Genomic DNA, 57,671 nt, shown 5'->3' with positions numbered 1-57,671 from the left:
TACCGGAATCATAATTCTTATTAGCTATTGCAATATTACTAGATAAAATCATAGCTGCTATAGATGGAATATATAATCTTACGCTCTTTAACATAAAACCACCATTAATTTTGTTAGTTATATATTTAAATATATAAAATTATCTATTTAAAATTCAAGTCTTACATTTCCATAATTTGCTGAAAGTACGCTGCCCAAAATAAAAACTAATAATCTCTGCAAAAATAGTTTGATCTTCTATGCTCCATAATATATCTAGATATTCAACTAGCAGAGCAGCACTTTTTAACGATTTATATTGAACATATTTAACTCCTCCATACATTGCAAAAAAGCTATAGGCAAACACGGGTCTTACCGAACCATTTAAAGCATCAACCCAACTAACACCTGATTTATAAGTGGAGTAAAGAGAATATTGCTCTGCCATTTCTTGTAATATGGTAAGCTCTGTAAAAGTTTTAGACTGATTAAGTTTGTTATTAGCAATTTGACGGTCTAAAATATTTATCTTGTGTTTTTTGTCGTTAATATCTTTATATATTTTCAAAATTTCAGGAATTATTGAATTAATAAATCCTGTTATCGCCGCAAGTAAAGTAATCATAAAGACCTATATATATAAATTTTAGGATAAGTATAGCAAAGATAAGTCATTATACTAAGAAAGAGGCAAAAAGGGGCAGCATGGACTGATTATTTATGTCATTTCTGCAAAAGCAGGAATCCAGTTTTTTAATCTAATTATATACTAAATTTTTATATAGTTTGCTGTATTTTTATCATTTTTTACTGGATTCCTGCTTTCGCAGAAATGACACCGAACATGTTTAATGATCCATGCAACAACGCCAATAATAGGAAAACTGATCCACTCAACAATTACTTTAAATTAGACCAAATACGGTTTTTTGCAACATAGAAAAAGATAGTAAATACCGCTAAAAACATCATAACTTTAAGACCCATAGATTTACGATGTTCCATTTCCGGCTCAGCTGCCCATTGTAGAAATACCACAACGTCTTGCGACATCTGCTCTACACTTGCGTTAGTACCGTCCATATAGGTTACCTGCCCGTCTGTAAGCGGCGGCGGCATGGCTATTTGCTCGCCAGGGAAATAGGGATTATAATGAGTTCCCTGCATCAGCTTCAAATCTGCCGGCGGTTCGGTATAGCCGGTAAGTAGCGAATATATATAATTAGCTCCGTCATGACGTGCTTTTATTATCAATGATAAATCAGGAGGATGGGCACCGTTATTAGCTACTCTTGCTGCTTGCTCATTAGGGTAAGGAGGTACAAAACGATCAGAGGGAAGAGCGGGGCGGTCAAACATCTCACCGTCATCATTAGGTCCGTCTTTTATCGTATAGCCTTTGGCAATCTCTTTTATCTCGTCATCTGAAAAGCCGATATCTTTAAGATTACGGTAATATAAATTGTTTAAACCGTGGCAAACACTACAAACTTCTTTATAGACCTGAAAACCTCTTTGTGCTGCTTCACGATTAACTGTACCAAATACGCCGTCAAACGACCATTTCATCTTTTTTGGATGTAATACTTCTTCGTTGGCTAAACTTAAGCACGAAGTTAGGAGTATGATGATAGAGATAAGTAGTTTTGTTTTCATAAATTTTTTTGAGTCGTCATTGCGAGGAAAAATTGAAAATGTTGACGAAGCAATCTCAGGAGTTTATTATTATTTTATAAGATTGTCGTGTTGAGATTTTGTCTTTCCTTGCAATGATGTTTTGATTACAGAATAATTTCATTATACAAATCATCCCAATTTATATTTGTTTGTTCTATTAATTTAATTTTTTTGTCTCTTAAACCGGCTTTAATTTGTTTTTCTCTATTTATTGCTGAATTCATAGTTTGATGAATCTCATAAAATACTAAAATTTTGCAATTATACTTTTTACTAAACCCCTTAATTGTATCATTTTTGTGTTGATATATTCTTTTTATTAAATTAAAAGTAACACCAGTATAGAGTATACCATTTGTCTTGTTAGTTACTATATATACTATTGGTTACTTCATAAATTTACAAAAAACGTCATTGCGAGCAGCCATAAGCTACACGGCAATCTCATAAAATAACAATAAACTCTTAAGATTGCTTCGTCAATTGCTATGCAATTTCCTTGCAATGACATCTCTTCACAATGACTTCACTCTTACAACTCCTCCGGCAATGGCAGCGGTTTTTCATATTTACCTATCAGCGGCAGAACTACTAAGAAATGAAAAAAGTAATAACAAGCAGCAAAACGGCTAATGGTAATATACGGCTCTTCTGCAGGCTGCCCGCCTAAATAACCAAGCAATAAACAATCTGCCATAAATATCCAAAAAGCAACTCGGCATATCGGTCTATAATTGCTACTTCTCACTTTTGAAGTATCAAGCCAAGGTAGTAAGAATAACACAAATATACTTCCGAACATTAATAGCACCCCACCGAGCTTAGACGGCACGGCTCTAAGTATTGCATAAAACGGCAGAAAATACCATTCAGGGACAATGTGGGCAGGCGTAACTAACGGATTTGCCGGAATGTAATTATCGGGATGTCCTAAATAATTAGGTTCGTAAAAAATAAAATAGGCAAATATTATGAAATAAATTCCGAAACCGACAAAATCCTTTACGGTATAATAAGGGTGGAACGGAATAGTATCTTTAGGGCTTTTAACATCTATACCTTTTGGGTTATTTGAACCATGCTGATGCAAGGCCACTAAATGCAGCATCACTAAAGCAACAATAATAAACGGCAATAAATAATGCAGTGAGAAGAACCTATTTAATGTCGGGTTATCAACAGAAAAACCACCCCATAACCACGTAACTATGGATTCCCCTATTAACGGAATAGCGGAAAATAAATTAGTAATAACCGTTGCTCCCCAGTAGCTCATCTGCCCCCAAGGAAGCACGTAACCCATGAAAGCAGTAGCCATCATGGTTAGAAAAATGATGATACCGATATGCCAAAGCAGTTCTCTAGGTGTTTTATAAGAGCCGTAATATAAACCTCTTGCTATGTGTAAGTATACGGCAGCAAAAAACATCGATGCACCTACCGCATGAGTATAACGCAATAACCAACCGTAATTCACGTTACGCATGATTCGCTCCACACTATCGAAAGCATGATCAACATGAGGAGTATAGTGCATAGCAAGTATGACGCCGGTGATTATCTGAATCACTAACGCAATACCGGCAATAGAGCCTAAATTCCACAAATAGCTAAGATTTTTTGGAGTTTGATAATGACTAAAATGCTTTAGGAACGCAAAAATAGGAAGACGATAATCTATCCATTCTATAATAGCATTAGGCTTTTTAGGGGTAATATCTTCATTCATAAATAATTACCCGATTCTAATTTTTTTGTCGCTAATAAAAGTGTAAGGCGGCACAGCTAAATTTAAAGGAGCAGGACCTCTTCTAACTCTACCTGAAGAATCATATTGTGAACCATGGCACGGACAGAACCATCCATTATATTCACCTTGATTAGCAAGCGGCACACAACCTAAATGCGTGCAGATCCCGATCGTCACCAGCCAATTATCGTGCCCTGCTTTCACACGTGCTTCATCTGCTTCAGGATCAATCAGCTCTGACATTTTAACGGCTCTTGCTTCAGCTATTTTGTCAGGCGTACGGTTAGTGATAAAAACCGGTTTACCTTGCCATTTAACCGTAACTGTTTGACCTACCGCAATATTTGATAAATCAACCTCAATTGATGATAAAGCTAGCACGTCCGCAGAAGGGTTTAAAGAATCAACGAGAGGCCAAAGCGTACATGCTGCTCCAACTGCTGCAACACTACTAGCCGTTAGAACCATAAAATCACGACGTGTTGTTTGTTTGTTTTTATTATCTTCAGTATCCGACATATAATATTAAAGTGACATAAATTAACGATTATTATTACTACCGCTTGGGGTATTATTAAGATTATTTGGATTTTCTAGTTCTTCATAAGGATTTATTATAGGACGTTCAACGTCTGCAACACTATCTGCTTGTTTTGGCGTAAGCTTATTTATTTCATCTTCTAACACTTTTGCTCCTGTCCCTTCTTCATGCTTATATTCGCCAGGATCACTCAAGCAATTCCAAAAATTAACTAAATGATTCCAATTAGGACCAAGTTTTGTAGTACAATTTTGCGCAACTGCTTTAGTTGTATCTAATATCTCGACCGTAGTTTCAGTAAAATAATCTATAAACCCAATTTTTTTTAAGCCCAATACTGTATAATATAAAGTAATTAAGGAAGCAACTGCTATAATTAAATACCATTTAGTGATAATAGACCACAGAAAAAATCCCATAGGATTTGCTGCCATTAACCTTCGTAAAGCCTGCCACATATATTTTGCTCAAAAAAATTAATAATATTCATATTATTTTATATCACTACATTAGTAAAAATAAAGCAAAATCACGTAATATTATAAATATTTTTAATTAAACAGGAACTCAAGAAGAATGAAATCGGTAAAAATACTAAATTAATCCCTATCATAATAAAAATTAATTGTAAGTGATTATCTTGTAATATTAAACCTGTCATTATAATATTCGGAATTAATAACGGCATGATAAACGTACCGACAAAGTTAGCATTCTTCTTAAAATAACATTGCACACTACCGGATAACACTACTAAACTACTTGATAACACTAATATCATCCATACACTAATAAAGAAAAATATTATCTCAAGCAAAGTTTGATCAAAAAAAACATAAATAATGGGTAAAACAAAAACCAGCCCTATCGTACTGCTGATAAATATAGCAAAAAATTTAGCCAATATAATTTTTTCATGACTAACAATTGATAATAATAACTCTAAGCTTCCGTCTTCCAAATCAGATTTAAATATAACCGAAGAAAAACCGATTAATGAAATTAATAAACAAATTACCGAAAAAATTAAACCGAATTTGTTAATATCCCTTTCACTGTTAATTAAAACAGTACTAATTATGCAAAATAAAAAAAATATAACTAAATATTTAATTATATTATTAATGCGATTCTGCACTATCAATTCACGCTTAATTAGTACAAATAGACTACTCATAATTATTAAATACGTTGTAAATTAAATACATAATAGCTGCAACAGTTAAACCTATACCAATTTCAACAATAACTATCGCAATATGCTGAGCAAGTAGCTTATCATTGATAAAATTTGTTAGTGAATAATAATTTAAATAATTATCGTTAAAAAAGAGTGATATTGTTCCTACAATTGCATATATTGCTACACCTAAAACCGCAATACAAACTAGCACGTTAGGAGGAAAATATCGGCTTAATTTTCGATTACCGTAAACTAAATCATAAGCAATAAGGCTAGATGCAAATATAACACCTGCTTGAAACCCACCACCCGGCGAAGACTCACCGTTAAACTGAATATATATACTATATAAAATTATATAAGGTATTATAAAACTAGTAATATATTTTATTATTGGATTTGTCATCCCATGGCTTGACCACGGGATCTTGTATCGCCTGCTGTGTCCTGAGATACCGCGATCAAGTCGCGGTATGACATCATCAAACTTTCTTGAAAAAATCAACAACACGGCAATTCCTGCAATTAAAATTACGCTAGTTTCACCTAAAGTATCATATCCACGATAACTTGCAAGAATAGCCGCAACAAAAGAAGGTACACCTATATCTCTAGAGGTATTTTCGATATAATATTTACTTGAATGCATATGAATAGGAGCATTATCATCACCGTAATTCGGTAATTCTAGCCCCACATAAGCAAGAGTTACTACAAACAATAAACATATTAAACTTGCTGGAATAATATTAGTTCTCTCAATATTCTTTAAATCCGAAGGTAATTTACGCAACAAACTCAAATATACGCATGTTGATAAGCAAGCTCCAAGTGCTGCCTCGGTCATTGCGACATCAGGAGCATCCATAATAAGATAGGATACGCCAATTAATAAGCTAAATACAGAAGCAGCAATCACTGCATTTAGTAAATCTTTAGCAAAAATTATTTTTATCGAGATTAAGATCAATAAAAAAGCAATTAAGTTAAGTAGGTAATTGCCGAGATCAAAATTTAAAGCTGTCTTTACTGTCATATGGTTGTTAAAATTTAACGTCATTGCGAGGAGAAACGTAATTTCGACGTGGCAATCTTATCAAGCATCCTGAAATTGCTTCGTCAATTACTTCGTAATTTTCCTCGCAATGACGGCACTATCAGCTCTAATTTTCATAAATAAAGATGCTTTACCAAGTGCATGAGTTGCTACCGGATTTAGTATAAAAACCAATAAAGCCGCTAAAATTAATTTAACAGAGTTCACAATATCTGCTTCAATGCACGCAAAACCTATTAAGCAAATAGGCACGCCGAAACTCTCAATAACACTTGCTGCATGTAATTTAGTATAAAAATCAGGAAATCTAAAAAAACCGATTATTCCTGAAAATATAGCAAACAATCCAATAATTACTAATAAAATTCCTATATAGTATAGTGTCATTGTGTTTATCCTTTTTTCGTCATTGCGAGGAAATTATACAATAATTGACGAAGCAATCTCATGCAAAAGTCCTGAGATTGCCACACGAACTAAAGTTCACTAGCAATGACGTTTTTACTCACCTTGAGCCAAGCTATAACCTGCAACCCCATCAAATTCAAATAGATTCTCTACTTTGATAAAATCGATATTTGCTGTGCTTAAAGCTTCAAGCAATCTTGTTATATCTAAATGCTTTATTCCTGTGCCGTCTTTATTCATAAAACGACAACACCAATGATCGGAAATAGTTTCAAACCTTGTATCACGAGGCCACAGCTTTAATCCTTTTGACGAGATTGTTTTTAACTCAAAATTACCAAGATCAAGTTTATTAATTTTATCTGCTATATCGTGAGCGGAAGATACATTCATATTCACAAATATATCCGTACCGACCAATTGCTTAACTTCTTTAGTATCAATTTTATAATCTATATTGCTTTCTTGCTTCTCAGCAATTAAGGGATAATCCGCTTTAGGTAGCTTTATCGGTAATTGTCCTAATCTTTTCGTTACTTCTTCGGCAAATTCTTTTGTACCGACTTTTTTACTAGAACTCTGCTCGTTATATATATCGGCTGTATGAACGCCATCCTCTATAGTTTTTTTCCAAGCATTTTCGATTAATGTAGCGATATCACCCTGCCCTATATGTACTAGCATCATTATTGCAGCATTTAAAAGCCCTGACGGATTTGCGATATCTTTACCGGCAATATCGGGAGCACTTCCATGTACCGCTTCAAACATCGCATAATGCTGCCCAATATTTGCAGAACCTGCAAGACCTACCGAGCCTGAAATCTCAGCAGCTACGTCAGATATGATATCACCGTATAAATTAGAAGTTACGATAACGTCAAATATTTCCGGTTTGGTAGCAAGCCTTGCCGTCCCGATATCGATAATATAATGCGCGTTATTAATTTGCGGGTATTCTTTTGCAATCTCATTAAATACTTTATGCAAAACCCCATCGGAAAATTTCATAATATTATCTTTGCTTAAACACGTGACTTTTTTACGGTTATTTTTTACTGCATATTCAAAAGCATATCTAATAATCTTCTCACATCCTGTATGACTTATCAACTTCATTGACTCATACATATTATGCGTTTGGCGGTATTCTATACCTGCGTATAAATCTTCCTCATTCTCACGTATAATAGTTAGGTTCAAATTTGGATGTAATGTTCTAGTAAAAGGATGAAACGAAACTGAAGGACGAATATTAGCAAAAAGCTGTAATGTTTTACGAATCGTGACATTTAAACTTTTATATCCTCCACCTTGCGGAGTAGTAATTGGGGCTTTAAGTATAATACCGGTGCGTTGTATTGATTCCCAGCTTTTCTCGCTTATACCTGAAGTATAATGCTTCTTGTAAAGCTTTTCACCTACTTCAATGGTTTCTAAACGAATACGAGCCTCAGCTTTACGTAATATATAAAGCACTGCCTCCATTATTTCAGGACCTATACCGTCCCCGTATGCAATTGTAATTGGTGTAAATTCTGCCATATTAAATACTCTCTTATTTATGTCATTCCCGCGTAAGCGGGAATGATACACAAAAATCCATACAACACTATCAATAGTTTATTGTTACTTCTTTTAATCTCTCATTCAACATAAAAGTCACTTCGGAAGTTATATTCAAATTATTTTTGGCATATAAGACTTGAGCACTTGGAATTACCAAATTAAGGTTATATTTCTCGGCAAGTTCACTAATTATTGTAATAGTTGTTTCATGGACTCTACTCATAGCCTCAGCGTGGGCTTGTTCAAGCTTTGTTTTCTTAATCTGAATTTCTTTTCTAACGTGGCTAACTTTTGCATTAAATTCGTTTACTTTATGCTCAAATTCGGTTTCACTTAAATGAGAACGCTCATTTAGCAGCTTCTCTTCCAGCGGTTTAAATTCTGCTTCTTTTGCAGCAATATCCTCTTGAATTTTATGATTAAGCTTTTCGATTTTATTACGCAAATCTTTTATAGCGATCGAACCTTCCAATATGGATTGTACATCAGCAACAGCTACTCTAACTTTAAAATTATCTTCTTTAATTGGCACATTTTGTGCCTCCGTAATCGTTGAGAAATTTATTATGAATATGCATAAACATAATATTCGGTATATCATCCTTGATCCTTTTAGATTAAACAGTGTCGGCTAAGATTGTCATCCCGTGGCTTGACCACGGGATCTTGTGTCACAGTCAGTATCCTGAGATCCCGCGACCAAGTCGCGGGATGACATTCAAGATGACTAGATTCCCGCCTACGCGGGAATGACACTGGAGCAACACCCTTATTAATCTAAGAATAAATAACATCAAGCAATTTGTCTATAATTAAAAACTTAACCTTTACCTAACATTGGCACATTCCTGCCTCCCTATGGTGTATATTCGCCATCCGAATAATAATCACTAGAAATAGGTTCAAACACAATAGCTTTTATTGCTTCAGGACTTAAATAGGTACTCTCTTCATCACTAAGCAAAGGTTCAGTAGCCGGTTCTTCTAACTCAACATAAATTTCATGCTGTTCATTAAATTCATATAAAAAATTAAAAGCTTCATGAATATGCTCTGTTCCTTTGTTCTTAACCAAAACTGCTGTAATACCATAGTCTTTTGCAGCATTGACATATTTAATATCATCATCCATGAAAAATACGTTTTTTTTATTTCGGTATTATTAATTATTTCTCTTATATATTCTTTTTTAGTACAATTTTGTATTTTTTCAAAATTATTAGAAGGTAAAGCTGATTTTATATAAATTCATCTTCCTTTCCTAGTAACCTTTCTAATGCATATTTTACAGCATGAGGATAATCATTAAATGATGCTATAGCTATTTTATGACCGGATAATATAATATTCTTAAAAAGGCGTGCTATTTGCTCTTCATTTTTCCAACCTAAATTTTCATTATCTAGGAATTTCTCCATCAGCTCTATAGAAAATTTTTGCTCAAGCCTAACTTTTTCTTGCTCTCATTCTTCATAGGAGCTAAAAAAGCAATTTTGTATATTACGTGCTATTAAACCTCCTAACCTCTCTCCGATATAATTATGCGAATGTCCAACTAAAGTATTGTCACAATCAAATATAAATAAAGCTGTATTATCGTTCATTAATTTCTCTTATTTTAAAGTTTAAAAATTCTTAGTAATTTTTATTCTGCAATTAAATCAATTTCTTTTTCAAGAACTTATATTCCAATTTTTGGTATTTTAGTGTATAATACGAAAAACTATTGTAAACTTGTGAGAATTTTTAAAGATGACATCTATTCGTAATATAGCAATTATTGCCCACGTTGATCATGGAAAAACTACGCTTGTTGATAACATGCTTAAACAAAGCGGAACATTTAGAGCTAACCAAGCAGTTGCTGAGCGTGCTATGGACTCTAACGATCTTGAGCGTGAGCGTGGAATCACGATACTTGCCAAATGCACTGCTCTTATGTGGAACGATATCCGTATCAATATAGTTGATACGCCAGGACACGCCGATTTTGGCGGTGAAGTAGAACGCATCCTTAGCATGGTTGACGGTGTAGTGCTACTTGTCGATGCATCGGAAGGACCAATGCCGCAAACAAAATTCGTGCTTTCTAAAGCGTTAAATCTCAGCTTAAAACCTATTGTCGTTATTAATAAAATCGATAGAGATGACCAAAGAATTAAAGAAGTTATCGATGAAGTATTTGAGCTATTTGTGGCACTTGAAGCAAACAACGATCAGCTTGACTTCCCTATAGTTTATGCATCAGGTAGAGCAGGTAGAGCATCTTTAACCTTTGATGATAAAATTAATCCTTTAGACAATTTAGCAGATGATTTAGCACCGCTTTTCGACCTTATAGTACAGCATGTACCAAAACCCTTAGCCGATGACAAAGCACCGTTTTCTATGCTTGTTACTACTAGAGAATATAATTCTTTCTTCGGTAGGGTTTTAACAGGTCGTGTACAAAGCGGCACTGTTAAAATTAACCAAAACGTAAAAGTATTAAATCGTGAGAATAAAGTACTTGAAACCGGACGTATCACTAAAATATTAGCCTTTAGAGGCTTAGAGCGAATCGCTATAAATGATGCTACAGCCGGCGATATTATTGCCATAGCAGGCGTTGAAAACGCCAACGTTGCCGATACTATCTGCTCCCCTGAGGTAACCGAGGCCGTACCGTCTCTACCTATCGATCCGCCGACTTTATCCATGACTTTTAGCGTTAATGACTCACCGCTTGCAGGAAGCGAAGGGACAAAAGTTACGTCGAGCTTAATTGGAGCTAGGTTAATGCGTGAGCTTGAAAGTAACGTTGCCTTAAAAGTTACTGAAGCTACCGAGAAAAATGCTTTCCAAGTTGCAGGGCGTGGTGAGTTACAACTTGGTATCTTAATTGAAACTATGCGTCGTGAAGGGTTTGAGCTATCTATCAGCAGACCCGAAGTATTATTCCAAATTGACGAGAAAGGTAATAAGCAAGAACCAATGGAAGAAATCCAAGTTGACGTTGATGATGATTATGTTGGAGTAGTCGTAAAATCTTTAGCACTGAGAAAAGCCGAAATGACTGATATGAGGCCGTCAGGCGGCGGTAAAAGCCGTGTTACGTTTATCGGACCGTCTAGAGGGTTAATCGGCTATCACAGCCAGTTTTTAACCGAAACACGAGGCACAGGGATTATGAATCGTATTTTCCACGGATACGCTGATTATAAAGGAAATATCGAGGGAAGACGTAACGGCGTACTTATCTCTAACGGTGACGGGGCAGCGGTCGCATATGCTCTATGGAATCTAGAAGAAAGGGGGAAAATGTTTATAAACCCTAGTGACAAAGTATATAGAGGTATGATTATCGGCAAACATAATCGTGATAATGATTTAGAGGTAAACCCACTAAAAGCGAAACAACTGAGCAACGTTAGAGCGGCAGGTAAAGACGAAGCCATAAGGCTAACTCCACCAATGCTTTTAACGTTAGAGCAGGCAATCAGCTATATACAAGATGACGAGCGAGTTGAAGTAACACCGAAATCTATTCGTTTACGTAAAGCTCTACTTGACCCTAACGACCGTAAAAGAGCTGCAAAGTAGGTATGCCTAAAAAAAGTTGACATCGTTATTGCGAGGAAAAACTGTAAGTTTTGACGAAGCAATCTCTGGAATCTTGCTTTATGAGATTGCCACGCTCCTTTCAGTTGCTCGCAATGATGAAAAAACTAAGCTAATACATTAAATACTATAATAACAAACCTTTTTAACGGCTTCTATTACATCGCTCTCACTCGGCAGAGCTAGTGTTTCTAAATTAACAGCATAAGGAAGGGGAAGATCTTTGCCGCTTACAATCTCTATCGGAGCATCTAAATAATCAAATGCTTCTTTCATAACAATAGAAGCTATACTTGCACCAACACCTGCAAAAAACCACCCTTCTTCCACTACAACTAAACAATTAGTTTTTTTCACTGATTCTATTATTGTCTCAGTATCAAGCGGTTTAATAGTGCGAAGATCAATAACCTCGCAATCAATATTATCATTCTGCAAAACATTTGCAGCATCTAAGGCAAGTTTTACTTGAATCGAGAAAGTTACTATAGTGACACTACTACCCTCTCTTAAAATTTTTGCCTGACCAAAGGATATAGGCTCGATTGTTTCCGGCACGTCAAAACTATGACCGTATAAAATTTCATTTTCTAAAAAAACAACGGGATTATCGTCCCTAATAGCTGTAAGCATAAGTCCTTTATGATCTTCTGCACTATAAGGAGCTACTACTTTTAATCCCGGAATGTGGGAATAGCAAGCTGTATAATTTTGGCTATGTTGTGCAGCTACTCTACTTGCTACTCCGTTTGGTCCTCTAAATACTATAGGACATTTGACCTGCCCACCTGACATGTAATGCGTTTTTGCAGCTGAATTAACTATGTGATCGAATGCTTGCATAGCAAAGTTAAAGGTCATAAACTCCACGATCGGGCGAAGTCCTGCAAAAGCTGCTCCGACTGCAAGCCCTGCAAAACCATATTCCGTTATCGGTGTATCAATGACCCTCTTAGGACCAAATCGCTCTAGTAATCCTTGAGTTACCTTGTAAGCTCCTTGATATTCTGCAACTTCCTCACCTATGACAAAAACCTTGTCGTCTCTTATCATCTCTTCTTGCATTGCATCACACAACGCTTCACGTACCGTTATTTGCATTTTTCTTTTTTATTTGATTAAATTAAACGTTATTGCAAGGAGGCTTGCCTGCGTGAACGTCATTGCGAGCAGCCGTAGGCTGCGTGGCAATCTCATGAAATAATAACAAATTCCTGAGATTGCTTCGTCAAAACTTACAGTTTTTCCTTGCAATGACACCTTAACAGTACACCTGTGTATACAACTCCCCTTCATCAGGTAGCGGTGAATTTTCTGAGAATTCTACTGCTTCTTTCACAATTTCTTTTACCGACTGTTCTATTGCTTTTAAATCCGCCTCGGTTACATATTTATTGTCGAGTATCGTTTTTCTTATTATTACCAACGGATCACGCTCTTTATATTGCTCAACTTCTTCTTTACTGCGATATTTTGCCGGGTCGGACATCGAATGCCCACGATAACGATAAGTTTTTACCTCTAATATCAGCGGAAAGCTATTTTCTCTCACATACTCGGCTGCTTGCTTAGAGCCGTCATACATTTCTTCAAAATCCATACCGTCTAGCTGAAATCCTTTAATCCCAAACGATGCCCCTTTCTTATATAAATCACGCATAAAGGTAGAACGTGCTACAGACGTCCCCATCGAATATTCGTTATTTTCAATAATATAAACTACCGGCAAACCCCATAAAGCAGCCATATTAAAAGCTTCATATACCTGACCTTGATTAACGGCACCGTCACCTAAAAAAGTAAAACAGATATTATGCGTATCGTTATATTTTTCAGCAAACGCAAGCCCTGTGCCTATCGGTACTTGAGCCCCTACTATACCGTGTCCACCGTAAAATTTGTTTGGTACATCAAATAAATGCATCGAGCCACCCTTACCTTTCGAGCAACCTGTAGCACGCCCCATAAGCTCGGCCAGAACATACTTAGGCTCAGTTCCTGCTAAAATAATATGAGCATGGTCACGATAGCTAGTAATAGTGCTATCACCTTTTTGTTTAACCATATCTACTGCAGAAATTACTGCTTCTTGCCCTATATATAAATGACAAAAACCACCGATTTCTCCCATTCCGTATAACTGACCGCATTTTTCTTCAAAACGACGCAGTAGGAGCATATCTTTAAAGCTTTTTATATATTCTTCCTTTGTCGGCTTATATTTTCCTAACTTAATATCCACTAATTACTCCTTAAGACTATTGTCACCCCGTGACTTGACCACGGGATCCAGTCTTTTTTTTTATTTTGAACTGGACCCCGTGGTCAAGTCACGGGGTGACATCTGTAAATTAAAAGTCACAAAATATGGTACATGATCCGAAGGGGGAAACCAATCACGTACTTCTGGTAGTAAATGCATAGAAAATAATGCACCTTTTAAATTATCGCTAACCCAAATATGATCAAGCCTTCTACCTCTGTTAGATTTTTTCCAATCTATATTTCTATAACTCCACCAAGTATAAAATTTTTCGTCAAGCGATACGAAATGTCTGCTACTATCAATAAAACCTAACGCATTTTGTAGCTCTACCAATAACGAGCGTTCAATATCGGTATGGCTGATAACATTTCGCAACTGCTTACTAGACCATACATCATGTTCATGCGGAGCAATGTTCAAGTCCCCGACAATAATCATTTTATCGTTTTTAGTACGGTTAGTCGTTAACCATTCCTGCATTAACCTTACATATTCGAGCTTATGCTTAAATTTTGCATTTACCTCGATATCAGGTATATCACCGCCGGCAGGAACATAAAAATTATGTATTTCTATATCATTAACTATAGCTGCTATATGCCTTTTATCACTATTATATAACTCCAATGAAAAAACATTATTCAAAGGAAATTTTGAAATAATAGCAACACCGTTATATGATTTCTGCCCTGAATATATTACATATTCATAGCCTATATTTTTAATAACTTCAAGAGGAAATAATGAGTCAGCTACCTTTGTTTCTTGAAGTAAAATAATATCCGGCTGATGTTCATATGCTAATTTTCTTAATAAATCGATCCGTAGACGCAATGAATTAATATTCCAAGTAACTATCTTCATTAGACTTGTTGTATAACCTCCTTCTAAAGGTAATTTGTATGTCAATCCGGTACTCGCATCCTCACGTACTAAGTGTACACTGCGGTGCTGCGTTCCGTGTTTCTTTCAAATTCCTCTTTATAAGATAGGTTATACAACAAGTCTATTTAATTTTTTATAGCTGCCCCTATTATTGCATCTCTAAAATAAACTATTCCAAGTTGATTTAAAGGATTTTTCATGTCAATTTTATCTTTTTCTTCTTCAGGAATTTTCATCATAGTATTACTGAGTATAGCAAAATAAAGATTATCAGGCAAAACATATCCTGCTTCACTTTGTATTCCAAGGGATTTTCCCGTATAATGAATCATTAAACGCTTAGAATCAAGATCAGTAAGAAAAATACCGTAACCCGTATAAGACTTACGCCCTTCTATATCTTTTGCTAAAAAATATTTAGTAGTCATGAGTTTATACGACTTCTTAGAAAGAATTTTCTCCTCATTTAATGCCCTATACCATCTAATAAGATCAACCGGTGTTGATATTATACCACCGTCAGCACAAGGAACTGCTAAAAAATCAGCAGTTACAGGAGTAAATATAGGTTTATTACTATTATTAGGCGTTAAAAAATATCTTACCGGATAATTAGAACTAATAACGTTTTTTTGGATTCTAGCAGCTTCACTATATGAAGCAAAACTAGTAGATTTCATATTAAGCGGTTTAAAAAATTCATCATAAAAAAAGTTAGCTAAATCTTTTTTAGCCACCTTTTCTATAATCATACCGAGTATAACAAAATTAGTATTACTATATTTAAATTTTTTCCCTATAGATATTTCTAAAGGCTTAGAAGAAACAAATTGTAATATTTTCTTGTAAATCTCTTTCTTAGACATATTTAAATCAAGTTTAACAAAACTAAAATATTCAGCAATACCGCTACTATGCGTTAATAAATTATGGATAGATATTTTATATGCCCAATCCGGCACTTTTCCACCCCACATTTCTGGATCAAGATATTTATAAATTTTATCGTTAATATTTAATAATGCCTGTTCTTGTAATTTTAAGATTCCCGCTGCTGTAAAAGGCTTTGTAGCAGAAGCAATAGGCATCATTTCATTTGCTTTTAATTGTTCACCATTTAAAGCAAAAATTCCTTTAGCACCGGTTAATAAAGGTTTATAATCATCGGCAAACATAAAAACGGCATTTAAAAATCTATTACTTATATATTCTTTTTCTGCTTCATTGATTCTTTGCTGTATATCTGCAAAACAATCAATACAATTAGTAATAAAAAAAAGCAGCAATAAAAAATATCTACGAATCATAACTGCAACACTCCACAAACTTATCAATAGACGTCTTACATAACGCAGCTAATAAAGAGAAATTTGAAGGAGACACGAAACGCAGAACCACAGCATGCACTTGACATGGGGATTCGAGTACCGGATCGACGTACAAATTACCTTTAGAAGCAAGTTATGTAAGACGTCTATTGAAATAAAACGGTAATTTTGCTTCTAACTTAATCTCTTGACCAAAAATTTTTTCAGATAAACATATATTATTAGCATGCAAAAACATATATTTACTATAAGGCATTATTTCTTTATTACCATATTTATCATCTCCAAGTATCGGACAACCTAATAATTTAGCATGCAACCTTAATTGATGCATCCTACCTGTAACCGGCGTAAATTCAATTAAAAATAAGTTATTATCAAGTGATTTAAGTACTTTATAATAAGTAATAGCAAGTTTACCATTTTCACTATCAATATCAGTAATTTTAGGTGTACTTCCTTTACTCTTTGCTATATTACTTCTAACTTCGCCTACATTTTTAATTGGCTTCCCATAGGTTACGGCAAAATATGTTTTTACAACCAATTTTTCTTTAAAAGCATCATGAAGTTTTACACTACTTAAATAATTTTTGGCTATTAAGAGCAAACCACTTGTTTCTTTATCTAATCTATGTACTAGCTTAAAATCAGCACCTTTATAATTCAAATATTTTAATGCAGAGTCAATAGATAAATTTATTTTACTGCCGCCTTGAGTAGCAAGACCTGCAGGTTTATTTATAGCTATTAAATTATCATCTGCATATATCAAATAATCGGTAGTAATTTTCTTCGCTAGCTTAATTTCAGCATCGGTAAAAACTAATTTTTCAGGTTGCTTAACAGGTAAATTAAACTTATCGTTAATAAAAATTTTATTGCCGCCCTTTACTCTTAAACTCGCTTCTGCTTTCTGAGAATTAACGGTAATTTGTTTTTGACGTAATGCTTTCTCTATTACTCCTTGAGTCAATAAGGGATATAGACGTTTTAAATATTTATCTAATCTAGAAGAAATAGGAGTATTGACATCGATGATCATATTTTTAATAAATTAGGAACTTTTTATTAAAAAATAGCACCAAATTATTATAGATAAAAGGATTATAGCAAAAAGCTGATGTATAGAGGCAATTATTATAGGTACAGAGTACAAAAGAGTAATTATTCCGGTAGATACCTGCATCAATAATGCAATCATTAGAAAATACGCTATCTTATTTAATTTCGGATGTTCTATTTTTAACAAGCAAATTATCAAAACTACAACAATCAAAAATACGCTATAGCCGCCTAAACGATGTATGAATTGTATAAAAACCGGATCATACCAATTTTTAAGATCAAAGAAATTATCTTTTACCTCCATCGGGATAAAGCTATCATCCATTAGCGGAAAACTATTATATATCAGCCCTGCATCAAGCCCTGCAACTAAAGCACCTAAAAAAATTTGCACATATACTACAGTAATAGCAATACCGGAAAATATTAATGGTAATTTTAAATCTGTTTGTGACGGGATTAACAAAATATCACAACGATTTTTTATTAGTTGATAAAAAAGTATGTAATAAATAATTACGGCGATAATTAAATGAAAAGCAAGTCGAAAATGACTAACATACGGGCTATTCAACAAGCCGCTTTTAACCATATACCACCCCATAAAGCCTTGTACGCAAAATAACAACAAAGCCATTATATAAGGTAGCATGTCACGATTTTTTATAACATCTTTAAAATAAAAATATATTAAAGGTACAATATATATTAAAGCTGTAATTCTACCGAGTAATCGATGTATAAACTCTAACAGATAAATAAACTTAAACTGTGATAAAGTAATTCCGTAATTAACGGAGTTATATTCAGGAAAAGCTTTATATTTAGCAAATTCCGCTTGCCAGCTTTCAAAACTAAAAGGCGGTAAAATACCGGTTACCGGACGCCACTCAACTATAGATAAACCAGAACCGGTAAGCCTTGTTATTCCCCCTATAACAATCGTCGCTATGATCATTATACAACTTATACACAACCATTTTGTAATTAAACTTTTCTGCACTTTTATTTTAAGTTTATGTTTTTTATCGCGTCATTACGGCATTGCTATGTCATCCCTGCGTAGGCCTTGTTGCGTGGATAGGTTTATCATTTCCGCGACTTGATCGCGGGATCCAACTAAAAATACTAATAATATTAGTATTTTTTATTATTTTTATGGACCCCGTGGTCAAGCCACGGGGTGACATTAAGGATTACTGGATTCCTGCTTTCGCAGGAATGACATAAAACGAGCCATGCAAGGAATGACATATTATAGCCCTCAAATCAAGACTATGCATTCTTTTCCGTATCTTCGACGGTATTAGAAGGACATTTCTTATTTGATGTTTTATTACGATATCTACGTTTTGTCTTTTTTGGAGCAGCTTGTGCTTCTTCTAAGCCGGCATTACTTTCTACAACTTTCACCTCTTCCACAACGCTTACGGTTTGCGCTACCGATTCTTTTGCCTCTAAACTCTTATCTTTTACTTCATTAGCAATATTATTACTATTATTAGCTGTTTTCCATTTATGTTTATTTTTGCGTAACTGTTCTTTTTTCAGCTCTTCTTCAGTATAATCGACACTATGATTCTGAATTACCGGCTTAACAGAATTATTGTTATTTTTCTTCAACAGCTTCACTTTTTCAATCGAATAACTATCTGATGTAGCATTAGGATCAGAATAAAAATTAAGCTTTATATTATATTTTTCTTCAATAAATTTTATCTCAGCACGTTTATTATTAAGTAGATAAATAACTGAAATGATATTGGTAAAAACATTTATTACATCAATTCTTTCTTCAAAAATTTCATTCTCTATAGTACGTAAAATTAACATAGCATTAGCGTCACTCGCTCTAATGACTCCTTTACCGTTACAATGAGAACAAATTGCCGAATTAGTTTCTAAGAAAGAAGAACGTAATCTCTGCCTTGAGAATTCAAGTAGTCCAAACTGACTAATATTACCGGTTTGTATACGAGCACGATCACGACTTAAAAACTCTTTAAAGGATCGTTCAATAATTTTACGATTCTTAGCTTCGCTCATGTCTATAAAATCAACAACTATCAAACCTGATAGATCTCTAAGCTTTACTTGCTTTGCTACTTCCTTGGCTGCTTCTAAATTAGTTTTCAGTGCTGTTTCTTCAATATTTTGTTCAGAAGTTGATTTACCGGAATTTACATCAATTGAAATAAGAGCTTCCGTAGGATTAATAACGATATATCCTCCTGAAGGTAACGTCACTACAGGCTGATATAATTTAACTAATTGCTCTTCTACTTGAAACTTAGTAAATATAGGGGTTTTACTTTTATGATCTTTCAGCTTTGCAAGCTCTGAAGGTAATAAATCCTGCATAAATTTTGAAGCGTCTTCATAACCCTCTTGTCCTTGAATGATCACCTCTTTAACATTGTGATCGCACATATCACGTATGGTTTTACGTATTATACTATCTTCCTCATGAATAAAACACGGAGCCGGAAATTGAATAGTACTTTTACGAATTTTATTCCATAGCCTTGCTAAATAATTATAGTCTTTCTTTAAATCTAAGGTGCTACTTCCTCTACCTGCGGTTCTAACAATGACGCTATAAACATTTTTGTCACCGCTTACTATTTTATTTAAAATATCTTTCAGTCTTTTTCTTTCTTCCCCATTTGATATTTTACGCGATATACCGTTTTGCGAACCTTTATTAGGCATTAAAACACAATATTTACCAGCCAAGGATATATAAGTAGTAAAAGCGGCGCACTTATTTCCTCGTTCTTCCTTAGTAACCTGCACTAATAATATTTGGTTTTTTCTTATTACTTCTTGAACTTTATATTGTTTATATTGCGGAATATTTGACTCAGGGGTACCGCTTTGAATCATTTCAATATCATCAGCCGCTTCTAAATTAAGTTCTGACTGAAATTTACTCTCTACTAAATCTTCTATGGTTTTTAGGTCAATTTCTTCACTATCAACCAAAGAATCATATATAGCAGCCGGTTTCTCTTTATCATCCTCAACCGTAATATTTGAAAGAGCTATTTCAGGAAAAGCATTAACCGGAAAATTTCTCTCCGAGGTAGGCAAATTGTAATAGTTAGGATGGATTTCACTAAACGGTAAAAAACCGCTTTTATCCATTCCGTACTCTATAAAAACAGCTTGTAGCGACGGTTCTATTCTTGTAACTTTTGCTAAATAAATGTTACCTTTATTTTGTTGTCTTACGGTCGTTTGAAATTCAATATCTTCTATATTGTTGCTTTGTCCTAATAAAACTACTCTTGTTTCGCTTGGAAAATTAGCATCAATTATAATCTTTTTATTCATTTATCTTGCTCACTAACTTGAAGAACAAATAATTAATATAATGCTTGTATCTTAAGAAAAATCATTATTTATCTTGTATTAATTTGTTTAAATAGATAATTTATCTATGAGTAAAGAGCAAAAATGAAATTCTAGATAAACTTCAAATAACACCTCTTTAAAATACTAAAAAATATATTATTATTTTTCTTACATTAAAATATTTTCATATTATTTAATGCATTAATTTTTTAAAAATTCAACAATAATTATATACAAACTATAAATAAGACTACCGGACTTGATTAAAAGCTGATAATCTAATAACTATCCATATATACTTAAATAATGGAATTACGAATCTCTTTAATTTTTAAGATAATAATCTTAATTATTATAATTATGAGTTATATACCATGTATTTATGTTTAGCAAACACTTAATTTATGACTTTAAAAAACGATTACAAAACTATTTTTTTCTCACTTTTGGGAATATTTATTTTTTCCTGTATCAATGCTATAAATTTTTATAATTTTAAAATCTTTTTACTGCTAAATAAAAATCTAGGCGGAGAACAAATAAATCATATAAATCAAACTAAATTTATAGGTTCGATAATCGCAGGCTTTGCCTTAACACAGTTAATTAATAAGTTAAGTAATCAAAAAATTATTTTAATTAGCTTATCTTTATTAATTATTTGTACAATAAACCTAATTTTATTAAATAATTATACTCTAATTAAAATTAATTTTATTGTAATTAATTTTGGAACATTTTCATATTTCACTTCTATAACATTAGACATTATTGAGAGTAGCAAAGAAAAGAAATATTTTTTTTTAGCTTGTATAATGTTGTTATGGGCGGGTGGAAACTTAATGGTAGATTTATTAAATCCATTTATAAAACCGACAAATAATACTATAGTAATTTGTGCATTGTTATATTGTATCAATATACTAACCGAATTTCTGCATTATAATCCTACATCTCATAAATTAAATTTAAATTCCAAATTTTCATCCTTAATAAAAAATGTCGAATTACAATTATTGACAGGCTTCGTAGTTGCTTATGTTACCTTGGATATATTATGGTATTATGAAGCTTTTGCATTAAAGAAAGAATTAGCATTAATTAATTTAAGACTTATACTAAAATATATTTTTCTAGCAATATGTTTTTCTATAATTCCTATATGCTATATATTAAGCAAAGTAAATAAATATTTGGCTAATTTATCACTAACTATAATTCTGCTCGTCTGCTTTATTTTACTACCGCTTCATGGAACTAATAAAAACCTTAATATATTATATATAATACTAATCGGTAGTTGTTTAGGATCCATTTATATTTGCAATATTTTAATACTAATTGATAAATTTAGGGATTACGAACTTAGAACAGCTTTATTTTCGTATTTTTCAATGTGCAGCATCGGTATATATGCCGGAGCTTTATCATCTCATGTACCTTACGGCACTATTAACGGCAGTGATTTCTTATTTTCCGTTTTTGCCGTAGTCGGTAGTTTTGTAGCTTATCATTTTTGGTATTTTATTAAGTATACATTATATAGATTTTAATAAGACTTCTTGCATAACTTGCTAATAAGGGTAATTTGTACGTCGATCCGGTACTCGAATCCTCACGTTACTTGCGTGTACGCTGCGGTTCTGCGTTCCGTGTCTCCTTCAAATTTCTCCTTATTAGCAAGTTATGCAAGAAGTCTTATACTAACATAGACGAAGATCAACTTCAAAAAGAGCAAGGAATCCACAAGGTGAGGAGCGGCGCGTATACTTAATACGTGAGTGAGTATCGCAACTCTTGTAGGAGATGACGCAGCCAATTTTTAAAGTTCATCGAATATATGTGTAATATTCTGTAACATAATATAACTTGTATAATTTAGCATTAAATATTAATATTTAAATATATTTTTACAATGCCTAAAATGCAGCAAAGTACATTATTAAAACCGGTTAGTTGTTACGGAATCGGGGTTCACTCAGGAAAACGTACCCAGTTAACTATAGAACCTGCTAAAGAAAATACCGGAATTATATTCATTAGAACCGATATATCTTCTGAAAATAATTATATTGAAGCTAGCTATTTCAATGTTTCCAATACCTTGTTATCTACCACTATCAGTAATGATCATAAAGTTCAAATTTCAACAATTGAACATTTAATGGCAGCACTTTGGGGATGCAGCATTGATAATGCAATTATTAAAATTGACGGTCCTGAAGTACCAATTATGGACGGCAGTAGTAAACCTTTTGTGTTTATGATTGAGTGTGCAGGAAAAAAATTACAAAATGCTCCTAAAAAATATCTAAAAATTCTAAAAGATATAAAAGTAGTTCATAAAGATTGTGAATTATATTGTACTCCTTCCGATCACATGACTGTAGATTTAACCATTGATTTTAGTAGTAAAGCTATAGGCAGACAAAATCTAAGTTTTAGGGATCAAGAATCTTTTACTAAAAATATTGCGGATGCTAGAACTTTTGGCTTTATAAGAGATGTTGATTATTTGAAAAGCAAAGGGCTTGCCCAAGGTGCCTCATTTGAAAATGCTATAGGAATAGATGAGCAGGATAAAATCTTAAACCCAAACGGCTTACGTTATGAAGATGAATTTGTTCGCCATAAACTATTAGATTTATTCGGTGATTTATATACCAGCGGCACTAGCATTGTAAGTGCAATTAAAGGCTACAAAACCAGCCATGCTCTTAATAATGAACTATTGCATAGAATATTTAGCAATACTACCTCTTACAAATTTGTAACTAGCAGTGAGTTATAATAATCATTTCATATTGTTAAATTTCGCTTTCTTTTTTGCATCCTTTTCAAATTTTCACTTTTTGTCCTTTTTATTTCAGCATTATTAACTTTATCTTTATCTATAGCTTTAGTTAAAGGACTATATCCTTCGGCTTTACTAGGATTTTCATAAAATGGATTCATTACATTTTTAATATCTTTAACATAGCTCTCTTTTCTATTATCCATTGTTATTTTATTTTCTCTAAAAAATTCTTCTAAACCGTTTCTTTTTATTTCAGAATTAAAACTGCCTCTTATTTCTCGAAATTTTTGTATTTTTTGATCTTTATTCATACTCCAATAATTCTTATCCGTTATTAATTTTTTTAAAGCTAATGTTTGCAATACTTGATTCTTAGTATAATTCTCTAATTGTTCTAAATTTTCATATATAGGAGTATCTTGTTTTTTATATTCTTCATTTATATTTAATTTAAATATTGCTTTTATTTCTATTTTTTCCTTTTCAGTAAGACCGTCGATAATTAATGATGCAGTCGTAACTACACCGTAACCCGTAGCTTTTAATATATCAAACACATTACCGCTAACACCTTTAATAATAGAGGCGGCCAAATTTGCGGCTCCACCTAAATTATTTCCAAATATTCGTCCTGTACTTTTCAATTTATTTACATTTAACTCATACTTATCTTGAGTAGCACCCTTACCTGCCGTTTGCGGCGTATATAATTCATTTTTCAAAATATCTTTTAAGCTCGGTTCTAATGATAATATATAATCTTGCTGACTTTTAGCATTTCTGTTATGTACTAATAAATTATTCTCTTTATGAAGTTTACGCAAATCATGCACTTTCAAAGTCTCATTTACAGCTTGAATTCCTACGCTAACTCCTGAAACAACAGCTACAGCTATAATTATCGGTGATATAGGAGTAAAAAGTCCAGAAACTGCAATTGCTATAGAAGCTATGGAAACTACATAACTTAAACTATTGCTAAATAATATTTTACCGATTTTACTTTGTCTAAAACTAGTCCAATAAGATCTTAACTTATTAAATATTTTTTTAACCCTTGATTTTTTTGAATCAGACATTTATTTTTCTCTCAAAAGAACAAATATTTTTATAAATTTTTCTTTTATTCATTTAATGAACTTCTCTTACAACTTAAATTATAGTATAAATTCTAATAAAAAAACAAAATAAATGTCTGGAAAAGAATTAAATAAAATTGTTGCAGCCATCTTATTTGCTAGTTTAATTGCTATGATGGTTGGATTTGTTGCAAATATATTATACAAGCCCACTCTAGAGTTACAACATCGCGGCTACAGCGTTGCGGTTCAAGAATCATCAGAAAATCAAAATACTACCGCACTAGAGCAAGTACCGGTAAATATACCAGAATTAATGAAGACTGCTAACGCCGATAACGGTCGTGAAATAGCCAAGAAATGTTTAATGTGTCATTCTCTTGATAAAGACGGTCCAAATAAACTAGGACCGCATCTTTGGGATGTAGCAGGCAGACCAAAAGCAAGCATAGCAGACTATAAATATTCCCCTGCTCTATCAAAACTTGGCGGTGTATGGGATGATGATAGTTTATTTGCTTTCTTACATAAACCAAGTAGCTACGCACCAGGAACTAAAATGTCCTTTGCCGGTATCTCAAAACCACAAGACATAGTTAACGTAATATTATTTTTAAAAACTTATGTTCATGATAAATAATTATCTCACCGAAATATGGTTAATAATCGGCATAATTTGCATAGTTGTTGAATTCTTTGCAGTTCCAAGTATTGGATTCTTATTCTTTGGGCTTGGAGCGTTATCAAACACTCTTGTGGTATATAACTACCCTCTAGTTAGCTTAACAAATCAAATAACATTTTTTGGTATATTATCGCTTATTTGGTTTTGCATATTATATTATCCTCTTAAAAAATATGTTTATAATAAAACTGATAAAACAAAAAATTACTCGGATATGATAGGCAAAACAGTAGAGGTTTATAGTTCTACAGTTTCTTCTGATACTATAGGACAAGTAAGATGGTCCGGTGCTATTATGAATGCTTACCTTGCTCCAAATGAAATCGATGCAAAAACAGGCGACCGACTTTTTATTATCGAAGTTAAAGGGAATGTACTAATTTGTTCTAGAGAAAAACCTAATAATAATTCTTAGCAAAATATTTCTAAATGACATTGCCCGCGTAAATACAAGTCCTCATTACAAGTAGGTATTGTTGCATGGATCATTTTATGTCATTCCTACAGAAGCGGGAATGACACTAAATGCATTTTCCGGTCCAACGCGGGCAGCCCCTCTCTAAACATTCTCTTTAAACCAATCAAAAGCTTTTTTAAAGAAGCTACTATTTGCATCAAGTCTAATATGAGCAAATTCTTTTTGCTGTTTTAGAGCATGAATTTTTAGCATTCCTATAGTTGCTGAATACATGGCCGGATTATAGTCTTCTATAAAACCGGCAATAATCTCCGGTTTACCGATTCTACTCTGTTTTTCAAAAATTTTATTTGAAAGCTCTTTAAGTCCTCTAAGCTGAGACCCGCCGCCGGTAATTACAACTCTAAAAACTTCAACCTGCCCTTTTGTTGCTTTATCATATTCGGCTTTTACCATTGATAATATTTCTTCGGCTCTTGCTCTTATTACCTCAGCCAATTTATAAATTGTTACGGAAGTATTTAAAGTATGATGAGTATCAACCTGAAACTCCTCCATATTTATAATACTATCTTTCTCAAATAAAGGTATCATTGCATTACCGTATAAAATTTTTAATTTCTCTGCCGTAACAAGATCAATACCAAAGACTTTAGCAATATCCGAGCTAATATGAAAACTACCTATATTTACATGCCCCGTATATATTAATTTACCAGCAAAAAAAATGCCGAAAGAGGTAGTTTTATCCCCCATGTCGATGATAAGCGAACCTAGATTTTTTTCATCATTCGTAAGACAGCTAATAGCAGAAGCATAAATTGCTAGAGTAATATTTGTGACTTCAACATGACATTTAGCGAAGCATTGTACAATATTTGATAACATATTTGAACTAGCAGCAATAATATGTAATTCACAACTAAGTTCTCTACCGTACATACCTATAGGATTCTCGACTGAATTATTATCAAGGGTAAATTCAAGAGGAAAATAATGAATAATTTCTTGGTTTTTAACTTTAAATTCAAGTAATGCTTTTTGTAGTAACTTTTTAATATCCTGCTGCGTTACGGTTTGCCCGTTAACTTTAATGGTATAATTAATATAATAAGATTTAGTGTCGGCACCTGATAACGATAATATAACTTTTTTTATATTTTTACCGCAATCTTTTTCAAGTGCGTAAATTGCCGACACAAGGCTAGTTTCAGCATTTTTTAAATCTGATATAACTCCTGATTTAATACCTTTAGAATGATGCAAATTTTGGCTAGCTACTTTAATTTCACCTTTTTTACTAATATAGGCAGCAATTACGGCAATCTTACTACTACCGAAATCAAGTGTAACAAAATTTGATATTTTCTCTTTCATTTTTTTATGCTTGTTATTCCAAAAACGTCATTGCGCGAAGAATTACAAAGTAATGCGACGAAGCAATCTCAGGATGCTTGACAAGAGTGCCACGTCGAAACTACGTTTCTCTTCGCAATGACGATTCTCAGTACTTCTCTATATAATACTTATTCTTATCCCTTAAATCCAAAGCCTTATAATTTTGGTTAAATAGCTTGTTAGCTTTATTTAGTGCATCGACATATTTTAATGCTTCTTCAAACTCTTTTTCAGGTAACTTAATACTTATATTACCTTTAAGATTTAAATCCCACCTTCTATCTCCGAGTCTTACAGCAGCTGAAGTTTTATTCATTAATGCCGGATATTTCTGCAGCTCTAATATTAATGTACCTGCATAGATATTCGCCCCTTCCCCTACAACATGTAATAAATGAGGAAAAGGTTGAATATTTTTACTAATTTCGTAACCTTCTTCATCGACTAAGAAAAGCTGATTATTAATTTGCCAAATAGCAATAGGTTCTCTTTCAAATAATTTTATATATACCGTATTTGGTAATCTTCTACTGACATATACTTCCTTGATCCATTTATTTTTCTTTAAATTATTTCTAATTTCGTCTAATTTAAGAGCAAAAATAGGACTGCCCTTATTCGCATTTAAAACCTTTAATATTGTAGGCTCATCGACATTTTGCTGTCCTTCAATGATAACATTCTCAAGTTTAAACCCAAGTTTTGTTGTTGTTTGGTATATATTTGTTGTTAAGTAGGTTTTTATGCCGGCAAAATATTTTGTAAAAACAAATAGACATATAAAGATAATTAAAACAATCTTAAGCCCTAATATTGCTTTTTTGTAAATTAGTCCTAATTTTCGGCGTAATGAGATATTATTAGTTTTTTTTGTTTGTTTTTTTTTATTGGAGCTTGTTTTTTTTCTCATGATTCAAAGCTTGCCGTCTTTATAATTTCTTCAATTAAGTTAGTAAAATTTATCCCTGCATAAGCTGCAATTTCCGGCACTATTGATAAAGGTGTCATACCTGGGTGAGTATTTATCTCCAAAGCATATAACTTGTTTGTCTGCTCTTCTAAAATAAACTCTGCTCTAGCAGGACCTTTACAATGCATTGTTTTATAAATTTTTTCTGATTCTATAAGTAATTTCTCATATAAATTAGCAGGTAGCGGAGCAGGATAAAGATGATCAGCAAATCCTTCGGTATATTTAGTTTCATAATCATAGAAACGATTCTTTAGTAATTTAATCTCTAAAGCTCCAAGAGCTTTGCCGTTTAATACCGCTACTTGCAATTCTCGCCCTTTTATATATTGTTCTATTATTACCTGATCACCGTAAGGAAAATCATAATCGGCAAAGTTAAAATCATCTTCTGCAAATATCACCTCAACACCAATACTTGAGCCTTGCGCAAGAGGCTTAATAACGTACGGTCGTTTCATAGGATCATTTTTTATATTATCGCTTTTATTTACAACAATGCTTTCTACCATATTAATATTATTCGTTAAAAACCAGCTCCTAGAATGTATTTTATCGAATGCTAAAGCTGAAGATAAAACGCTGCTATGAGTATAAGGAATCCGCATTATATTAAGTAATCCTGGTAAACAACCGTCTTCACCGTATGTACCGTGCAGGCAATTAAAAACGATATCAGGTTTTATTTCTTGTAATCTAACTGCAATATCCGCTCCCATATCAATAAAGGTAACTCTATATCCTAATTCAATTAAAGCTTTACTAACTCCTTCGCTTGACACTAACGATACTTCACGCTCAGCAGACATACCGCCTGCCATTAATGCTACATGCTTTTTACCGGTACTACTTAATATTTTGACTATAGAGTGTTCCACCCAATGTGTTTGATATTTATGCATGTTTTTTCCTTTCCTATTAAATCCATTGTAATTCCTAACTAAAAGCGGCCTTGTTGCATAGCTCGAAAAACCTACTAGATGTCATTCCCGCCTTCGCGGGAATGACATAAAACTAGCTGCAACAACGCCATTTTTAATTAGGGATGACGTCCGATTCTCTTAATCTCCCACTCTAACTTAACCCCGCTATCTTCAAATACTTTCTGCCGAACGAAATCACCTAAATCTTCTAAATCCTTAGCGGTAGCATCACCGTTATTTATCATAAAATTACAATGAAGTTCTGACATCGAAGCACTGCCTATTCTATAGCCTCTAAGCCCCGCTTTGTCAATAAGTTCCCAAGATTTACGCCCTTCAGGATTTGCAAAAGTACTACCGCCCGTACGCTCTTTAATAGGCTGTGTAGATGATCTTGCGTTATTTATTTCATTCATCCGTAATAATATATTTTCACTATCACCTTTATTTATTTTAAAAACAGCTTTGAGAATAATTAAATTCTTTGGTAAACTATTACTGCGATATTTAAAACCGATTTCTTCATTTGTGAATGTTAAAAAGTTTCCTGCAAAGTCAATCGCTTCAATCTGCACTACAATATCTTTAAATTCAGAGCCGTAAGCACCGGCATTCATAGCAACACCGCCGCCGATAGTCCCTGGAATACCTACTAAAAACTCAAAACCGGAAATAGCATTTGCTTGACAAAATTTTGCTAAATTATAATTAAGGCAGCTGCTACCTACTATTAAATGATTATCTATAAACTCAATATTGCTAAAATTCTGACCAAGTTTTATAACGACCCCTTCTATACCGCCGTCTCTTATAATAATATTTGAGCCTGCTCCAAAAGTCTTTATAGGTAATTTTTGCTTATTTTGTATTAAGAAACTTTTTAAATCTTCGCTATCTAAAGGTTTAAAGAAAATTTCAGCATTACCGCCTACTTTAAACCATGTTAAGTATTTTAAATTATAATCTTTTTTATACTCGCCTTTTACTATCGGTAAAATTAACATATTTAGTCCTGCTATTCGCTTTACTGTTATCTTCACTCTTTTGTCCCCTAGTTCGCTTGACCCTATGTTATACGAACAGATGTCATTCCCGCGAAAGCGGGAATGACATAAGAGCCATGCAACAAGACCGGTCAAACCACGGTATGACAGCTAAAAGCCACGGGATGACAATCTCCCATCTAATTCATTAGCAAAACTTGAAATATTACCTGCTCCCATCATAATTATCATATCACCGGAAGTTGCATTATCTATAATAACTCCAACCGCATCATCTAGCTCTGCTAGAAAATTTGCTTTATCGTGATGTTTATTCTTAGTAATCTGATCAACTAAACTTTGTCCTGTAATTCCTTCTATAGGGTTTTCACCTGCAGCATATATATCGGTAATATAGAGTATATCGGCATCAGCAAAGCAAAGCATAAAATCATCAAATAAATACTGCATTCTTGAATATCTGTGAGGCTGAAAAATAGCAATAACTTTACCGTTTTGTTTATTTGCTATATTTTTAGCCGTCGCAAGTGTTGCTTTGATTTCCTCAGGGTGATGAGCGTAATCATCGATAATTGAAGCCTTATTATATTCAGCTACTTTAGTAAATCTCCTCTTCACTCCTTTAAAATTATTAAAACCATTTTTAATAGCTTTAATACCGAAATCTAATTCTATCCCAACGGCAATTGCAGCAAGACTATTTAAAATATTATGTCTTCCGGGCGTTGGAATAGTAATTTTTTCAATAATCGTTGTACCTAGTACATTTGGTAGACTAATTTTTACGTCAAAAGTAGAGGAGGCAATATCAGTGTTAATATTAAACGCTATAATATGAGCATCTTCCGAATCGATGCCATAAGTAACAATCTTCCTTTCAGTAATATCGTCTACTAACTTACGCACTATTTTATGATCGATACAACAAACGGCAAAACCGTAAAACGGCAAATTAGTAATAAAGCTTCTAAAAGCACCAATTAATGTTTCAAAATCTTTATAATAATCTAAATGTTCAGGATCAATGTTAGTTATTATCGCAATAGTTGATGGAATATGAATAAACGTTGCATCCGATTCATCGGCCTCCGCAATTAAATAATTACTTGAACCAAGATATGCATTAGTCGATTTATTATTTATGATCCCACCGTTAATAACCGTAGGACATAAACCAGCTGCCTCAAATAAACAAGCAACTAAAGAAGTAGTAGTGGTTTTACCGTGCGATCCCGAAACTGCTACTGAATATTTTAATCTCATAAGTTCAGCAAGCATGTCCGCACGTCTAATAATTGGAATTTTACGCTCCAAAGCTTCTTTTATTTCAAGATTCTTTGGATTAATTGCCGATGAAATAACAACATACGACACATTGGTAATGTTCTGCTCGGCGTGTCCTAAAAATATTTTAATGCCGTATGACTCAAGCCTTTTAGTATTATAATTTTCTACTAAATCGGAACCTTGTACTTTATAACCTAGATTATGTAATATCTCGGCAATACCGCTCATGCCAACGCCGCCGATACCTATAAAATGTATAGTTTCTAAGGTTTGATTAGTTTTTTTTAATTCAAGTAACAGCATTTAAGTTTAATCATTTAAAATTGAGTTCTGCATATAGGTTTTAAGTAACATTGTCAAGCACTAACTGTGTCGTGCCGTGACTTGATCGCGGTATCCAGTTTAAAATATTAAAATCATTGACATTAAAAGTTATTTTTATGGATACCGTGGTCAAGTCACGGCATGACATCGGAGTCTTTTTCAAGAGCCATGCAACAAAACCGGTTCAGTATGACAATCATTAAACCTCATCCACCCTATCAAATTTTGCTTCGGAATAGAAGTTTCCTTGTAGCCCACCGACTTTTAGATCAATTAAAAATTTAGCTATTTCTCCGTTTTCTACGAATTCAGCTACCGTTTCAATACCTAAATCTTCTGAAATTTTAATTAATCTTTCTACGAAATACCTACTTTGTACATCACTTGTAATACTACGCACATATTTACCGTCAATTTTGATAATATCAATTGGTAAGCTTTGAAGTTGTTTAAAAGAAGTAAAACCCGCACCAAAATCGTCTAATGCAAATTTACATCCGTACTTACGTAGTTTATTAATAAATAAAGTTATTTTATCGTAATTCTCATTGAAAGAAGTTTCCGTAATTTCAATAATTAAACGATCCCGAACATTATGAGCTTTTAATAAGTTTTCTGCTATTTCCCATAAAGCTTCATCACATGTTCCTATATTTGAAATATTAACGGCTAACACTAAGTTTGGGTTGCAGGCAAGTTCATTAACAGTCATTTCTAAAACAATTTGATCAACTATAAAAATTAATCCTTTATTTTCAGCAATAGGGATTATAGGACCTATGGAAATATAAACACTGTTCTCGTCAGGTATACGAAGCAGACATTCATAATAATGAATCTTCATAGTATTGCGATCTATTATAGGCTGATAAGCAAATCGCATAGTTTTTTTTGCTAAGGCTTGTCGTAGTAAGTTAAGCTGAAGATTAGATTTTCTTATATTTTCCAAATCATGTTCTGTACTGCTATATTCACGGTAATAATAATTATTATTTTGTGAAAGTAACATATTTAATGTTTTTTCAATTTCTTTAGCATTATTACTTACTTTTGGAAATTTAATACTAGCAATATAACAATTCATATAAATTGCCGGCTTCTGTTCATTAATATAAAGCTGCAAAAATAAATATAATTTTCTAGCAAAATTTTTAATTAAGTCAGAATCAGTAGTACTTAGGATAAATAATATTCTATCTTTCTTTATTTTCTTAAACTTTGAAAAAATATTAAGTTCCTTGCTTACATCTTCAATGATTTGATCTAAATCTTCAATTATAAAATGCTTACCCTGCTCTATAAATTCTATTTCATCATAATTAACTAATCTACAAGCAAAACATACGCCTTTTTCCAATTTATCTATCGCATCTTGTAAATCTTTATAATCCGTTATTAATTCCGACATTGCCATGTGTATCATAAAATTATATACTTAAGAATATTAGGACATTTTTACTGTAAATGAAATAAAAATATGAGCCGCATAGAAAGGATACAAGAAAAATTAAGTGTGTTAAAACCACATTTTCAAGAAATAATAGATGAAAGCTATAAACATGCTAGTCATTATAACGGAATTCACAGCCATATAAAAATAAGAATTTCTGCAGAAACATTACAGGGAAAAAGCCTAATTGCCAATCATCGCACTATTAATAACTTACTTGCCGATGAATTTAATAGCGGCTTGCATGCTTTATCGATAGAGGTACTATGAAAACAAATAATATTTTAAAAGTAGCCGTTGGAGCTAGCAGCGTAGCACAAAAAGCCTTAAATAGTATAACGGATAAAAGCTGTGGCATAATTGAGGATAAAATACTTAAAGGTAATTATGTCACTCGCGAAGAATTTGAAAAATTACAAACTTTAGTAATAAAACTTAAGAAAGAATTAGCAGAGTTAAAGAGCAAATAATTAATCAACTAGTTTCAGAATTTTCTATTTTTGCTTTTAGCTCTTCTATTTCTTCTATAGTTAGCCCTGTTGAATCTGCTATTATATTGACATCTATATCTTTAAGTAACAAGTTCTTTGCTATTTCTATGCTTCTTTCAGCTTTCCCTTTTTCACACTTTTCTTCTAAAGCTATTTCCTCGGCATCTTCCATTAATTTCGCTCTTATATAGTAGGCATCATATTCTTCGAGGTTATGCATTTCTATTATATTGTATGCATCTAATACTTTCTCGCTCTTTATATTTGCAGGTGGGCTGTTTTCTGTTTCTGCACACTTAAATAATAGGAAAAATCAAATAAATATTGCTTATTTGTTTTAGTTTCAAGCATTTTATGAAGACTTATACAAGGTACTTCATCATCAAACATTTTAGTCTTAATAAGTAAAATAACTATTACCGGTAATAAATCTTTATGCTTTATTCCTTGTGTAAGTTGCTGTACGTAAGAGTGAGCAGAATAATATTGCACTCTTTTTAAGTAATCGCTTTCATTTCTTTTTTGCATCTCGATTATATACCAGCTACCGGCTTCATCTTTAACCTTTAAATCAAATATGCTTTTTGTTCCCTTTATCGAGCATAGGTACTTGCTCTACAGGTATAAATTCTATTGCTTTAATTCTAAGCCCCTCAGGTAGTTCAAGAACTGCATTGATAAATTCCTTGAACTTCTCTAAATCACGAAAGATTTTTTTAAATACACTATCATTAGTGGGATCTAAATATCTTTGCATATTAATTATTACTTTTGGTATTACTCATATTATATAGCTTTTTAAGTAATCAGTAAATAATACTAGAATATGTACTTTTAATAGAATAATTATTGCTATTTTTTAACAAAAATTACGTACTTTGATCCGTTCTAATGGATACGATTGCTGACATGCCGGGCACTAGATTAGCATTTGGGGATTCAAAATCTATTAAAACAGGTACACGTTGTACGCTTTTAGTAAAATTACCGGTAGCATGATCTGGTGGGATTAAGCTAAATTTAGAGCCGGTAGCAGGAGCAATATTACGAATCTTCCCGTAAATTACCTTTTTAGGCAAAGCATCAAATTCAATTTTGACTTTCATGCCGGACTTAAATTTCTGAATTTGTGTTTCTTTAAAATTAGCCTGAATATACATAGTATTATCTTGAACTATAGAAAACAACGCCCTACCCGGTACTATGTAATTTCCGACTTCTAAACTACTATTACCGAATACACCGGGTACCATAGCAATAAGTTTAGTATTTTGTAAGCTCCTTAAGGTTACTTTTTTATTTTCTGTTAGCTCTTTAAGTTTTTCCTGTTCTGCTGCTTTTTCAAGCTCAAGAAGCTGTAAATGTTGCTTAGATATATCTAAATCTAACTGTGCTTGTTTATAATCCGTTTTAGCTTTTTGATATGCGTTTTTAGAATCATCTAACGTTTTAGAGCTAGCAAATTTTGCCTTATTTAATTCCTGCACTCTCATAAAATCTGTTGCAACAATATCCAAGCTTATTTTATTAAGCTTTAATTTTTCAGCTGCTTGCTCTAGGCTAATCTGCCCTATTGAGATTTTTTGCTCTATAATTTCTATATTTTTTATGCAAGCTTCAATAGATGCTTCAAGTGCTGCAAGCTTTGCCTTATAATCTCTATCGTCAATTTCACCTATCAGATCGCCTTTATTAACTTTAGTATTATCGGTAACAAATAACTTTGTTAAAACACCGCTAACTTCAGCACTAACATTTGAAATATCTGCATCTATGTAAGCATTATCCGTGGATTGTGTATTTGCCCAAACATAAATTCTATATCCCAAATAAATAAATATGATTAAGGCTATAATAATTACATATTTAGTAAATGGATGATGTTTATATTTGTCGATAGCTTGTTGTAATACACTCGGCATAATTAACTTTACCAATACCCTCTATGTTTAAAAAAATAACAAATTGGTATAGAAAGAATATATATAACTGCAATTAACGGCAGTGAATACCATGGATATATGATAAGATTTATAATAACAATAGCAACTAAAATCATTGCAAACGATAAATATTCAGGTTTAATACTCAAATTTTTTGTTGAGATTGTAGGAAGCCTACTAGCAAGTAGAAAAGCTATAATAGCCAAATATATATTAATTGTTATAGTGTGAGTACGGGTATTGATATTTAATAACGTACCGATTTCAAAATCTATCATTACAGGCGTTAAAGCAAGTAAAGCACCACATGGGGCAGGTACACCGGTAAAAAAATAGTCAGTTTTTTTATCTTGTTTCGGTTGATAAATACCAACGTTAAAGCGAGCTAAACGTAGTGCCATACACACTATAAATAATAACATTACCGCTGATGAAAATACCTTATACTCATATTGTTGAAAAGACCATAAATATATCAGATAGGCAGGAGCTATACCGAAATTAGCAAAATCGCATAATGAATCAAGCTCTGCACCAAATGGGCTAACTGCATTTAGCATCCTTGCTATTCTACCGTCGATACCGTCAATAATTGCCGCTACTATAATGCAATATACCGCAAGTTCCCATCTGCTATCCAAAGCAAATTTTATAGAACTCATACCGGTTACTAAACCAAGCAACGTAATAAAGTTGGGAATTAATTTTATTAGAGGTACAGGCTTAGTTATTATAGATTTACGAATTTTTAACAATTTTTATACTCAAAATGTATTTATAACGTCATTGCAAGGAAAAAACAGTGTGGTTGCATGGCTGTCAATGTCTCATTCCTGCGAAAGCAGGAATTCAGAAAAAAATAATCTTACTTGGTACAAAATTATATATTTGATAAAATAAACAGATAAAAAACTTGTTTTTTATACGTTTCACTGGATTCCCGCCTACGCGGGAATGACATAAACAAGCCATGCCTACAGCTGTTCACAATGACGGTTTTAAAGTTATGAGGCTACTTCCTCTCAAACTTAAATTCTGTTGTCTTTTTACGTCCAAAATCAGCAATGATAGTTTCACCGCCTATAGCAGTCTGCCCTTTACTCACTAATAAAGCTGTTTTCAACGGTAGATAAACATCTACTCTGCTACCGAAACGAATTATACCGTATCGCTCACCCGTTTTAACTTCATTACCCTCTTCTAAATCACAAACTATACGCCTTGCTATAAGTCCGGCTATTTGAACAAAAACAATTTTCTGCCCTTGAGCAGTTTCCATTAATACTGATTGACGCTCATTATAAATACTAGCTTTATCGAGTGAAGCATTAAAAAATTTTCCTGGATTATAATGAAGTGCTAAAATTTTTCCGTTTACCGGGATTCTATTAACATGGACATTAAAAATATTTAGAAAAATACTAACTCTAATCATTTCCACATCACCAAGCCCTAATTCTGGGGGCGGCAATGCTTCCTTAATTTCTTGAATTATTCCATCTGCAGGACTTATTACCAGATCATCACTTATAGGCACAAAGCGATCAGGATTACGGAAAAAATAAATACACCAAGCAGTAGCAATACATCCAATACAGCCAAGTTTTTCATTAAATGATGCTAATAAAAAACTTACTAATGCAAAGCTAGCAATAAATATATATCCTTCGCGGTGAATAATTTTAAATAAATCATTATATTGTTTCATTTTAATCTCTATGAATCTCCTTATTATTTTTAACTATGCCTGCTCTGTTTTATCCTCTTGGTTCTCACTCTCGTCTTCATCTTCGTCTTGAGGGGTAGCTTGGGCTTCTTGTGCAGAACCAAGAGCATATACGCATAAATCCGGGAGTGGAACACCGTTTTTTTTGGCAAGATCATTTAGCTGCGATATTGCTTTCATAACATCATCAGGAATAGTACCACCTCTTTCGTCAGATAACCATTTTGCTTGAAATTGTAGCGGATGATGCCCTTCTTGAGGCGTACCTATATAAAACTTAAACTTAGCTCTTTGTCCACCAAAATCGCAGTCAAATTCAAACTCTTTATAATGTGCCATAACTTTATGAATTAATAATTATATTAATATTATTATAACAATAAAAATGCAAATCTAAAATAATTTCTTGTCTAATATTTTTTAAGTTTTTTAGCAATATAACGATTTGAATATAGAAATTTATCGCTAGAATCTATAATTATCCCACCTGCTTCCTTAATAAAAAGCTCAAATGCATAATATAATGTAAAATTTAATAATGATAAACATATTAAATCTGCTTTACCTGACGCTACAAGCGTAGCCCCGTAGCAAAGAGAACCAAAAGATCTAATATTATCTACCTCTATCTCCTCCAAATCATTATGATTTACATCTTCAATAATTGCTAAACAGTTTTTTAAATCGGCATTATCGGAAACTCTAAGTCTTAATCCTTGATAATTAGAGTTTAAATTATTTTTTTCTATCCAAGCTCCCTTACCTTTTTCAGCATAATAAATTTCATTAAGAGCAGGAAAATATATTACTGTAGAAGTAGGAGTTAAAACTTCTTGATTCCTTTTTAAATAAGTTACGGATATCGCAAAAAAAGGTATGCTTCTGGCGAAATTATTTGGGCTATCTATAGGATTAATTAAAAAAACACTCTCATAATTATTATTTAAATCGAATTTATCCTCCGGAAAAAATAAATATTGTGTATGTTTTTGTAATTCTTCACATAATAAAGTTTTTAATTTTAAATAAGATCGCTTACAAAATTCTTCATTTCTTACAGAATTTTTTTGTAGCATTTCGAGTTCTAAAAAATCTCTATGCAAAAACTTAACAGCTTTACGCAAGGCATTAATTAATAAATTAGTTATAGGTTGCATTTGATATTTTTAATTTAAGATATTAGTTTTAGAAATTATGTCGTATGGCTTTAAAAACTCGATACCATGCCTAGCTAAAAGCATTGCCTGAGTGGATGCTGAAAGTCGTCATTGCGAAAAAAAACTGTAAGTTTTGACGAAGCAATCTCAGGATATTTGACGAGATTGCCACGCAGCCTACGGCTGCTCGCAATGACGGGGTAGTATCCACACGGACAATGCCTTCACTGGAATGACATCCATAGTTCAATAAAACAGCTTACTTCGCTCGCTCGACATATGTCATATCATCAGTTTTAACAACAATTTTTTCTCCTATTTCCAAATATTGTGGGACCTTAACTTTAATACCGTTTTCTAAAATTGCTGGTTTATAAGAAGCGGTAGCGGTTGCTCCTTTTATTACCGGATCAGTTTCACTAATTTCAAGTATAACAGTTGGAGGAAGCTCAATATTTAAAGGCTTGTCATTATAAAATTCGACTTTAACAATCATATTTTCAGTTAAGAAAGATAATTTTTCTTCTAACATTTCCTTGGGAATATTTATTTGATCAAAATGTTTGGTATCCATTAATACCAAATCATCACCTTCAAAATATAAAAATTGATAATCTTTTTGTTCAAGTTCGGCTTTTTCTAAATAATCGGAAGAACTGAATCTTTCGTTACGCTTTGTCCCTGTTTTTAAATTTTTCATCTCAACTTGTACATAAGCTCCACCTTTCCCGGGTTGAGTATGTTCCGGTGTTTTGCTTACAACCCATAAATCATTATTATAAACTAATATGTTACCTGTTCTAATTGAATTTGCTGAAATTTTCATATATCATATATTTAAGACTTAAAATTAAAGTATAAATATACAAATTATTTCCTTTAAAAACAAGAATTTAATCTTATGACCACAATATTAGTAGTAGATGATATAGAAACCAATATTAAGTTACTAACAGCCAAACTTTTAAAAGAGTATTATACTGTTCTTACTGCAAATAGCGGCAAAGAAGCACTAGCAATTCTTAAAAAGGGAAAAATTGATATTATACTACTTGATGTTATGATGCCGGAAATGGATGGATTTGAGGTATGTAAAACGATAAAAACCGATCCGGAAACTACTCATATACCGGTTGTAATGGTAACTGCACTTTCCGATATTGATGATCGAGTTAAAGGTCTTGAGGCAGGAGCTGATGAGCTTTTAACAAAGCCGATTAACGATACTGCTCTATTTGTAAGACTTAAATCGCTATCTAGAATGAAAAGCTTAATTGATGAGTTAAAGCTTCGTAATAGCACTAATGCATTATTAGGCGTAACAAATATCGAAATGCATGACACTTTTGTAGATAAAAAAATATTACTAATTAATGATGATGTGGTACAAGCTAAAAATATAAAACAAATGTTACTTAAGATTACCCAAAACGTAAAGGTAATAAGTAATTCCGATGAATTAGATATTATAAATGAATATACCCCCGATTTAGTAATTATCAGTAGTACGCTCGAAAATGACGATCCTTTGAGGATCAGTGTTATTTTAAGAGGTAAAGCAGAAATAAGCGGCGTAGTAATAATTTTACAAATTGATGAAGATGGTATGCCTTTGGTTGTGAAAGGTATTGAACTCGGTATTAATGATTATTTCGTTTATCCTATAGAGGAAAGCGAATTGCTTGCTAGAATTAGAACACAATTAAGACGTAAGCAATATCAAGATAATTTACGTAATGATCTTGAACAAAGTGTCAATTTAGCAGCTAAAGACGGTCTAACCGGCTTATTTAATCGTCGCTATTTCGATATACATCTCAAACAAATGATTGAGAAAGCTAATAAAGAAAGTATTAAATTATATTTACTTATGTGCGATATCGACAATTTTAAACATGTAAACGATACTTACGGTCATCAAGCAGGCGATAAGGTTTTAACAATTGTATCCCGTATTTTGAAGAATACTCTCAGAATAACAGACTTAATAGCAAGATTCGGCGGTGAAGAATTTACTATACTCTTAACGGATATAGATATTTCTAAAGCAATTGAAACTGCGGAGAGAGTTAGAGTTAAAATAGAATATATGGATTTTCACATTGAAGATCAAATTGAACCTTTAAAAACAACTATTTCAATCGGAGTTACAAAATATAAAAAAGAAGAATCAATAAAATCTTTCATTGAACGTGCTGACAAAGCTATGTATGAAGCTAAAACAACGGGTAAAAATAAAGTAGTAAAATTATAATTGATTTTTTAAAGTAAAAAAATAATGAATAATTCTTCCAAAAAACATCTTGATTTACCATATAGACCAGGGGTCGGCATGATGATATTAAATGCCGATAACCATATATTCGTCGGTAAAAGAATAGATACAAAAATATCTGCATGGCAAATGCCGCAAGGTGGGATAGTTCCCGGCGAAACACCAAGTATTGCAGCAATGCGTGAGATGTTAGAAGAAATAGGCAGCGATAAAGGATATATTATTGCCGAAAGCAAATGCTGGTATAGTTATGATGTACCAAGCTTTTTAATACCTAAACTGTGGAACGGTAATTTTCGTGGACAAAAACAACGCTGGTTTTTAATTAGGTTTACCGGAAATAACGAAGATATTAATATAAATACCTCTAATCCGGAATTTGACCAATGGCGTTGGGCATCACTTAATGAACTCTTATCTATTATAATACCGTTTAAACGTAAACTTTACCAAGCCGTCGTAAAAGAATTTGAATCATTAATTCAGTAAAAATTTTATATATTAGTAAAAGAAGTTGAATTATGTTCAATTTCTTTTACTATACTTAATTTATTTAGAGCCTCTTGATCCTCTATTTGACCTAGACATATATTATGTTGATCACTATCATCATGGTAATCAGAATTTATATGTACCTTAATTTTATTAGCTATGTATCTTATGCCTAATATACTTAATGTTACTGCTGTTGTAATATAGATAAATATAGTACTTGTAGAGCAGCACTATTTACCTCTTTATCACCTTCAATTCATTCATTTATAGCACTAAATAATGAAGTATCTGTATCATTGCCTAAAGTAAATACAGCACACTCATTTGTTCCTCTAGACAATAAACTAATATCTTTATCGCAACTAGATTCAATCATATAATATGTACTGTCATTCTTTATTAGGTTATAATTATTATCACCGATTATATGTGCAGTAAATGCATTTGCTAGATTAGATATAGTTATATTAGCAATAAAATCTTTTACTTCTCTTATATGAAATAAGTTTATAATAAAATTACTTAGACAGTGATTTGTTGTTGTTTCAGTTTCCCAATTAACCGTATCAATTTGAGCTTCCGGCATTAAAAATCATGAATTTATATCTTCAAACGCAAATTTGAGCTCTCTAACCAATCCACATAAAATATATTTTTTATCAGCAATATGTACAAAGGTATGATCAGGATGCTCATCTAAAAAATATGTAGAGGTATTATAAAAAGGTTTTAAATGTACAGAATATACCTTATTTCTATCAAGGCTTTGGTCATAACTATTTTCACTAGAATCAGCTGGTATTAAATTTGGTAATAAAATAAGTCTACAAAAATAACCGATTAAATTAACTATATTTGGTAACAATTTAATATGATAATTTGGCATAACGTTACTTTATGTTTATTATAACATGTCTTATTATTAAATATTTAAGATTATTGTTATAATTCAATTAATTTAATAAGAAACCATAGTTTAGCTGTTGATACTTGTGTGATTTTTGCTATTATTCTTTTCACTTAAGTAACTAATTATTACAACCTGAAAATAATTAGATTTTACTTTCTATCTTTGCAGCCAATATAAAGTCGTTTTCCGTAAGACCGTCGATTTTATGAGTCCATATTTCCACACTACATGCTCCCCAAGATATAGTTAAATCGGGATGATGTGCTTCCTGCTCTGCAATTTCAGTTATCTTATTTGCAAATTCCATAGCTTTATAAAATTAGAAAATTTATATTTTTTATAAAGAGGCCCTAATGCATTCACTTGCCATTCACTTTGTAATTGAACTAATAACTTATCAATTTCTTTTTTCTCAAGTGGCGGAACTCCACCCTCACATGGTATGCATCTTTTCTCACTTAATACTGTCATAGTTTTTTTTCTATATCAAAGTTAAAATATTGATCTTTATAAGACTCATCTGCAAGTGTATAATGCCACCACTCAATTTTAAAATTATGTTTTTGCATCTTAGAACATAAATAATTACGTTTTGCTAAATATTGCTTATCAATTAATTTACTGTCATGAGGTAAAGCTTCATCAAATAAGTCAAAAGAAGTATACATGTCTACCGTATTGTCATCTCAATAGGATTATAACACGCGCGTCTTTCAGCTTTCTCTTAATGACTTCAAGGATTATTATTAACTTCCTTCTGAAACTTTATTATTGATCCAACCTACAGTACTACCCCTACTATGACTAGATCTTTCAGCTATATAACCTAATATAAAACATTTAGACTTATCTATATATGGGTAAAAGCTTTCCTTATTTTTTTGATCAATATTATCTTTGCTCCATCTTAAAAAATGTTGTACAGCTTTTTGTGGTCTATATGCATCATATACAATCAGTGAATAACTATCTTTTTGTATCTCAGCTTGTACTGCTTTAAGAGTCTTAACAGCTTCTATGGTTAAAATTGCTTCCAGTGCTTTATAACCATCTACCTTTTTACCAACAAAATTTTCATCTGAATAATAATGCATATTTTGAATAATTGTAAGGTCGATATCTTTCAGATACACGAACCCTTTAGGTAAGGATTTAGCATATATTGGAAGAAAGCTCATAAATATAAAAATTAAACTTGTTAAAATCAATTTCACAAAATACTAGGATTTATAAAGATTTCTAATTGATTTGTTATTTTGAGATATTTTTTAGTGCAAATCAAATCTTTTTAGAGATCTTCACAGAACCTAATATAAAATAGACTCCTTGCATAATCTCTTTCTAAAGGTAATTTGTATGTCGATCCGGTACTCGAATCCTTACATAGATTTGGCTACGCTCCGGTTCTATGTTCCGTGCCTTCTTCAAATTCCTCTTTATAAAATAGGTTATGCAAGAAGTCTAATATTTATCTTATACAAAATTTTATTAAAAACTATGGGACTGTTAACAGTACTATAGTAAACTCAACCCCATTTTGTGACAGGCACGAAGGTAGAGCCTATATATATAATAGACGAGAAGATGAACAACGAAGCACAAAGTTCACATCAGTTTACTATAGTACTGTCAAAAAGACGAATGAATGGTAGCGAGGGAGGGATTTGAACCCCCGACACACGGATTATGATTCCGTCGCTCTAACCAGCTGAGCTACCCCGCCAGGGGAAAAGTGTTTATATAATTTGTTAAGAAGTGTCATTCTAGATAAAAGCGGTTGCATGGCTTGGCAAATGTACTTAGTGTCATACCGTGGCTTGACCACGGTATCCCCCCCAAAAAAAATAACTTAAAATACTCATAATTTAAATATTTTAAGCTGGATCCCACGATCAAGTCGCGGGATGACAATAAAAAAATTGATCCATGCAACAATTGACTAGCAACTTCTCTATCTTAACGTTTAGAGAATTGTGTTTTCTTACGTGCTTTACGTTGTCCGTATTTCTTACGCTCTACTACCCTAGAATCACGTGTTAAAAGACCGCCTTTACGCAAAATAGCATGAAAATCCGGAGCAGATTTATCTAAAGCTTTAGAAATTCCATGTAAAATAGCACCTTTCTGTCCTGAAATTCCTCCACCTCTAACAGTACAAATTACATCATACTGATCAATAGTTTTTGTTAAGACAAACGGCTGTAAGATAGTTTTCACATAAGTTTCAGAAGGAAAATACTGGGCTATTGTTTTTTTATTAACAACTATTTTTCCTTTTCCTACTTTAAGCCATACTCGTGCTATAGCGTTTTTTCTTTTACCTGTAGCATAAAACTTGCCTAAATTATCTATTTTTTCTTTAGGAGTTTTTAATACTAAAGGTTCTTTAGTTAACTGCTTTTCTACTTTTTCTGTTTTAATTTTTAACTCGGGCATATTCTATTACTTTTTATTTTTTGGATTTTGGCTTGCAAAATCATAAACAGTAGGTTGCTGTGCCATATGAGGATGCTCACCATTTGCATAAACATACAAATTACTCATTTGCTTAGCACCTAAAGCATTTCTTGTAATCATTCTTTTTACAGCCATTTTAATAACTCTCTCAGGGTGTTTACCACTTAAGATTTTACCTGCAGTAGTGTCTTTTATCCCACCTGGAAATCCTGTATATCTGTAATATATTTTTCCGTCTTTGGGATTCGCTTTTTTACCTGTTAATTTTACATGCTCCGCATTTATTATGATTATATTATCACCACAATCTAAATGAGGTGTAAAGCTAGGCTTATGCTTACCGCGTAGCATATTAGCAACTCTGCTAGCGAGTCGTCCTAGTATAATATTTTTTGCGTCTATGACCCACCATTTCTTTTCAATTTCCGATGGCTTTACCGAGTAAGTTTTCACAATAGTATCTTTTTAATTAGAATTTAAAATTAAAGAATCAAGCAACATATTTAATAGCATTAATACCCGCTATCTGTCAAGCTAAATATAATTTATTTACTTCCGAATATTATTTTTCTATCGGTAGAAAAATATAAATTATTATTTGCTCTTAGCCCATAATAACGAATATTTTTTATAATTTTGACAATATGAGGTATCATGTTTAATCCATTATTATCAACATCAAAACTATATAAAACACCGTTAACGGAAATAACATTTAAACTTCGCTTATTGTTATTATCAACTCCAACAAAAGGTACTAAAAAAGCAGCAGATTTTAGTTTCTTAGGATCTTTTTCATCATTTAAATCAGCTACAAACTTTACTTTCCCTGTTTCAGGATTAAATGCTGCTATTTGTCTAGCATTATTTGTTACAAATAGGCTATTACCGATTAAAGACATTGATTGAATATCCTCGGCATTTACCTGCCAAATCACACTGCCGGTTGCTACATTAAGCTTAATAAGCTTACCAAGACCGGTTGCTATATACAGATTCATATTATCATGAACGGGAGTACATAAAATACTTGATTCGTCAAAATTCGGTATAGCTGTACGATCATTAAGATTTGCAAACTCAAAATTCCATTTTACTTCACCGTTTGTTATATTTAAGGCAAGTATTTGCCCGGAATTATAAGTTACTATTACATTGTCATACTGTACTATCGGCGTCATAAAATAACTAGCCGACAAAACTTCCGCTAGGCTTTCATGTTCCCATACGGTTTTTAAAGTTTCTGCATTTAAAGCAATAGTTTGATTACTGATAGTTTGCACTAAGACAGTATTATCATTGAGCACAATAGGCTTAATTCTAATAATATCCGGAAGTTCTTTTCTAATTATTTCATAACCTGATTTTGCATCTAGCACTACTAACAACCTTGAACCGTATGTTACGTATAATTTTCCGTTATGGTGTAAAATTCCGCCGCCTATATAATTATCTTTTTTATGTCTACTTAAATTATAAGACCAAATAATCTTATTTTTCTCTATAGAAAATGCAAAAATATTCGATCTAATATCCAATGCATAAATCATATCGCCTATAAAAACCGGCTCGGTAATCGTTTTGCTTCTAGCGAAACTATACTGTTTATTCTTAAGCATATTTGCATTAAATGCATATATATTTGCATTAGAATCTAAATATATAGGCTCATGAGTCTGAATTGCTAATTTAGGAGTCAACTCAACAATATTTTTTACCCTTTTTGGTCCAAACCCGTTACATGAAATTAAAATAAACGGTAATAACAGAAGTGCTATTTTTTTTGTCATATTTTTCCTTAAGTACGAATTATTATTTATTTAAATTTACAAGCAATGCTTTAGCCTGATCTTTTATTAGATCAGATACATTATTTGAAATTAATAAATTTTTTAGATTTTTTTCTGCTTGCGGTTTCATATTATTCTTAATATCCCACATAGCTTTTATAATAGTTGCTGTAGCCCAAAAAGGTTTTTTCTCGTCATCAAAATAGTTTAAATATTTGGTCAATTTTTCTTTATCTTGAATATCTAGATTTTGATCATCAATAACAAGACCACACCATGAAATACGTGCATAAGAAGTAGAAATTTCGGAATATTCTTTATTTTCAATAATTTTATTAAGCAGGTCTTTCGCTTCTGAATATTTTTTTTCTGAAATCTTTATGGCTACTTGTTCTAATGCAGCTATTTCTTTGATTTTAGTATTACTAGTAGTAACTAAATTCTCTAAAATATTAAAAGCTAATTCTTCATTATCTTTTGTTGTTTCCAAACCAACAGTCTTAACAAGAATATCTCCATTTTTTTGGTTATTTTTAATTCTTTTATCTTTATTATTATTAATAACAACCATTATAGTAATAGCTATTATAGAAATGATTATTATTATAGGTAAAAGCTTTTTGAAAAAAATTAACCTTTTTTCTTCATTTTGATCACTCAGTACTTCATCCAAAATATCAGTCATATTTTATTATTTTTATTTATTTTTACAGCCAAATTTAATCTTAGCATCTTCTGCCATTTTCTTGGATGCGGCAGTTCTATTAGTTGGAAATTCCTTATCAAGCTTAGCAAGCATATTACATGCTTCCTGAGTTTTTTTTAGTTCGCCTAAGGAAAGTGCTAACTTCAATAATCCATCGGAAGATTTGGCCCCTTTCGGTGACTCTTTATAGCCTTTTAAATAGTTAACCGCTGCCCCGTTATAGTCTTTTTGTTTAAAAAAGCATTCCCCATACCAGAAATAAGCATTACTAATTAGCGAATTGTTAGGATATTTTTGGATAAAATTTTTAAACTTATCTTTTGCTTCAGTAAGTTTATTATCTTTATAAGCAGCAAGAGCCAAATCGTAGGCTTGCTTATCAGGAGCTATATCCTTATTAACCGCAATAGGTTTTTTAGGAGCATTATCCGGCATATCTTTAAGCAAAGCTATATCAAAAACATCTTGTTTTTTTGAATCACCGGCTTCTAAAACTTCAGTATTTTCTTCTTGATTTAAAATATTTGAGTTCTGCGTTAGCATATCAATTTTATGCTGTAAAACCTCAACTTTACCGATTAGCCTTCTGATTTCTTGTTCCTGTTCATCTAGTCTATTTTCAAAATCATTATTTGCTGCATATTTTAAAGGCTTTCCTTTAATAGTTTCGCTTTCTCCGAAAGAAAACATAGAAAATAAAAAAGTAAATAATAAGACAATCAGTTTCATATATTTTTTAAAAATTTATAATTTTTTTATAATACCGAAAATTTTTTAATATTCCACACAATTTTTTATATTTCAATACTACCGTCATATGTAAAAGTTATTGTTATGGTGGTACCTTCATTTATCTTACTTTGCAAATCAAATTTACCGTTCATAAGTTCAACCAGCTTTTTAGTAAGCGGTAACCCAAGACCGGTACCTTCATATTTTCTACTAAGCTCACTATCAATTTGACCGAACACCGATAAAGTTTTTGGGATATCTTTTTCCTCAATACCGATACCGGTATCTATAACTTTTATATATACTAATTTTGCTAACTCATCTTTTTTAAGTGCAATAGTAACACTTCCTCCGGAATTTGTAAATTTCACGGCATTTGATAAAAGATTTAAGAATACTTGTTTTAGCCTTTTTGGATCAGCCTTTATAACCACATGCTCTTTCGGTAATCTACTAATTAAAGCCACTTCGGCTTGATCGGCACGAGGCTTAACAAGTATCAGCGAAGAACTAATTAATTTATTTAAATCAAGATCTATACTATCTACTTTTAATTTATCGGCAGAAGCTTTAGAAAGATCTAAAATATCATTAATCATACTAAGCAAATGCTTACCGGCATCATTTATATCTTTAATATAATTTTTACTTTTTTCTGCATCTCTTTCCGACATAAGAATTTCCGAAAAGCCTATTATAGCATTAAGCGGTGTACGCAATTCATGACTAATATTAGCAAAAAACTTTGTATTTGAAGAGCTGATTTTTTCTACTTTTACTATTTGAGCTTTTAAATTTCTATTTGTTTCAAGCTGCTCCTCAATAATTTGTCTAGCATAGTTAGTATTACTAATAATTATAGTGCAGAATATTATAAAAATAATGATAAAAGTTATAAAAACCTTTTGCTCAAGAGAGGTTATATTTTGCCACTGGCTGGTAATATTAGTGTTAATCTCAAATACTGCATCTACGGGAAAATCTAAATTATTATTTATAATAGGGATATAGCTAGTAACAAAAGAAGCCTCTTCCACTGTTAAATCACTTTCATTTTCTATTACTACCCTTGGTAATAATATATGACTTGTAATACCTTCAAAAGCATCTCGAAGCGGAGCTTTTGAAGTAAAGGATTTTAAAAAAAATTTATCGATTTTTGCGGTAACTATCTCAACCAAACTATCATCTTTATAATTGTCTACACTATACATATGTAACATATTACTAGTGATGAATTTATTACCTTTGAGATCGTAGAGAGAAATATTAATATTAAGATTGGTGAACCATTGAGCAGTAATCTTTGCAAAATTAATAAAATCTTGATCTTGTAATAGTTTTAAATAATCGAATTTATGTAATTTACTGATTACGTTCTGATGAGTATTCCAAATATTATCAGTGTAAAGTTCTACAATTTGAGTATGTTCCAAAGCCACTTGTTTTACTATCATTTCTTTTATCATAAAATAACGATAAAACATCATATTTATGACAATATTAAGAAACAATATAATGAATGACAATCTTACTATATACTTATTATAGTTCATTATAAGACCTAGTAGTTATTTTTAACTCAACTGATGTCATCCCTGCAGAAGGCTTGCTTGCATACCAAATCGTCATTGCAAGTGGCTAAAAGGAGCGTGGCAATCTCATAAACCAGGGTTCCTGAGATTGCGTACGTACAAAACTTACAGTTTTTCCGTAGCTTATGACGAAGAATCTATCCATGCAGCAAAACCGAGAATGATATTATCCTCTCTACTTATCTTCTTGTTTAACTCTCTCTTTTGTTTCCAGCTTCTTATTAACAATCAACCCTGTCATTACATCATAAGCACGAGCAAATTGATAATCTTTTTTGTATAATTCCGATAATTCATTCTCTTCTTGTTTATTATTTTTGGCTTTTGTTTCTTTTTTGCTATCTTTGTTTTTAGATGAATTATCTTTGTTTTTTTCATTATCATTCTTCAAATAATTTTTTAAAGAACTCTCAGAAAAACGCTTATCTATTTTTTTCACTTCTGGATACTCAACTTTCGCCGGCTCAATTAAAATATCAGGCTCTATTCCTTCTGCTTGAATAGAACGACCGCTTGGGGTGTAATATTTAGATATAGTCAGTTTTACGGCAGCCCTAGAATTGATTTGCGTTAAAGCCTGAACTGATCCTTTACCGAAAGACTTAGTGCCAAGTATTATTGCTCTTTTATGATCTTGCAAAGCTCCGGCAACTATTTCCGAGGCAGAGGCAGAATTACCGTTTATTAAAACTATCATAGGTACTTTGGGAGCTTTTAACGAAAACTCATTTGCTTTAGCTTCGCTATTACTTGATGTAGTTCTACCTTTTGTTGTTACAATTACACCGGAATCAATAAAATAATCACTAACGGCAATAGCTTGATCGAGTATACCTCCGGCATTATTACGTAAATCTAGAATTATACCTTTAAGGTCATCTTTACTCTCAGTTTTTAACTTCTTTACTGCTGCCTTCAGCTCAGAAATTGTTGACTCATTAAAAGTAATTATACGTATATATGCAATATTATTTTTTTCTAAATGTGCTTTTATCGGCTTGATTTTTACTATTTCGCGAGTAAGCTCTAGCTCTTGCGGTTTTGCCTCTTCTGCCTTAATTATCAACAATTTAACCTTAGTACCAGGCGTACCACGCATCTCTTTTATAGCTTTATTAGGACCAAGCGTAGAGACTAACTCGTCATTCACGCCTACTATATAATCCCCACCTTTAAGCCCTGCTTTGAAAGCCGGCAAATCGTCAATAGGCGATATTATCTTAATTGCTCCGCTATCATACATTATTTCAACACCGATTCCACCGAATTCACCTTTTGTAAAAGTAAAAATATCTTCTAAATCCTCATCGGTATAATAGCTTGAATGAGGATCAAGTGAGTTTAACATACCGTTAATTGCTTCATCTATCATTTTTTGCCTATCGGGTACCTGTACATAAGCCTTTTCGATACGTTCAAATACGTCTTGAAATTGCTTATAAGCTTCCTGATTTGATATTTTATTTTCAGTTTCTTTTTCTCCTTCTGCAAATGCACAAATAGAATTTATAATAAAAAATAGTGCTATAATTAAACGTAATAACATAATACTCCAAATATGTGTGTTTTTTAAGCAAAGCGTCATTGCGAGGAAAATTACGAAGTAATTTGACGAAACAATCTCAGGATATTTGACGAGATTGCCGCGTCGCCTACGGCTCCTCGCAATAACGATTAAATATCCAGCTCACTAATAATTTTATCCATTTTAACTAAAGCCTGTTCATAAATAAATTGAAATCTTTTTTCCGGCTTTTTACCCATTAAATCATCTACTATTTTATCGACATTTTGAAAATCTTCCAAAGTTACCTTTAAAAGCGATCTTTTTTCCGGATGCATAGTAGTTTCCTTTAATTGTGCAGGCATCATTTCACCGAGACCTTTAAACCTACCTACTTCAATTTTAGCTTTACTAGCTTTTAATAATTTATCCGTTAACTTAGCTTTTTCCTCTTCATCACCTGCATAATAAGTTTTATTAGACTGCGTTAAACGATAAAGCGGAGGCTTAGCTAGATATAAATGCCCCTCTTCTACCAATTTCGGCATTCGTAAAAAAAAGAAAGTCATTAATAGCGAAGCTATATGCGCACCGTCAACATCTGCATCAGTCATAATAATTATTTTTTCGTAACGCAGATTTTCTTTTTTATAATTCTTTAAACTACCACAGGCAAGAGCTATTTCTAAATCTTGTATTGCTTGATTATTAACGATTTTCTCAAGAGTAGAACTTGCAACATTTAGAACTTTACCCCATAGCGGTAATACTGCTTGCGTTTCTCTATTACGTGCTTGTTTTGCAGAGCCTCCTGCCGAATCACCTTCTACAATAAATAATTCCGTCCCTTCAGGTGAAGTGCGTGTGCAATCGGCAAGTTTACCGGGTAAACGTAATTTTTGAGTAGCATTTTTACGGGCAATATTTTTTTCGTTTTTCTTACTGATTCTAAACTCAGCAATGCTAATTACATGCTCAAGTAAATTAGTAGCTAAAGCTTTATCGCTACTAAGAAAATGGTCAAAATGATCTTTTATTATATTCTCGACCAATTTACTTACACCGTTTGATACTAATTTTTCCTTAGTTTGTCCTTGAAAAGACGGCTCAGCTATAAAAATAGAAAGTACGACACTTGCGGTTTCTAAAATATCCTCAATAGTTAGGTTAGCAGCTTTTTTATTCCCTATCATTTCACCATATGCTTTAAGCCCACGTAAAATAGCCGACTTAAGTCCTTGCTCATGTGTTCCTCCTTGAGGAGTCGGAACAGTATTACAATATGATTGAATAAATGCCGAGCTATCGTTATTTTGCCAACAAATCGCCCATTCAAGTTTTATCCTGTCCAGCGTAGACTCTATATTACCTGCAAAAATTCCCGGAATAACTAAATTATCTAAAGTTATTTTTGAATTTAAATAATCTTTTAAACCGTTCGGGAAACTTATTAATGCCTTTTTAGGTATATCTGACGGTACTTCTACTTCGCATGCCCATTCTATAGTAACACCGCGATATAAATAAGCTTTTGACCTTGCAAGCTCATAAATCTTTTTAGGATTAAAATGTAATTTTTCACTAAAAATTTCCGGATCGGGAGTGAAATTTATTGATGTACCTCTTAGCCTTTTAGATGCTTCTTCACATATTAAATCAGTTAATTTTTCTCCTTTAGAATAACTTTGGCTATATAATTTACCTTGTTTATAAACCTTTATTTCTAAATGTTTAGATAAAGCATTTACTACCGATATTCCAACACCATGCAATCCGCCTGCAGTATGATAAACATTATTTGAGAATTTACCTCCTGAATGAAGAGTAGTTAAAATTACTTCTAAAGCTGATTTGTCAGGAAATTTAGGATGATTATCAATAGGGATACCGCGACCGTTATCAAATATAGTAATACTATGATCATGATGCATTTTTATCGTGATGATACTTGCAAAGCCGGCGACTGCTTCATCCATAGCATTATCCAGCACCTCAGATACTAAATGATGCATAGCATTTGAATCAGTACCCCCTATATACATCCCCGGTCTTTTACGAACAGGCTCAAGCCTCTCTAATACTTCAATATCTTTTGCACTATAGTTATTATCGACTAGCTTATTTTTCTTTTCTTTGTTAAAGCTGAATAAATCGCTCATATATTAGAGATTTAATTAATTATTTTCTCTCCTAAATTAAACTATTTAACATAGAAAAGCAATTAAGCTTTAAAGAAATTGTTTGAAAATTCTACGTCATTGTGAGGCAAAACTGTAAGTTTTGACGAAGCAATCTCAGGATTTTATACTATTTCATGAGATTGCCACGCTCCTTACAGTCGCTCGCAATGACGATAAAAATAATCTTATCAATTATATCCCTTAGCTTTGATTAACATACAAGCTATGTTAGCGTTTCCTTGAGCTAATGCAATATCTAATGGATATTGGCACTCATCATTTAGAGTAGAAATTTTAATACCTCGTATGACCAAAAATTTTGCTAAATAGTAATTATCGTTATAAATAGCAGCAGTTAGTAATGTCTCACCGCTTCTACCTTTGTCTTGCAATATAGGATAAACATCAAGTAACGCACGCAACCCAAAAAGATTGTTTCTATCCACTGCTCTAAAAGCATTCTCTACTGCACTACAATAAGATAGATTGGCATAAATATCTTTCTTTTTATTTATATCATTACCATATTTAATAAAACTCTCTACAACTTTTCTTCTTTCGGCACTTGCTATCCATTCTTCTTTCTTTTGGAACAACTCTATATATGCATACATATCCATCTGCTCTAAAGTCGCCTGCTCTGTTAGTTTACCAAGCACTATATCATCATCAGGTAAAAGTAACATCTGTGTTTCATCTTTAACAAATTTTGTTACCAACTCCGATGTTTCATTATTTACGTTATTATCTTGTTTTTGAATCGTGACATTTGGAGAGCTTACCGGAGATGATTTCTCTTGATTATTTGTAGTTTGATTATTATTAATTTGCTTCTCTAAAGGCTGAGGTTGATTCGGCTTCACTACAACAACGGGTATAAGCGGCGTATTCCAATCTTGTTTTTTTGGGATATCTGAAACAGCCACAAATGTCTCTTGCGAGTTATTAAGTTCCGCCGAAGAATCGGTTGTAGGAACTACTTTAGACGGAGTAGTAACGGGTGTATTTGGGCTAGTCGGTGTTATAGGCTGTGTAGAAGGTTGATTTGTAGGCATTACCGGAGGTGTAGGTACATTACTAGGTACTGCCGGAGTTCCTGCAGGAGGTACTGTTGTCGGCATAGTACTTGATATAGTATCTTGGGTTACCGGCGGGCTAACCACAGGCGAAGAAACAGCAGGCATATTAGGTATAGAGGGCGGTGCTACGCTTTCTTCCTCTTTATTAGCATCAGGAGGGGGATTAAGCGAAATAGGCTTATGCACAGGCGGCAAATTGGTTGGTTTATATATTTGCACCGGTCGCTGCGGAGGCACTACATAACTTCCTGCTTGAGCCGGAGGCATAGATACTATCGGTCTCGGTACGTTAGGAGTTATAATATTAGAAGCTAAATTTGTATCATTATGCTCATTAGAAGCAACTTGTTCTTTATGCATTTCATTACTTGTAACACTAGGTAACGTTGCACTACCAATATCTATAAAAGGTTCAGATGCCTCAGCTTCATTAGATTCCTGAATGTCATGAGAAGCTAAATTTACACTACTTTCATGACTGGGATTTGTATGAACGTTATCACTTGCAACACTAGGCAATGCTGTATTACCGACATCTATAAACGGCTCAGCTTGTTCATGATCATTAGGCTCTTGGGAAGCTAACTTTGGTTCTTCTTGATGGGCTGCTTTAGTTTGTTCATTTGCTTGTTTAGGAGGTATATCTTTCTTTTTTGGTTTACTAAAAAATTGCTTAAATTTATTAAAAAAAGAAATATCGGCACTAGAGCGAACATCCTTATCTTTAGTATCTACTTCGGCAGCCGGTAATAATGGCGGTAAGGGCGGAGGTGAAGCATAACTTTGAACTGTCACTAATAACAGATTTATAAAAAATAATATCTTACATAATTTATTTAACATATAATTCCTTATTAAATAATTTATTTGATAGCAGAAGGTTGTTTGATGTCATTCCCGCTTCCGCGGGAATGACATCAACGAGCCATACACCTCCCCCCACTTTTAGCTAGCAATGACATTCACTCCCCTACCTCTTACTATTCTGCACCAATTTCTTTATCTCAATCTCTACTAACTCTTTAACAAGTACAGGTAGATTTTTATCAAGCCAAGCTTTAAGTTCTGGTTTTAACATCTCAACGACTAATTCTTCAAGTGCATTTTTAGATGAGATATTATTATCCAGCTTTTTATCTTTAATAGTATCGGTAAAATTTTTAAAAATATCACCTACCTCTTCAGCAGATTTAGTTGATATTAACTTTTCTTCTTCATCTTGATTTACTATTTCCGTTAGCTCTAATACATCTTCATCTTCGCTATCATTTTCATGAATAGGATTTTTACGCTCGTTTATTACTCCTTTAATCGATTTTAATATGTCTTCTATCGACATATCTTGGTTCTTTTTATTTTCCTTACTCACGTTAGAAACCTATAAACATTTTCTTTTTAATAGTCTTAAACTCTTCTTCAGGACTAAAATATTTTACTTTAAGTTTTAAACTTTGAGCCGTTAGCTCGCCGATTAACAATTTCATTTGATATGCCGCAAGTACTGAAGATTTATACGCATCCACACGAGTTATTTTTGCTTCGTATAATTTTTCTTCGGCAGTTAAAACATCTAATATTGTTTTAGATCCGACTATTTCCTCTTGCACAGTACCGTCATATGATATTTGAGCAGCATCCACTCCTTGATTAGCGGCAACAATACGAGATTTTGCTGTTTCAAATCCCTCCCACACGCTTACAACCCCTGCTTGGGTCTGCTTTATCGCACTATCAAGCTGAACTGCACTATTTCTTGTTTGATTTTTAGCCGATCTGATTCTTGAATATTGAGCTCCTCCCTCAGGATAAATAGGGATATTTACCGAAAGAGTAGTAGTATAGCTTCTATTATTTATAGCATTTATACCATCTTGTGGATTGTAGTATGTTCTACCGGATTGCAGTTGCACACTTACTTGCGGCAATAATTTCCCTTTTTCTGCCATTTCTAAAGCTTTAGCCGAAGTTACATTATGCCTTGCCGAATCAATATCAGGATTGAGCTTAGCAGCTCTTCCGGTTAACTCATCTAATGAAGCAGGTAACATTTTAGGTAACTCAGGCATAGTTATATTAGTCGGCTCTATTCCAAATACTCTAATAAAATTTGCTTTTTTTCCTTGAAAATCGGCATAAGCAGCTAGTTTATTCGTTTCTGCTGCTGCAAGCCCCGCTCTTGCGGTTGCTATATCTACTTCCGTTGCTTCTCCAAGTCTTAATTTTTCCTCAACGGTGTTAACTTGTTGTATGTTAGTGCGAACTCTACTTTCGGAAATATCATATTTCGCTTTGCTCTCAAAACAATCAAGATACACAGTTATTAAATTTAATAATATTTTTTGTTCACCGGCATAATATGCACCCCGTGCGGCTCTAAATCCTGCTTGAGCAGCTTTAAGAGCCGCAACGCTAGAACCACCATTAAATAGAGACTGTTGAATTGTTAATGCACCTTGATCACTATCTGTTGCCCTTGGAGTAAGACCAAGCCTATCAGCATATTTTTTATTATATTTAGTCTTATTATTTTGTCTATTAATCTGTAATCCGGCACTAGGCATAAACCCCGAAAAAGCTCGCGGAAACTGCTCAATCGAGTCTAAAAACTTAATTCTAGCAGCTTTCAGCTCCTCATTATTCTTATATCCTTCAGTTAAAGCTTCCTGCAAATCAACTGCTACAACCGAACTAGTTAGTAATAATGTAACAATAAATGTAGTTAATTTACGCATAAATTTCTTGAATAATTGATAATATGTTAGTTAGATTAGTTTAATCTTTCAAGAATATACCTATATCCTAATAAAACAATATAAATCTATTGTAGCAATGTTAGCACGTAATATAACAAAAATTAATCTCAAGGGCAATGATAACTATTTTACATTTTATTTTACGGTTATAAAGCTTTAAGATTAATTAATATTGATAACAAAATAATAAATTTTATGTCTATAATTGATTTTTCTAGTTTCAGCAGATTAAATAAAGAACAACAAGAAGAACTACAAAGACTTTTAATAAAATTAAAAGGTTTTACAAAATCTTTGAAAAATGAATGTAAAAGATTTAGAAGATCATTTATTTTATATTTTATAAAATTCTTTAAATGAATTATCTCACACTGAAAATATCGATGTAGCGACAATAGAAAAACTTTTTAATAGGATAATCCAAGAATCTATAACTACTTTATCTGAAGCGCTTGAGAAAGCACATCAAGAACAGTTAAAAACAAAAGATATCTTTTTATTTGACAGGATTATTGTAGAAAAATGTTTAAATGTTTTAGAACAAATTTTAAAATTTCAGCAAGAATTAGATACACTCTATCCTGGAGCTTCTAAAAAAATTATAGAGTCATTAGACAATATATTAGTCGGGGTTATATCGACTCAAATACCGATGCTTGGAATATTTATACAAACAAGCGGAATACTTGAAAAAGTAAATAATCTTATTGACTCTGAAAAAATTATTGCCAAAAATAACAAAATTGCATAATGATATAAAAGAAATAAGGGAAGAGGCTAAATCTCATGAGAAGCTTGAAAACATCTATGAAAAAGCCAAAAAAGTTGCCGCAATTTCAGAAATATCAAAAGAACCGCCTCGAAAAATTATT

At 32.6% G+C, this 57,671-nt stretch carries 59 protein-coding genes, 1 tRNA gene and 7 pseudogenes (1 of these 67 running past the window's edge); 11 read left to right on the top strand and 56 right to left on the bottom strand.

Annotated features, from left to right (window positions below; translation table 11 throughout):
* From RGRA_RS0102505 to RGRA_RS13165, 14 genes and pseudogenes are all read right to left on the bottom strand, one after another.
* Positions 1-94, bottom strand: partial view of an Hsp20/alpha crystallin family protein gene (locus tag RGRA_RS0102505; RefSeq protein WP_017443219.1) — the 5' end (the start) only. It extends 410 nt beyond the left edge of the window; 94 of the gene's 504 nt are visible here — the first part of the coding sequence; the start codon lies at positions 92-94; its stop codon lies off the left edge, out of view.
* Between the two features lie 60 nt (positions 95-154).
* Positions 155-607 carry a hypothetical protein gene (locus RGRA_RS08475; protein ID WP_017443218.1) on the bottom strand — a complete coding sequence of 151 codons (453 nt, stop codon included), beginning with the start codon at positions 605-607 and terminating at the stop codon, positions 155-157.
* 275 nt (positions 608-882) lie between these two features.
* Positions 883-1,638, bottom strand: a complete 756-nt coding sequence (locus RGRA_RS0102490; protein ID WP_017443217.1) for a cytochrome c1 — start codon at positions 1,636-1,638, stop codon at positions 883-885.
* Positions 1,639-1,763: 125 nt separating this feature from the next.
* A complete protein-coding gene (locus tag RGRA_RS14060; protein ID WP_269077345.1) occupies positions 1,764-2,033 on the bottom strand; it encodes a GIY-YIG nuclease family protein in 270 nt (89 codons plus the stop codon).
* Between the two features lie 158 nt (positions 2,034-2,191).
* Entirely contained in the window at positions 2,192-3,388 is a 1,197-nt protein-coding gene (locus RGRA_RS0102480) for a cytochrome b (RefSeq protein WP_017443216.1), read from the bottom strand.
* Positions 3,389-3,394: 6 nt separating this feature from the next.
* Positions 3,395-3,928 (bottom strand): ubiquinol-cytochrome c reductase iron-sulfur subunit, encoded by a 534-nt coding sequence (gene petA / locus RGRA_RS0102475; protein WP_017443215.1) that lies wholly within the window; start codon positions 3,926-3,928, stop codon positions 3,395-3,397.
* A 21-nt stretch (positions 3,929-3,949) separates the two neighbouring features.
* Positions 3,950-4,408 (bottom strand): DUF2670 domain-containing protein, encoded by a 459-nt coding sequence (locus tag RGRA_RS0102470; protein ID WP_017443214.1) that lies wholly within the window; start codon positions 4,406-4,408, stop codon positions 3,950-3,952.
* 71 nt (positions 4,409-4,479) lie between these two features.
* Positions 4,480-5,127 carry a heme exporter protein CcmB gene (locus RGRA_RS0102465; RefSeq protein WP_017443213.1) on the bottom strand — a complete coding sequence of 216 codons (648 nt, stop codon included), beginning with the start codon at positions 5,125-5,127 and terminating at the stop codon, positions 4,480-4,482.
* Positions 5,120-6,193, bottom strand: coding sequence for a DUF4040 domain-containing protein (locus tag RGRA_RS0102460; protein ID WP_017443212.1), 1,074 nt, complete (start codon positions 6,191-6,193; stop codon positions 5,120-5,122). The genes RGRA_RS0102465 and RGRA_RS0102460 overlap by 8 nt, the downstream gene beginning before the upstream one ends.
* 63 nt (positions 6,194-6,256) lie before the next feature.
* Positions 6,257-6,577 (bottom strand): Na+/H+ antiporter subunit G, encoded by a 321-nt coding sequence (locus RGRA_RS0102455; RefSeq protein ID WP_017443211.1) that lies wholly within the window; start codon positions 6,575-6,577, stop codon positions 6,257-6,259.
* A 114-nt stretch (positions 6,578-6,691) separates the two neighbouring features.
* Positions 6,692-8,143, bottom strand: a complete 1,452-nt coding sequence (locus RGRA_RS0102450) for an NADP-dependent isocitrate dehydrogenase (protein ID WP_017443210.1) — start codon at positions 8,141-8,143, stop codon at positions 6,692-6,694.
* 70 nt (positions 8,144-8,213) lie between these two features.
* A complete protein-coding gene (locus RGRA_RS0102445) occupies positions 8,214-8,768 on the bottom strand; it encodes an OmpH family outer membrane protein (protein WP_017443209.1) in 555 nt (184 codons plus the stop codon).
* A gap of 255 nt (positions 8,769-9,023) precedes the next feature.
* Positions 9,024-9,299 (bottom strand): hypothetical protein, encoded by a 276-nt coding sequence (locus RGRA_RS13170; RefSeq protein WP_017443208.1) that lies wholly within the window; start codon positions 9,297-9,299, stop codon positions 9,024-9,026.
* Between the two features lie 247 nt (positions 9,300-9,546).
* A pseudogene (locus RGRA_RS13165) lies at positions 9,547-9,771 on the bottom strand (hypothetical protein); the annotation flags it as partial.
* Positions 9,772-9,919: 148 nt separating this feature from the next.
* Here RGRA_RS13165 and typA point away from each other — a divergent pair.
* Positions 9,920-11,749: a translational GTPase TypA gene (gene typA, locus RGRA_RS0102425; RefSeq protein ID WP_017443205.1), complete on the top strand. Its 1,830-nt coding sequence runs from the start codon at positions 9,920-9,922 to the stop codon at positions 11,747-11,749.
* A gap of 138 nt (positions 11,750-11,887) precedes the next feature.
* On the opposite strand, the gene RGRA_RS0102420 is transcribed toward typA, so the two are convergent.
* The 5 genes and pseudogenes from RGRA_RS0102420 to RGRA_RS0102405 form a co-directional block, all read right to left on the bottom strand.
* Complete coding sequence (locus RGRA_RS0102420; RefSeq protein ID WP_017443203.1) at positions 11,888-12,868, bottom strand: pyruvate dehydrogenase complex E1 component subunit beta; 981 nt, start codon at positions 12,866-12,868, stop codon at positions 11,888-11,890.
* A 160-nt stretch (positions 12,869-13,028) separates the two neighbouring features.
* Complete coding sequence (pdhA, locus tag RGRA_RS0102415) at positions 13,029-14,009, bottom strand: pyruvate dehydrogenase (acetyl-transferring) E1 component subunit alpha (protein ID WP_017443201.1); 981 nt, start codon at positions 14,007-14,009, stop codon at positions 13,029-13,031.
* Between the two features lie 60 nt (positions 14,010-14,069).
* Entirely contained in the window at positions 14,070-14,897 is an 828-nt protein-coding gene (xth, locus tag RGRA_RS0102410) for an exodeoxyribonuclease III (RefSeq protein ID WP_024547248.1), read from the bottom strand.
* Positions 14,898-14,909: 12 nt separating this feature from the next.
* Positions 14,910-15,043: pseudogene (locus RGRA_RS12485) on the bottom strand (palindromic element RPE1 domain-containing protein); the annotation flags it as partial.
* A complete protein-coding gene (locus tag RGRA_RS0102405; protein ID WP_017443199.1) occupies positions 15,044-16,225 on the bottom strand; it encodes a serine hydrolase domain-containing protein in 1,182 nt (393 codons plus the stop codon). It abuts the pseudogene before it with no gap.
* A 26-nt stretch (positions 16,226-16,251) separates the two neighbouring features.
* Between RGRA_RS0102405 and RGRA_RS11695 the strand changes: the two are divergent.
* Positions 16,252-16,401, top strand: a pseudogene (locus RGRA_RS11695) (palindromic element RPE1 domain-containing protein); the annotation flags it as partial.
* Here the strand turns inward: RGRA_RS11695 and RGRA_RS0102400 are convergent.
* From RGRA_RS0102400 to RGRA_RS0102390, 3 genes are all read right to left on the bottom strand, one after another.
* A complete protein-coding gene (locus tag RGRA_RS0102400; RefSeq protein WP_017443198.1) occupies positions 16,380-17,291 on the bottom strand; it encodes an RluA family pseudouridine synthase in 912 nt (303 codons plus the stop codon). The pseudogene RGRA_RS11695 and the gene RGRA_RS0102400 overlap by 22 nt on opposite strands.
* Before the next feature lie 12 nt (positions 17,292-17,303).
* Entirely contained in the window at positions 17,304-18,317 is a 1,014-nt protein-coding gene (locus RGRA_RS0102395) for a COX15/CtaA family protein (protein WP_017443197.1), read from the bottom strand.
* 272 nt (positions 18,318-18,589) lie between these two features.
* On the bottom strand, positions 18,590-20,650 hold the full coding sequence (locus tag RGRA_RS0102390) for an Rne/Rng family ribonuclease (RefSeq protein ID WP_017443196.1): 2,061 nt from the start codon (positions 20,648-20,650) through the stop codon (positions 18,590-18,592).
* A 425-nt stretch (positions 20,651-21,075) separates the two neighbouring features.
* Here RGRA_RS0102390 and RGRA_RS0102385 point away from each other — a divergent pair, with 425 nt between their 5' ends.
* The gene (locus RGRA_RS0102385; protein WP_017443296.1) at positions 21,076-22,224 is read left to right on the top strand and encodes a hypothetical protein; all 1,149 of its coding nucleotides are present in this window, start codon (positions 21,076-21,078) and stop codon (positions 22,222-22,224) included.
* Here the strand turns inward: RGRA_RS0102385 and RGRA_RS11690 are convergent.
* Positions 22,214-22,363 (bottom strand): annotated as a pseudogene (locus tag RGRA_RS11690) (palindromic element RPE1 domain-containing protein); the annotation flags it as partial. The gene RGRA_RS0102385 and the pseudogene RGRA_RS11690 sit on opposite strands and share 11 nt — an antisense overlap.
* A gap of 232 nt (positions 22,364-22,595) precedes the next feature.
* Between RGRA_RS11690 and lpxC the strand changes: the two are divergent.
* The gene (lpxC, locus tag RGRA_RS0102380) at positions 22,596-23,462 is read left to right on the top strand and encodes a UDP-3-O-acyl-N-acetylglucosamine deacetylase (RefSeq protein ID WP_024547247.1); all 867 of its coding nucleotides are present in this window, start codon (positions 22,596-22,598) and stop codon (positions 23,460-23,462) included.
* Positions 23,463-23,470: 8 nt separating this feature from the next.
* On the opposite strand, the gene RGRA_RS0102375 is transcribed toward lpxC, so the two are convergent.
* Complete coding sequence (locus tag RGRA_RS0102375; protein WP_017443294.1) at positions 23,471-24,547, bottom strand: hypothetical protein; 1,077 nt, start codon at positions 24,545-24,547, stop codon at positions 23,471-23,473.
* A 112-nt stretch (positions 24,548-24,659) separates the two neighbouring features.
* On the opposite strand from RGRA_RS0102375, the gene RGRA_RS0102370 reads away from it, so the two are divergent.
* Complete coding sequence (locus tag RGRA_RS0102370; protein ID WP_017443293.1) at positions 24,660-25,187, top strand: c-type cytochrome; 528 nt, start codon at positions 24,660-24,662, stop codon at positions 25,185-25,187.
* Entirely contained in the window at positions 25,171-25,647 is a 477-nt protein-coding gene (locus RGRA_RS0102365) for an NfeD family protein (protein WP_017443292.1), read from the top strand. Before RGRA_RS0102370 ends, RGRA_RS0102365 begins: the two co-directional genes overlap by 17 nt.
* 144 nt (positions 25,648-25,791) lie before the next feature.
* Here RGRA_RS0102365 and ftsA read toward each other — a convergent pair whose 3' ends face one another.
* From ftsA to RGRA_RS0102335, 6 genes are all read right to left on the bottom strand, one after another.
* Complete coding sequence (ftsA, locus tag RGRA_RS0102360; RefSeq protein WP_017443291.1) at positions 25,792-27,027, bottom strand: cell division protein FtsA; 1,236 nt, start codon at positions 27,025-27,027, stop codon at positions 25,792-25,794.
* A 127-nt stretch (positions 27,028-27,154) separates the two neighbouring features.
* A complete protein-coding gene (locus RGRA_RS0102355; protein WP_017443290.1) occupies positions 27,155-27,958 on the bottom strand; it encodes a cell division protein FtsQ/DivIB in 804 nt (267 codons plus the stop codon).
* Positions 27,955-28,920: a D-alanine--D-alanine ligase gene (locus tag RGRA_RS0102350; RefSeq protein WP_017443289.1), complete on the bottom strand. Its 966-nt coding sequence runs from the start codon at positions 28,918-28,920 to the stop codon at positions 27,955-27,957. The genes RGRA_RS0102355 and RGRA_RS0102350 overlap by 4 nt, the downstream gene beginning before the upstream one ends.
* A 137-nt stretch (positions 28,921-29,057) precedes the next feature.
* Entirely contained in the window at positions 29,058-29,945 is an 888-nt protein-coding gene (gene murB / locus RGRA_RS0102345) for a UDP-N-acetylmuramate dehydrogenase (RefSeq protein WP_017443288.1), read from the bottom strand.
* A 150-nt stretch (positions 29,946-30,095) separates the two neighbouring features.
* The gene (gene murC / locus RGRA_RS0102340) at positions 30,096-31,535 is read right to left on the bottom strand and encodes a UDP-N-acetylmuramate--L-alanine ligase (RefSeq protein ID WP_024547246.1); all 1,440 of its coding nucleotides are present in this window, start codon (positions 31,533-31,535) and stop codon (positions 30,096-30,098) included.
* Positions 31,536-31,755: 220 nt separating this feature from the next.
* A complete protein-coding gene (locus RGRA_RS0102335) occupies positions 31,756-32,979 on the bottom strand; it encodes an EAL domain-containing protein (protein ID WP_017443287.1) in 1,224 nt (407 codons plus the stop codon).
* 54 nt (positions 32,980-33,033) lie between these two features.
* On the opposite strand from RGRA_RS0102335, the gene RGRA_RS0102330 reads away from it, so the two are divergent.
* Positions 33,034-33,276 (top strand): BolA family protein, encoded by a 243-nt coding sequence (locus RGRA_RS0102330; RefSeq protein ID WP_014391976.1) that lies wholly within the window; start codon positions 33,034-33,036, stop codon positions 33,274-33,276.
* A complete protein-coding gene (locus tag RGRA_RS0102325; RefSeq protein WP_004996338.1) occupies positions 33,273-33,476 on the top strand; it encodes a hypothetical protein in 204 nt (67 codons plus the stop codon). Before RGRA_RS0102330 ends, RGRA_RS0102325 begins: the two co-directional genes overlap by 4 nt.
* A 4-nt stretch (positions 33,477-33,480) precedes the next feature.
* Here RGRA_RS0102325 and RGRA_RS13160 read toward each other — a convergent pair whose 3' ends face one another.
* The 9 genes from RGRA_RS13160 to efp form a co-directional block, all read right to left on the bottom strand.
* Positions 33,481-33,717 carry a hypothetical protein gene (locus tag RGRA_RS13160; protein WP_017443286.1) on the bottom strand — a complete coding sequence of 79 codons (237 nt, stop codon included), beginning with the start codon at positions 33,715-33,717 and terminating at the stop codon, positions 33,481-33,483.
* Positions 33,718-33,755: 38 nt separating this feature from the next.
* The gene (locus RGRA_RS13155; RefSeq protein ID WP_236609764.1) at positions 33,756-34,031 is read right to left on the bottom strand and encodes an Rpn family recombination-promoting nuclease/putative transposase; all 276 of its coding nucleotides are present in this window, start codon (positions 34,029-34,031) and stop codon (positions 33,756-33,758) included.
* Positions 34,032-34,068: 37 nt separating this feature from the next.
* Positions 34,069-34,254, bottom strand: coding sequence for a hypothetical protein (locus tag RGRA_RS12725; protein ID WP_017443284.1), 186 nt, complete (start codon positions 34,252-34,254; stop codon positions 34,069-34,071).
* A gap of 112 nt (positions 34,255-34,366) precedes the next feature.
* Positions 34,367-35,419 (bottom strand): HlyD family secretion protein, encoded by a 1,053-nt coding sequence (locus RGRA_RS0102305; RefSeq protein WP_017443283.1) that lies wholly within the window; start codon positions 35,417-35,419, stop codon positions 34,367-34,369.
* A gap of 8 nt (positions 35,420-35,427) precedes the next feature.
* The gene (gene pssA / locus RGRA_RS0102300; RefSeq protein ID WP_017443282.1) at positions 35,428-36,195 is read right to left on the bottom strand and encodes a CDP-diacylglycerol--serine O-phosphatidyltransferase; all 768 of its coding nucleotides are present in this window, start codon (positions 36,193-36,195) and stop codon (positions 35,428-35,430) included.
* 257 nt (positions 36,196-36,452) lie between these two features.
* Positions 36,453-37,148 carry a phosphatidylserine decarboxylase gene (locus tag RGRA_RS0102295; RefSeq protein ID WP_017443281.1) on the bottom strand — a complete coding sequence of 232 codons (696 nt, stop codon included), beginning with the start codon at positions 37,146-37,148 and terminating at the stop codon, positions 36,453-36,455.
* A 33-nt stretch (positions 37,149-37,181) separates the two neighbouring features.
* Positions 37,182-37,505 (bottom strand): DUF2610 domain-containing protein, encoded by a 324-nt coding sequence (locus RGRA_RS0102290; protein ID WP_017443280.1) that lies wholly within the window; start codon positions 37,503-37,505, stop codon positions 37,182-37,184.
* Positions 37,506-37,576: 71 nt separating this feature from the next.
* A complete protein-coding gene (locus RGRA_RS0102285; protein ID WP_017443279.1) occupies positions 37,577-38,323 on the bottom strand; it encodes an inositol monophosphatase family protein in 747 nt (248 codons plus the stop codon).
* 259 nt (positions 38,324-38,582) lie between these two features.
* Positions 38,583-39,149 carry an elongation factor P gene (gene efp / locus RGRA_RS0102280; RefSeq protein ID WP_017443278.1) on the bottom strand — a complete coding sequence of 189 codons (567 nt, stop codon included), beginning with the start codon at positions 39,147-39,149 and terminating at the stop codon, positions 38,583-38,585.
* Positions 39,150-39,224: 75 nt separating this feature from the next.
* Between efp and RGRA_RS0102275 the strand changes: the two genes are divergently transcribed.
* Positions 39,225-40,577: a PleD family two-component system response regulator gene (locus RGRA_RS0102275; RefSeq protein WP_017443277.1), complete on the top strand. Its 1,353-nt coding sequence runs from the start codon at positions 39,225-39,227 to the stop codon at positions 40,575-40,577.
* Between the two features lie 24 nt (positions 40,578-40,601).
* The gene (locus RGRA_RS0102270; protein ID WP_017443276.1) at positions 40,602-41,087 is read left to right on the top strand and encodes an RNA pyrophosphohydrolase; all 486 of its coding nucleotides are present in this window, start codon (positions 40,602-40,604) and stop codon (positions 41,085-41,087) included.
* 262 nt (positions 41,088-41,349) lie between these two features.
* On the opposite strand, the gene RGRA_RS0102265 is transcribed toward RGRA_RS0102270, so the two are convergent.
* The 17 genes and pseudogenes from RGRA_RS0102265 to RGRA_RS0102175 all read right to left on the bottom strand — a co-directional run bounded on the left by RGRA_RS0102265 (position 41,350) and on the right by RGRA_RS0102175 (position 56,778).
* Positions 41,350-41,679, bottom strand: a complete 330-nt coding sequence (locus RGRA_RS0102265; RefSeq protein ID WP_017443275.1) for a hypothetical protein — start codon at positions 41,677-41,679, stop codon at positions 41,350-41,352.
* Between the two features lie 6 nt (positions 41,680-41,685).
* Entirely contained in the window at positions 41,686-41,979 is a 294-nt protein-coding gene (locus tag RGRA_RS0102260) for a hypothetical protein (RefSeq protein WP_017443274.1), read from the bottom strand.
* Between the two features lie 166 nt (positions 41,980-42,145).
* Positions 42,146-42,474 (bottom strand): annotated as a pseudogene (locus RGRA_RS08465) (4a-hydroxytetrahydrobiopterin dehydratase).
* A pseudogene (locus RGRA_RS13150) lies at positions 42,471-43,097 on the bottom strand (M15 family metallopeptidase). The pseudogenes RGRA_RS08465 and RGRA_RS13150 overlap by 4 nt, the downstream one beginning before the upstream one ends.
* A 230-nt stretch (positions 43,098-43,327) precedes the next feature.
* Positions 43,328-43,471, bottom strand: a pseudogene (locus RGRA_RS14530) (palindromic element RPE1 domain-containing protein); the annotation flags it as partial.
* 178 nt (positions 43,472-43,649) lie between these two features.
* Positions 43,650-43,726, bottom strand: a tRNA-Met gene (locus tag RGRA_RS0102235).
* A gap of 233 nt (positions 43,727-43,959) precedes the next feature.
* Positions 43,960-44,439, bottom strand: coding sequence for a 30S ribosomal protein S9 (rpsI, locus tag RGRA_RS0102230; protein WP_017443271.1), 480 nt, complete (start codon positions 44,437-44,439; stop codon positions 43,960-43,962).
* 6 nt (positions 44,440-44,445) lie between these two features.
* Entirely contained in the window at positions 44,446-44,913 is a 468-nt protein-coding gene (gene rplM / locus RGRA_RS0102225) for a 50S ribosomal protein L13 (protein WP_017443270.1), read from the bottom strand.
* Positions 44,914-45,005: 92 nt separating this feature from the next.
* Positions 45,006-46,250, bottom strand: a complete 1,245-nt coding sequence (locus RGRA_RS0102220; RefSeq protein ID WP_017443269.1) for an outer membrane protein assembly factor BamB — start codon at positions 46,248-46,250, stop codon at positions 45,006-45,008.
* Positions 46,251-46,272: 22 nt separating this feature from the next.
* Positions 46,273-46,935, bottom strand: a complete 663-nt coding sequence (locus RGRA_RS0102215) for a DUF2659 family protein (protein WP_017443268.1) — start codon at positions 46,933-46,935, stop codon at positions 46,273-46,275.
* Positions 46,936-46,947: 12 nt separating this feature from the next.
* Positions 46,948-47,685, bottom strand: a complete 738-nt coding sequence (ybgF, locus tag RGRA_RS0102210) for a tol-pal system protein YbgF (RefSeq protein ID WP_017443267.1) — start codon at positions 47,683-47,685, stop codon at positions 46,948-46,950.
* Between the two features lie 65 nt (positions 47,686-47,750).
* Positions 47,751-49,244, bottom strand: a complete 1,494-nt coding sequence (locus RGRA_RS0102205; protein ID WP_017443266.1) for a sensor histidine kinase — start codon at positions 49,242-49,244, stop codon at positions 47,751-47,753.
* 214 nt (positions 49,245-49,458) lie between these two features.
* The gene (locus RGRA_RS0102200; protein ID WP_017443265.1) at positions 49,459-50,829 is read right to left on the bottom strand and encodes a S41 family peptidase; all 1,371 of its coding nucleotides are present in this window, start codon (positions 50,827-50,829) and stop codon (positions 49,459-49,461) included.
* A gap of 128 nt (positions 50,830-50,957) precedes the next feature.
* Entirely contained in the window at positions 50,958-52,946 is a 1,989-nt protein-coding gene (parE, locus tag RGRA_RS0102195) for a DNA topoisomerase IV subunit B (protein ID WP_017443264.1), read from the bottom strand.
* A 209-nt stretch (positions 52,947-53,155) separates the two neighbouring features.
* Positions 53,156-54,889: an ankyrin repeat domain-containing protein gene (locus RGRA_RS0102190; protein ID WP_017443263.1), complete on the bottom strand. Its 1,734-nt coding sequence runs from the start codon at positions 54,887-54,889 to the stop codon at positions 53,156-53,158.
* A gap of 127 nt (positions 54,890-55,016) precedes the next feature.
* On the bottom strand, positions 55,017-55,415 hold the full coding sequence (locus RGRA_RS0102180; protein WP_014366103.1) for a DUF2497 domain-containing protein: 399 nt from the start codon (positions 55,413-55,415) through the stop codon (positions 55,017-55,019).
* A gap of 1 nt (position 55,416) precedes the next feature.
* Positions 55,417-56,778 carry a TolC family protein gene (locus RGRA_RS0102175; protein WP_017443261.1) on the bottom strand — a complete coding sequence of 454 codons (1,362 nt, stop codon included), beginning with the start codon at positions 56,776-56,778 and terminating at the stop codon, positions 55,417-55,419.
* A 216-nt stretch (positions 56,779-56,994) separates the two neighbouring features.
* Here RGRA_RS0102175 and RGRA_RS13140 point away from each other — a divergent pair, with 216 nt between their 5' ends.
* Positions 56,995-57,159, top strand: a complete 165-nt coding sequence (locus tag RGRA_RS13140) for a hypothetical protein (RefSeq protein WP_236609761.1) — start codon at positions 56,995-56,997, stop codon at positions 57,157-57,159.
* Positions 57,160-57,671 lie beyond the last annotated feature (512 nt).

It is taken from the genome of Rickettsia gravesii BWI-1, assembly GCF_000485845.1.
GTDB lineage: Bacteria > Pseudomonadota > Alphaproteobacteria > Rickettsiales > Rickettsiaceae > Rickettsia > Rickettsia rickettsii.
This window is presented reverse-complemented; position numbering and strand designations above follow the sequence as displayed.

Bases quoted from the DNA above. Each gene is read 5' to 3' on its own strand.
- RGRA_RS0102305 (WP_017443283.1), bottom strand. From the start codon at position 35,419: ATGCCGAGTGTATTACAACAAGCTATCGACAAATATAAACATCATCCA.
- petA (WP_017443215.1), bottom strand. From the start codon at position 3,928: ATGTCGGATACTGAAGATAATAAAAACAAACAAACAACACGTCGTGAT.
- RGRA_RS0102260 (WP_017443274.1), bottom strand. From the start codon at position 41,979: ATGCCAAATTATCATATTAAATTGTTACCAAATATAGTTAATTTAATC.
- ybgF (WP_017443267.1), bottom strand. From the start codon at position 47,685: ATGAAACTGATTGTCTTATTATTTACTTTTTTATTTTCTATGTTTTCT.
- RGRA_RS0102270 (WP_017443276.1), top strand. From the start codon at position 40,602: ATGAATAATTCTTCCAAAAAACATCTTGATTTACCATATAGACCAGGG.
- RGRA_RS0102355 (WP_017443290.1), bottom strand. From the start codon at position 27,958: ATGAGAAAAAAAACAAGCTCCAATAAAAAAAAACAAACAAAAAAAACT.
- RGRA_RS0102275 (WP_017443277.1), top strand. From the start codon at position 39,225: ATGACCACAATATTAGTAGTAGATGATATAGAAACCAATATTAAGTTA.
- RGRA_RS13160 (WP_017443286.1), bottom strand. From the start codon at position 33,717: ATGCATAACCTCGAAGAATATGATGCCTACTATATAAGAGCGAAATTA.
- RGRA_RS13140 (WP_236609761.1), top strand. From the start codon at position 56,995: ATGTCTATAATTGATTTTTCTAGTTTCAGCAGATTAAATAAAGAACAA.
- xth (WP_024547248.1), bottom strand. From the start codon at position 14,897: ATGAAGATAGTTACTTGGAATATTAATTCATTGCGTCTACGGATCGAT.
- parE (WP_017443264.1), bottom strand. From the start codon at position 52,946: ATGAGCGATTTATTCAGCTTTAACAAAGAAAAGAAAAATAAGCTAGTC.
- RGRA_RS0102365 (WP_017443292.1), top strand. From the start codon at position 25,171: ATGTTCATGATAAATAATTATCTCACCGAAATATGGTTAATAATCGGC.
- RGRA_RS0102205 (WP_017443266.1), bottom strand. From the start codon at position 49,244: ATGAACTATAATAAGTATATAGTAAGATTGTCATTCATTATATTGTTT.
- RGRA_RS0102390 (WP_017443196.1), bottom strand. From the start codon at position 20,650: ATGAATAAAAAGATTATAATTGATGCTAATTTTCCAAGCGAAACAAGA.
- RGRA_RS13170 (WP_017443208.1), bottom strand. From the start codon at position 9,299: ATGGATGATGATATTAAATATGTCAATGCTGCAAAAGACTATGGTATT.
- RGRA_RS0102465 (WP_017443213.1), bottom strand. From the start codon at position 5,127: ATGAGTAGTCTATTTGTACTAATTAAGCGTGAATTGATAGTGCAGAAT.
- RGRA_RS0102405 (WP_017443199.1), bottom strand. From the start codon at position 16,225: ATGATTCGTAGATATTTTTTATTGCTGCTTTTTTTTATTACTAATTGT.
- RGRA_RS0102450 (WP_017443210.1), bottom strand. From the start codon at position 8,143: ATGGCAGAATTTACACCAATTACAATTGCATACGGGGACGGTATAGGT.
- RGRA_RS0102190 (WP_017443263.1), bottom strand. From the start codon at position 54,889: ATGTTAAATAAATTATGTAAGATATTATTTTTTATAAATCTGTTATTA.
- RGRA_RS0102460 (WP_017443212.1), bottom strand. From the start codon at position 6,193: ATGACGTTAAATTTTAACAACCATATGACAGTAAAGACAGCTTTAAAT.
- RGRA_RS08475 (WP_017443218.1), bottom strand. From the start codon at position 607: ATGATTACTTTACTTGCGGCGATAACAGGATTTATTAATTCAATAATT.
- RGRA_RS0102455 (WP_017443211.1), bottom strand. From the start codon at position 6,577: ATGACACTATACTATATAGGAATTTTATTAGTAATTATTGGATTGTTT.
- RGRA_RS0102445 (WP_017443209.1), bottom strand. From the start codon at position 8,768: ATGATATACCGAATATTATGTTTATGCATATTCATAATAAATTTCTCA.
- RGRA_RS0102490 (WP_017443217.1), bottom strand. From the start codon at position 1,638: ATGAAAACAAAACTACTTATCTCTATCATCATACTCCTAACTTCGTGC.
- lpxC (WP_024547247.1), top strand. From the start codon at position 22,596: ATGCAGCAAAGTACATTATTAAAACCGGTTAGTTGTTACGGAATCGGG.
- RGRA_RS0102385 (WP_017443296.1), top strand. From the start codon at position 21,076: ATGACTTTAAAAAACGATTACAAAACTATTTTTTTCTCACTTTTGGGA.
- RGRA_RS0102375 (WP_017443294.1), bottom strand. From the start codon at position 24,547: ATGTCTGATTCAAAAAAATCAAGGGTTAAAAAAATATTTAATAAGTTA.
- RGRA_RS0102370 (WP_017443293.1), top strand. From the start codon at position 24,660: ATGTCTGGAAAAGAATTAAATAAAATTGTTGCAGCCATCTTATTTGCT.
- RGRA_RS0102285 (WP_017443279.1), bottom strand. From the start codon at position 38,323: ATGCAACCTATAACTAATTTATTAATTAATGCCTTGCGTAAAGCTGTT.
- RGRA_RS0102470 (WP_017443214.1), bottom strand. From the start codon at position 4,408: ATGTGGCAGGCTTTACGAAGGTTAATGGCAGCAAATCCTATGGGATTT.
- RGRA_RS0102400 (WP_017443198.1), bottom strand. From the start codon at position 17,291: ATGATCATCGATGTCAATACTCCTATTTCTTCTAGATTAGATAAATAT.
- RGRA_RS0102480 (WP_017443216.1), bottom strand. From the start codon at position 3,388: ATGAATGAAGATATTACCCCTAAAAAGCCTAATGCTATTATAGAATGG.
- murC (WP_024547246.1), bottom strand. From the start codon at position 31,535: ATGCTGTTACTTGAATTAAAAAAAACTAATCAAACCTTAGAAACTATA.
- RGRA_RS0102265 (WP_017443275.1), bottom strand. From the start codon at position 41,679: ATGCCGGAAGCTCAAATTGATACGGTTAATTGGGAAACTGAAACAACA.
- RGRA_RS0102215 (WP_017443268.1), bottom strand. From the start codon at position 46,935: ATGACTGATATTTTGGATGAAGTACTGAGTGATCAAAATGAAGAAAAA.
- rpsI (WP_017443271.1), bottom strand. From the start codon at position 44,439: ATGCCCGAGTTAAAAATTAAAACAGAAAAAGTAGAAAAGCAGTTAACT.
- RGRA_RS0102420 (WP_017443203.1), bottom strand. From the start codon at position 12,868: ATGCAAATAACGGTACGTGAAGCGTTGTGTGATGCAATGCAAGAAGAG.
- typA (WP_017443205.1), top strand. From the start codon at position 9,920: ATGACATCTATTCGTAATATAGCAATTATTGCCCACGTTGATCATGGA.
- RGRA_RS0102200 (WP_017443265.1), bottom strand. From the start codon at position 50,829: ATGTTATTACGTTTAATTATAGCACTATTTTTTATTATAAATTCTATT.
- RGRA_RS0102330 (WP_014391976.1), top strand. From the start codon at position 33,034: ATGAGCCGCATAGAAAGGATACAAGAAAAATTAAGTGTGTTAAAACCA.
- efp (WP_017443278.1), bottom strand. From the start codon at position 39,149: ATGAAAATTTCAGCAAATTCAATTAGAACAGGTAACATATTAGTTTAT.
- RGRA_RS0102295 (WP_017443281.1), bottom strand. From the start codon at position 37,148: ATGAAACAATATAATGATTTATTTAAAATTATTCACCGCGAAGGATAT.
- RGRA_RS0102220 (WP_017443269.1), bottom strand. From the start codon at position 46,250: ATGACAAAAAAAATAGCACTTCTGTTATTACCGTTTATTTTAATTTCA.
- RGRA_RS0102290 (WP_017443280.1), bottom strand. From the start codon at position 37,505: ATGGCACATTATAAAGAGTTTGAATTTGACTGCGATTTTGGTGGACAA.
- RGRA_RS0102350 (WP_017443289.1), bottom strand. From the start codon at position 28,920: ATGCATAAATATCAAACACATTGGGTGGAACACTCTATAGTCAAAATA.
- RGRA_RS12725 (WP_017443284.1), bottom strand. From the start codon at position 34,254: ATGCAAAGATATTTAGATCCCACTAATGATAGTGTATTTAAAAAAATC.
- murB (WP_017443288.1), bottom strand. From the start codon at position 29,945: ATGTTAATTTTACCGATAGTAAAAGGCGAGTATAAAAAAGATTATAAT.
- RGRA_RS0102325 (WP_004996338.1), top strand. From the start codon at position 33,273: ATGAAAACAAATAATATTTTAAAAGTAGCCGTTGGAGCTAGCAGCGTA.
- RGRA_RS0102175 (WP_017443261.1), bottom strand. From the start codon at position 56,778: ATGCGTAAATTAACTACATTTATTGTTACATTATTACTAACTAGTTCG.
- RGRA_RS0102335 (WP_017443287.1), bottom strand. From the start codon at position 32,979: ATGATACACATGGCAATGTCGGAATTAATAACGGATTATAAAGATTTA.
- ftsA (WP_017443291.1), bottom strand. From the start codon at position 27,027: ATGAAAGAGAAAATATCAAATTTTGTTACACTTGATTTCGGTAGTAGT.